57 protein-coding genes and 4 tRNA genes (1 of these 61 cut by a window edge) are annotated in these 55,033 nt (G+C 69.6%); 20 read left to right on the top strand and 41 right to left on the bottom strand.

From position 1 onward, the window contains the following. Positions 1-373: 373 nt before the first annotated feature. Positions 374-1,048 (top strand): bifunctional DNA primase/polymerase, encoded by a 675-nt coding sequence (locus ACZ59A_RS28085; RefSeq protein ID WP_468043246.1) that lies wholly within the window; start codon positions 374-376, stop codon positions 1,046-1,048. 495 nt (positions 1,049-1,543) lie between these two features. On the opposite strand, the gene ACZ59A_RS28080 is transcribed toward ACZ59A_RS28085, so the two are convergent. The 3 genes from ACZ59A_RS28080 to ACZ59A_RS28070 all read right to left on the bottom strand — a co-directional run bounded on the left by ACZ59A_RS28080 (position 1,544) and on the right by ACZ59A_RS28070 (position 4,277). Continuing rightward, positions 1,544-2,512 (bottom strand): DUF5926 family protein, encoded by a 969-nt coding sequence (locus tag ACZ59A_RS28080; protein ID WP_470963862.1) that lies wholly within the window; start codon positions 2,510-2,512, stop codon positions 1,544-1,546. Between the two features lie 179 nt (positions 2,513-2,691). Beyond that, positions 2,692-3,378, bottom strand: coding sequence for an ATP-binding protein (locus ACZ59A_RS28075; protein WP_470964440.1), 687 nt, complete (start codon positions 3,376-3,378; stop codon positions 2,692-2,694). Between the two features lie 65 nt (positions 3,379-3,443). Then, positions 3,444-4,277 (bottom strand): glycerophosphodiester phosphodiesterase, encoded by an 834-nt coding sequence (locus tag ACZ59A_RS28070; protein WP_470963859.1) that lies wholly within the window; start codon positions 4,275-4,277, stop codon positions 3,444-3,446. Positions 4,278-4,495: 218 nt separating this feature from the next. On the opposite strand from ACZ59A_RS28070, the gene ACZ59A_RS28065 reads away from it, so the two are divergent. Both ACZ59A_RS28065 and ACZ59A_RS28060 read left to right on the top strand, forming a co-directional pair. Next, positions 4,496-6,073, top strand: coding sequence for a S1C family serine protease (locus tag ACZ59A_RS28065; RefSeq protein ID WP_470963856.1), 1,578 nt, complete (start codon positions 4,496-4,498; stop codon positions 6,071-6,073). Between the two features lie 38 nt (positions 6,074-6,111). After that, positions 6,112-6,198, top strand: a tRNA-Ser gene (locus tag ACZ59A_RS28060). Positions 6,199-6,349: 151 nt separating this feature from the next. Here ACZ59A_RS28060 and ACZ59A_RS28055 read toward each other — a convergent pair. The 23 genes from ACZ59A_RS28055 to ACZ59A_RS27945 form a co-directional block, all read right to left on the bottom strand. Then, entirely contained in the window at positions 6,350-7,753 is a 1,404-nt protein-coding gene (locus ACZ59A_RS28055) for a tyrosine-type recombinase/integrase (RefSeq protein WP_470963853.1), read from the bottom strand. Between the two features lie 64 nt (positions 7,754-7,817). Then, a complete protein-coding gene (locus ACZ59A_RS28050) occupies positions 7,818-8,051 on the bottom strand; it encodes a helix-turn-helix transcriptional regulator (RefSeq protein ID WP_470963850.1) in 234 nt (77 codons plus the stop codon). 339 nt (positions 8,052-8,390) lie between these two features. Then, a complete protein-coding gene (locus ACZ59A_RS28045) occupies positions 8,391-9,929 on the bottom strand; it encodes a YfjI family protein (RefSeq protein ID WP_470963847.1) in 1,539 nt (512 codons plus the stop codon). Positions 9,930-10,263: 334 nt separating this feature from the next. Next, the gene (locus ACZ59A_RS28040) at positions 10,264-11,166 is read right to left on the bottom strand and encodes a bifunctional DNA primase/polymerase (protein ID WP_470963844.1); all 903 of its coding nucleotides are present in this window, start codon (positions 11,164-11,166) and stop codon (positions 10,264-10,266) included. Between the two features lie 86 nt (positions 11,167-11,252). Continuing rightward, a complete protein-coding gene (locus ACZ59A_RS28035) occupies positions 11,253-11,735 on the bottom strand; it encodes an AAA family ATPase (RefSeq protein ID WP_470963842.1) in 483 nt (160 codons plus the stop codon). Positions 11,736-11,749: 14 nt separating this feature from the next. Then, entirely contained in the window at positions 11,750-12,076 is a 327-nt protein-coding gene (locus ACZ59A_RS28030; RefSeq protein WP_470963839.1) for a hypothetical protein, read from the bottom strand. Between the two features lie 42 nt (positions 12,077-12,118). After that, a complete protein-coding gene (locus tag ACZ59A_RS28025) occupies positions 12,119-12,310 on the bottom strand; it encodes a hypothetical protein (RefSeq protein ID WP_470963836.1) in 192 nt (63 codons plus the stop codon). A 263-nt stretch (positions 12,311-12,573) separates the two neighbouring features. Continuing rightward, complete coding sequence (locus tag ACZ59A_RS28020) at positions 12,574-13,947, bottom strand: P-loop NTPase family protein (RefSeq protein WP_470963833.1); 1,374 nt, start codon at positions 13,945-13,947, stop codon at positions 12,574-12,576. Next, a complete protein-coding gene (locus ACZ59A_RS28015) occupies positions 13,947-14,747 on the bottom strand; it encodes a hypothetical protein (protein ID WP_470963830.1) in 801 nt (266 codons plus the stop codon). Before ACZ59A_RS28015 ends, ACZ59A_RS28020 begins: the two co-directional genes overlap by 1 nt. Positions 14,748-14,817: 70 nt before the next feature. Then, on the bottom strand, positions 14,818-15,240 hold the full coding sequence (locus tag ACZ59A_RS28010; protein ID WP_470963827.1) for a hypothetical protein: 423 nt from the start codon (positions 15,238-15,240) through the stop codon (positions 14,818-14,820). A 2-nt stretch (positions 15,241-15,242) separates the two neighbouring features. After that, entirely contained in the window at positions 15,243-17,150 is a 1,908-nt protein-coding gene (locus ACZ59A_RS28005) for a hypothetical protein (RefSeq protein WP_470963824.1), read from the bottom strand. 124 nt (positions 17,151-17,274) lie between these two features. Continuing rightward, a complete protein-coding gene (locus tag ACZ59A_RS28000; protein WP_470963821.1) occupies positions 17,275-17,469 on the bottom strand; it encodes a hypothetical protein in 195 nt (64 codons plus the stop codon). Then, on the bottom strand, positions 17,469-17,918 hold the full coding sequence (locus ACZ59A_RS27995) for a hypothetical protein (protein ID WP_470963818.1): 450 nt from the start codon (positions 17,916-17,918) through the stop codon (positions 17,469-17,471). Before ACZ59A_RS27995 ends, ACZ59A_RS28000 begins: the two co-directional genes overlap by 1 nt. 132 nt (positions 17,919-18,050) lie before the next feature. Beyond that, positions 18,051-18,344, bottom strand: a complete 294-nt coding sequence (locus tag ACZ59A_RS27990; RefSeq protein WP_470963815.1) for a hypothetical protein — start codon at positions 18,342-18,344, stop codon at positions 18,051-18,053. A 51-nt stretch (positions 18,345-18,395) separates the two neighbouring features. After that, on the bottom strand, positions 18,396-18,731 hold the full coding sequence (locus tag ACZ59A_RS27985; protein WP_470963812.1) for an RRQRL motif-containing zinc-binding protein: 336 nt from the start codon (positions 18,729-18,731) through the stop codon (positions 18,396-18,398). Next, positions 18,728-20,377 (bottom strand): DUF2637 domain-containing protein, encoded by a 1,650-nt coding sequence (locus ACZ59A_RS27980; RefSeq protein ID WP_470963809.1) that lies wholly within the window; start codon positions 20,375-20,377, stop codon positions 18,728-18,730. The genes ACZ59A_RS27985 and ACZ59A_RS27980 overlap by 4 nt, the downstream gene beginning before the upstream one ends. Then, positions 20,374-20,841 (bottom strand): Pycsar system effector family protein, encoded by a 468-nt coding sequence (locus tag ACZ59A_RS27975; RefSeq protein WP_470963806.1) that lies wholly within the window; start codon positions 20,839-20,841, stop codon positions 20,374-20,376. Before ACZ59A_RS27975 ends, ACZ59A_RS27980 begins: the two co-directional genes overlap by 4 nt. Positions 20,842-20,864: 23 nt before the next feature. Beyond that, positions 20,865-21,359: a hypothetical protein gene (locus ACZ59A_RS27970; RefSeq protein ID WP_470963803.1), complete on the bottom strand. Its 495-nt coding sequence runs from the start codon at positions 21,357-21,359 to the stop codon at positions 20,865-20,867. Further along, a complete protein-coding gene (locus tag ACZ59A_RS27965) occupies positions 21,356-22,015 on the bottom strand; it encodes a GGDEF domain-containing protein (protein ID WP_470963800.1) in 660 nt (219 codons plus the stop codon). The genes ACZ59A_RS27970 and ACZ59A_RS27965 overlap by 4 nt, the downstream gene beginning before the upstream one ends. Then, positions 22,012-22,386, bottom strand: coding sequence for a hypothetical protein (locus ACZ59A_RS27960; RefSeq protein WP_470963798.1), 375 nt, complete (start codon positions 22,384-22,386; stop codon positions 22,012-22,014). Before ACZ59A_RS27960 ends, ACZ59A_RS27965 begins: the two co-directional genes overlap by 4 nt. After that, on the bottom strand, positions 22,383-22,682 hold the full coding sequence (locus ACZ59A_RS27955) for a hypothetical protein (protein ID WP_470963795.1): 300 nt from the start codon (positions 22,680-22,682) through the stop codon (positions 22,383-22,385). Before ACZ59A_RS27955 ends, ACZ59A_RS27960 begins: the two co-directional genes overlap by 4 nt. Before the next feature lie 116 nt (positions 22,683-22,798). Next, entirely contained in the window at positions 22,799-22,969 is a 171-nt protein-coding gene (locus ACZ59A_RS27950) for a hypothetical protein (RefSeq protein WP_470963792.1), read from the bottom strand. Between the two features lie 12 nt (positions 22,970-22,981). Continuing rightward, positions 22,982-23,110, bottom strand: a complete 129-nt coding sequence (locus ACZ59A_RS27945; protein ID WP_470963789.1) for a hypothetical protein — start codon at positions 23,108-23,110, stop codon at positions 22,982-22,984. Positions 23,111-23,758: 648 nt separating this feature from the next. Here ACZ59A_RS27945 and ACZ59A_RS27940 point away from each other — a divergent pair. Beyond that, positions 23,759-24,529, top strand: a complete 771-nt coding sequence (locus ACZ59A_RS27940) for a helix-turn-helix domain-containing protein (RefSeq protein WP_470963786.1) — start codon at positions 23,759-23,761, stop codon at positions 24,527-24,529. Next, a complete protein-coding gene (locus ACZ59A_RS27935) occupies positions 24,526-24,999 on the top strand; it encodes an NUDIX domain-containing protein (RefSeq protein WP_470963783.1) in 474 nt (157 codons plus the stop codon). The genes ACZ59A_RS27940 and ACZ59A_RS27935 overlap by 4 nt, the downstream gene beginning before the upstream one ends. Here the strand turns inward: ACZ59A_RS27935 and ACZ59A_RS27930 are convergent. Together ACZ59A_RS27930 and ACZ59A_RS27925 are read right to left on the bottom strand one after the other, a co-directional pair. Continuing rightward, positions 24,987-25,553 (bottom strand): HD domain-containing protein, encoded by a 567-nt coding sequence (locus tag ACZ59A_RS27930; RefSeq protein WP_470963780.1) that lies wholly within the window; start codon positions 25,551-25,553, stop codon positions 24,987-24,989. The two genes, ACZ59A_RS27935 and ACZ59A_RS27930, sit on opposite strands and share 13 nt — an antisense overlap. Before the next feature lie 10 nt (positions 25,554-25,563). Beyond that, the gene (locus ACZ59A_RS27925) at positions 25,564-26,010 is read right to left on the bottom strand and encodes a GntR family transcriptional regulator (protein WP_470963777.1); all 447 of its coding nucleotides are present in this window, start codon (positions 26,008-26,010) and stop codon (positions 25,564-25,566) included. 350 nt (positions 26,011-26,360) lie between these two features. Between ACZ59A_RS27925 and ACZ59A_RS27920 the strand changes: the two genes are divergently transcribed. Together ACZ59A_RS27920 and ACZ59A_RS27915 are read left to right on the top strand one after the other, a co-directional pair. Continuing rightward, a complete protein-coding gene (locus ACZ59A_RS27920) occupies positions 26,361-30,149 on the top strand; it encodes an NACHT domain-containing protein (protein ID WP_470963774.1) in 3,789 nt (1,262 codons plus the stop codon). Between the two features lie 157 nt (positions 30,150-30,306). Next, a tRNA-Ser gene (locus ACZ59A_RS27915) sits at positions 30,307-30,412 on the top strand. Between the two features lie 72 nt (positions 30,413-30,484). Here ACZ59A_RS27915 and ACZ59A_RS27910 read toward each other — a convergent pair. Next, complete coding sequence (locus tag ACZ59A_RS27910; RefSeq protein ID WP_470963771.1) at positions 30,485-30,796, bottom strand: hypothetical protein; 312 nt, start codon at positions 30,794-30,796, stop codon at positions 30,485-30,487. A 62-nt stretch (positions 30,797-30,858) separates the two neighbouring features. After that, the gene (locus tag ACZ59A_RS27905; RefSeq protein WP_470963768.1) at positions 30,859-31,809 is read right to left on the bottom strand and encodes an SDR family oxidoreductase; all 951 of its coding nucleotides are present in this window, start codon (positions 31,807-31,809) and stop codon (positions 30,859-30,861) included. A gap of 127 nt (positions 31,810-31,936) precedes the next feature. On the opposite strand from ACZ59A_RS27905, the gene ACZ59A_RS27900 reads away from it, so the two are divergent. Next, complete coding sequence (locus ACZ59A_RS27900) at positions 31,937-32,500, top strand: TetR family transcriptional regulator (protein ID WP_470963765.1); 564 nt, start codon at positions 31,937-31,939, stop codon at positions 32,498-32,500. 30 nt (positions 32,501-32,530) lie between these two features. Here the strand turns inward: ACZ59A_RS27900 and ACZ59A_RS27895 are convergent, their stop codons facing one another. Continuing rightward, positions 32,531-33,403 (bottom strand): bifunctional DNA primase/polymerase, encoded by an 873-nt coding sequence (locus tag ACZ59A_RS27895; RefSeq protein WP_470963762.1) that lies wholly within the window; start codon positions 33,401-33,403, stop codon positions 32,531-32,533. 463 nt (positions 33,404-33,866) lie between these two features. On the opposite strand from ACZ59A_RS27895, the gene ACZ59A_RS27890 reads away from it, so the two are divergent. From ACZ59A_RS27890 to ACZ59A_RS27855, 8 genes are all read left to right on the top strand, one after another. Beyond that, positions 33,867-35,069 carry an acyl-CoA dehydrogenase family protein gene (locus tag ACZ59A_RS27890; RefSeq protein ID WP_470963759.1) on the top strand — a complete coding sequence of 401 codons (1,203 nt, stop codon included), beginning with the start codon at positions 33,867-33,869 and terminating at the stop codon, positions 35,067-35,069. Next, positions 35,066-36,061 (top strand): bifunctional MaoC family dehydratase N-terminal/OB-fold nucleic acid binding domain-containing protein, encoded by a 996-nt coding sequence (locus ACZ59A_RS27885; protein WP_470963756.1) that lies wholly within the window; start codon positions 35,066-35,068, stop codon positions 36,059-36,061. The genes ACZ59A_RS27890 and ACZ59A_RS27885 overlap by 4 nt, the downstream gene beginning before the upstream one ends. Beyond that, positions 36,061-37,236 (top strand): acyl-CoA dehydrogenase family protein, encoded by a 1,176-nt coding sequence (locus tag ACZ59A_RS27880; protein ID WP_470963753.1) that lies wholly within the window; start codon positions 36,061-36,063, stop codon positions 37,234-37,236. The genes ACZ59A_RS27885 and ACZ59A_RS27880 overlap by 1 nt, the downstream gene beginning before the upstream one ends. Continuing rightward, positions 37,233-37,676, top strand: a complete 444-nt coding sequence (locus tag ACZ59A_RS27875) for a MaoC family dehydratase (protein WP_470963750.1) — start codon at positions 37,233-37,235, stop codon at positions 37,674-37,676. Before ACZ59A_RS27880 ends, ACZ59A_RS27875 begins: the two co-directional genes overlap by 4 nt. Beyond that, a complete protein-coding gene (locus tag ACZ59A_RS27870; protein WP_470963747.1) occupies positions 37,673-38,839 on the top strand; it encodes a lipid-transfer protein in 1,167 nt (388 codons plus the stop codon). Before ACZ59A_RS27875 ends, ACZ59A_RS27870 begins: the two co-directional genes overlap by 4 nt. Before the next feature lie 53 nt (positions 38,840-38,892). Beyond that, a complete protein-coding gene (locus tag ACZ59A_RS27865) occupies positions 38,893-39,741 on the top strand; it encodes a DUF1906 domain-containing protein (protein WP_470963744.1) in 849 nt (282 codons plus the stop codon). Between the two features lie 176 nt (positions 39,742-39,917). Next, positions 39,918-40,448 carry a SigE family RNA polymerase sigma factor gene (locus ACZ59A_RS27860; RefSeq protein ID WP_468043322.1) on the top strand — a complete coding sequence of 177 codons (531 nt, stop codon included), beginning with the start codon at positions 39,918-39,920 and terminating at the stop codon, positions 40,446-40,448. Between the two features lie 113 nt (positions 40,449-40,561). Then, entirely contained in the window at positions 40,562-42,214 is a 1,653-nt protein-coding gene (locus ACZ59A_RS27855) for a long-chain fatty acid--CoA ligase (protein ID WP_470963740.1), read from the top strand. 77 nt (positions 42,215-42,291) lie between these two features. On the opposite strand, the gene ACZ59A_RS27850 is transcribed toward ACZ59A_RS27855, so the two are convergent. Continuing rightward, positions 42,292-46,671, bottom strand: a complete 4,380-nt coding sequence (locus ACZ59A_RS27850) for a response regulator (protein WP_470963737.1) — start codon at positions 46,669-46,671, stop codon at positions 42,292-42,294. Positions 46,672-46,883: 212 nt separating this feature from the next. Then, a complete protein-coding gene (locus tag ACZ59A_RS27845) occupies positions 46,884-47,333 on the bottom strand; it encodes an SSI family serine proteinase inhibitor (protein WP_470963734.1) in 450 nt (149 codons plus the stop codon). A gap of 218 nt (positions 47,334-47,551) precedes the next feature. Here ACZ59A_RS27845 and ACZ59A_RS27840 point away from each other — a divergent pair. Next, positions 47,552-47,642, top strand: a tRNA-Ser gene (locus ACZ59A_RS27840). Between the two features lie 270 nt (positions 47,643-47,912). Beyond that, positions 47,913-47,985 (top strand) — tRNA-Arg (locus ACZ59A_RS27835). Positions 47,986-48,076: 91 nt separating this feature from the next. Here the strand turns inward: ACZ59A_RS27835 and ACZ59A_RS27830 are convergent. From ACZ59A_RS27830 to ACZ59A_RS27800, 7 genes are all read right to left on the bottom strand, one after another. Continuing rightward, positions 48,077-49,357, bottom strand: a complete 1,281-nt coding sequence (locus tag ACZ59A_RS27830) for a site-specific integrase (RefSeq protein ID WP_470963731.1) — start codon at positions 49,355-49,357, stop codon at positions 48,077-48,079. Beyond that, the gene (locus ACZ59A_RS27825; RefSeq protein ID WP_470963728.1) at positions 49,357-49,545 is read right to left on the bottom strand and encodes a helix-turn-helix domain-containing protein; all 189 of its coding nucleotides are present in this window, start codon (positions 49,543-49,545) and stop codon (positions 49,357-49,359) included. Before ACZ59A_RS27825 ends, ACZ59A_RS27830 begins: the two co-directional genes overlap by 1 nt. After that, a complete protein-coding gene (locus ACZ59A_RS27820) occupies positions 49,536-51,002 on the bottom strand; it encodes a replication initiator (RefSeq protein WP_470963725.1) in 1,467 nt (488 codons plus the stop codon). Before ACZ59A_RS27820 ends, ACZ59A_RS27825 begins: the two co-directional genes overlap by 10 nt. Before the next feature lie 131 nt (positions 51,003-51,133). Next, positions 51,134-51,817, bottom strand: coding sequence for a DUF2637 domain-containing protein (locus ACZ59A_RS27815; protein ID WP_470963722.1), 684 nt, complete (start codon positions 51,815-51,817; stop codon positions 51,134-51,136). Between the two features lie 49 nt (positions 51,818-51,866). Continuing rightward, positions 51,867-53,243, bottom strand: coding sequence for an FtsK/SpoIIIE domain-containing protein (locus ACZ59A_RS27810; protein ID WP_470963719.1), 1,377 nt, complete (start codon positions 53,241-53,243; stop codon positions 51,867-51,869). An 11-nt stretch (positions 53,244-53,254) separates the two neighbouring features. Beyond that, a complete protein-coding gene (locus tag ACZ59A_RS27805; RefSeq protein WP_470963716.1) occupies positions 53,255-53,449 on the bottom strand; it encodes a hypothetical protein in 195 nt (64 codons plus the stop codon). Next, the gene (locus ACZ59A_RS27800; RefSeq protein WP_470963713.1) at positions 53,446-53,793 is read right to left on the bottom strand and encodes an SCO3933 family regulatory protein; all 348 of its coding nucleotides are present in this window, start codon (positions 53,791-53,793) and stop codon (positions 53,446-53,448) included. The genes ACZ59A_RS27805 and ACZ59A_RS27800 overlap by 4 nt, the downstream gene beginning before the upstream one ends. A 153-nt stretch (positions 53,794-53,946) precedes the next feature. Between ACZ59A_RS27800 and ACZ59A_RS27795 the strand changes: the two genes are divergently transcribed. Next, entirely contained in the window at positions 53,947-54,378 is a 432-nt protein-coding gene (locus tag ACZ59A_RS27795; protein ID WP_470963710.1) for a GntR family transcriptional regulator, read from the top strand. On the opposite strand, the gene ACZ59A_RS27790 is transcribed toward ACZ59A_RS27795, so the two are convergent. Further along, entirely contained in the window at positions 54,365-54,502 is a 138-nt protein-coding gene (locus ACZ59A_RS27790) for a hypothetical protein (RefSeq protein WP_470963707.1), read from the bottom strand. The two genes, ACZ59A_RS27795 and ACZ59A_RS27790, sit on opposite strands and share 14 nt — an antisense overlap. Positions 54,503-55,005: 503 nt before the next feature. Here ACZ59A_RS27790 and ACZ59A_RS27785 point away from each other — a divergent pair. Then, a protein-coding gene (locus ACZ59A_RS27785) for a hypothetical protein (RefSeq protein ID WP_470963704.1) crosses the window boundary here: on the top strand, positions 55,006-55,033 show its start. 95 nt of this gene lie beyond the right edge of the window; the window shows 28 of its 123 coding nt (coding positions 1-28); it begins with the start codon at positions 55,006-55,008; its stop codon lies beyond the right edge, outside the window.

The raw sequence follows: 55,033 nt of genomic DNA, 5'->3' as shown, positions 1-55,033 counted from the left end.
GGTCGACTGACGTCATTCGACAGCGCGTCGTCTCCATCGCGGCGGGTACACATTCGGAGAGGGCCTGGGGCAGTTCGGACCGCCCCGGAACCCCGCGGCCGGTCCAGGCGTCATAGACCACAACGGCCGCGCCCCTCCCCGAGTGGCGAGGAAACGCACCACCCAGGACGGCAAGCGCCATGCGCGCGCCACCCCTCGCCACGTTCCACGCTCGGCCCGCGGCGTGATGCGCTGCCTTGTACGCGCAGTGACTTGTGATCCACGTGCTGTGAGTGGCCGAACGACGCCCGGCAGCGCCACGAAGTGCCATGTGAAGTGCCATGTAGTGCGAACGGATACAGCCCTCGGCGTTAACGGAAAGGAACGAGCGCTCATGCGCGAGATCCTCGGAAGGCGACGCAAGTTCTCGCTGCGGCGCGGCGCACGCTCGCCGCTGCTCCGCGCGGCGCTCACCTGCGCCACCGAGTGGCAGTGGCCCGTCCTGCCAGGCATCGGCCTCCAGTCCGGCGGCGGACGCATGCGGGTGTGCGGCTGTCCGGACCCGGACTGCGCGGTGCCGGGCGGACACCCCTTCGACCCCGTTCTCCTCGCGGCCACCACCGATCCGCGCATGGTGCGCTGGTGGTGGACCAACCGCCCCAACGCACCGCTCCTCCTCGCCACCGGCGGCCCGGCCCCGTGCGCGCTCAGCCTGCCCGCGGTCGCCGGGGCCCAGGCGCTGGCCGCCTTCGACCGGGCGGGCGTCCGGCTCGGCCCGGTGGTCGCCACGCCCACCCGCTGGTCGCTGCTGGTCGCCCCGTACTCCCTCGAAGAGCTGGGCGACCTCCTCAACCGCCAGGACTGGGTGCCCAGCTCGCTGAGGTTCCACGGCGAGGGCGGCTATCTGGTGCTGCCGCCGTCGCAGACGGGGCTCGGCCGGGTGCGCTGGGAGCGGGCGCCGCAGCGCCGCCGCGGGCGGCCCTGGCTGCCGGAGGTGGCCACCGTGGTGGACGCGCTCGTCGAGGCGAGCAGCAGCGCGCCCGACGGAGGCAGTCGGCTCGCCTACTGACCCGGCCGACCCGGGCGGCTCGTCGTCGGCCCCTGCGCCGCCCCCGCGCCCTCGGCGCCCGCCACGCTCGGCAGCCTCGGGCGCCTTCGTCAACACCACGCACGTCAACGTCACACGCGGCGCGGCCCACGGCTTCGCCGCGTGTGGTGCTTTCGGGGGATCTTCAGTGGCCCGGTGCCGCGGCGGCGGGGCCTGCGGAGTCTGTGGGGGCCTGTGCTCAGGCTGCTCGGGCGGCAGGGCCTGCGGCGGGGGCAACTCCCGCGGCGCCGCGGCCGGTTGGTCCGTACCGGACCCGTGCGTTCCGGTACCGGACACGCAAGCGCCCGGTCGCTGGCGACGGGGGATGCACCAGCGACCGGGCTTTTAGAACCGTAACAAGAGATCGGCCCTAAGCAAATTCGATCGCGGATTTCCGGACGCGTACTTGCAGGCCGTAACGGTGAGTTGTGAGCAGCGTCACGCCGTCCGGGCCGCTCGGCCGAAGCGTCGCGAGGCTCAGCTGAGCGTCACCTGACGGTTGGTGAGACCGCCTCGGGCGCGCCGCTGTTCGGCGGTGAGCGGCTCGTCCGAGGCGAGTGCCTCGCCCAGCCGTTCCGCCAGCTCCGCGGCGGGCTTCTCGGTGTCCTCCGCGCCCATGCCGCGGGGCAGGTCCCACACCGGCACGGTGAGCCCGTGAGCCCGGAAAGAGCCCACCAGACGGGTGTCTTCGCCCAGTGAGGACGCCCCCGCCGCATGCAGCCGCGCGAGCGCGTCGAGCAGCTTCTCCTCCGGGGTGGACATCACCCAGCGCAGGTGGTTCTTCTCCGGCGTCTCGCACCAGTAGGCGGCCTCCACACCGGTGAGCCGGGCGGTCGGGATCGCGGCGGCGTTGGCCCGTTCCAGGGACGCGGCGACCTCCCCGGTCGCGTTCGCGGCGTCCTCCAGCCAGAACTCGAACCCCTCGTGCAGGGTCGGCGTGAAAGCGCCGTTCGGGTCGAGCAGATCCTGCAGGCGCGGACCGTCGCCGGGCGCCCGCTGGGCCGACACCGGCGTGCCGGGCTCGGCGGTCAGCGCGCGCCGGAGCGTGTCGGCCAGATCGCGGCTGAGGTCGCCGGAGGCCGTGTCGTTCTGCAGGCCGACCAGCACGGCGCCGCTGTCCCGGCGCAGCGCGGGCCAGGCCATCGGCAGCACGGTCGCCAGGGTGACCGACGGCACACCCTCGGGCAGCCCCTCGGCGAGGGACAGCCGGACGGTCGCGGCGGGCACCAGCTCGCGCAGCGCCACCCAGTCGCATTCGCTGGGCAGGCCCTCGAAGGGCCGCTGCACCAGCTCGGTGACGGAGTGGGCGGCCTCCCGGCCGTGGCAGGCCTTGTAGCGGCGGCCCGAACCGCACGGGCAGGGCTCCCGCGCACCCACCACGGGGATGTCGCCCGTGGTGCCCCGGGGTCCTGCGGCCTTCGTCTGGGGGCGGCGCTTCTTGGCCATGGTGTGGCTGTCTCCCGATCGTGGCGGCTCAGGGCTGGTCCGTACGGGCTCGTATGCGCTCGTAAATCGCGCGTATCGGCTACGGGCTCGTATCGGCGCGTACGCCGTCCTACGGCGATGCGTACGGGCGGGAGCCTAGCCCTTCGGCCGAACCTCGTCGGCCAGGTGCGCCGCGTCGGTCATGCCAGCTCGTCCAGATCGGCGAAGCCCAGCTCGCGGTCGAAATCGGGATCGATGTTCGCGTCGAGGTTCGTGTGGACGCTCGTGCCGCCGTTCGCGTTGGCGTTCGTACGAAGACCGGGCTCCGCGCGCAGATCCACGCCGAGGTCGGTCGGCAGCATGACCCGGCCGGAGAAGCCGGTGTCGGCCGGGAGGAGGGCCCATACGGTCACCTCGCCCGTGCCGTCGCGCACGCCCCAGTCGTCGGCCAGGGACCTGATGATGTTCAGCCCGCGGCCGCCGCGGGCCGTAACGGAAGGTTTGGCCGGAAGTGGCCTTGTGGGGCCACCGCCATCCGTGACTTCGACCGTCACCCGATCGTCTTCGTCGACGCTCCATGCCGCGCGAACCGTCCCGCCGCCAGGGGCGGAGCGCCATGGGCTGCCATGTCGCCATGCATTGCTGAGCAGTTCCGAAAGGATCAACACTGCGTCGTCTATGACCGAATCCGATACCCCAGTCCTGCCCAAATCGCCGCGCATCCACTGTCTTGCCACGCGGACGCCCGCAGGACCATGGGGTACGGCCATGGTCGACGACGTCGGCACCTGCTGTGCCACCACCAACGCCACCCCCGAGACCTCCTTAGCCCCACGCCAGGGGATGGATGCCCCGATGGGCTGGAGCGGAAACCGGCCAAGTGGCATCGTGTGACGCACTCGTCACGATCGAATACGTAACGAACGCGCCGGTGCACGCCTCGTAATGCCCACTATGAGCGCCCGAGTTGGGACAGTACCCGTTTAGGGCGATTCGTGATCAGCGCGTCGACCCCCAATCGAAGGCACAGCTCGACATCGGCCGGTTCGTCGACGGTCCACACGTGCACTCGGTGCCCCGCGCGCTGCAGCCGCGCCACATAGGCCGGGTGGTTGCGCACGATCCGGATGCTGGGCCCGGCGATCCGTACCCCCGGCGGGAGGTGCCCGTCCCGGTGGCGGGGCAGGACGAACTGCATCAGATAGACGGTGGGGATGGCGGGCGCCGCGGTCCGCACCCGGTGCAGCGAGCGCGCCGAGAAGCTCATGACGCGCACGGGCGGCGGCTCGCCGGGCGGCGGCGCGTCGAGCCCGTACCGGCGCAGAAGCTGGATCAGCCGGTCCTCGACCTGGCCCGCCCACCGGGTGGGGTGCTTGGTCTCGATAGCCAGCTCGACGTGGCGTCCGGCGTCGGCGATCAGCTCCAGCAGCCGTTCGAGGGTGAGGACGGACGTACTGTCCCGGCTCCTCCGGTCCGGCGCTTCCTTGTCGGTGGCCTGCCCCTTCCAGGACCCGAAGTCCAGGGCCGCGAGATCGGCCAGCTCCAGGCCGGAGACCGCGCCGCGGCCGTTGGACGTGCGGTCGATGCGCCGGTCGTGGACGCAGACGAGCTGGCCGTCGGCGGTCAGCCGGACATCGCATTCGAGGGCGTCGGCGCCGTCCTCGATCGCCCTGCGGTACGCGGCCAGGGTGTGCTCCGGCGCATCCTCGGAGGCCCCGCGGTGGGCCACGACGGACACGGTGTGCGGACCCGGGCGGATGTCCCGGTCAGAACGCGCATAGGTCACCGCGTTATGGTGCCACCGCCCGGTGTCTCTCGGTGGAAGGTTCCGCTTCCCGCCGTTGCCCGGAATGGCGGCAGGGCGAATTGTCCGGGATAAAGGGTGGTAGTCCACACGGCCGCCGCTCCTTACGGCGGTCTGACGCGCTGTGGGAAAAGCTGACAACGGTAATACGTACGCGTGGGCCGTCATGGAAAAACTGTCGTGCACCTGAGGAGACAGCTGTGAGCACCGAGAACGAGGGCGCTGCCGTACCGCCTGCGGCCGGGCCGCAACCGGCCCCTCCGGCGCCGCACCCGAACCCCGCGGTGCCGCCCGCGCCGGACTTCGAGCCCACCGCGGGCGCGAAGCCGGCCGCACCGGACGCGCCGATAGGCCCGGCTCCGGACCAGACCGCGGAAGCGAACGCCCCGGCGCCGTCCCCCACCCCTCCGGCCCAGCCCCCGGCCCCCACCCAGCCCCCGGCGGCGTTCGCGTCGACCGGTGCGGGCGACAACGGCGGTGCCCCGGGCTTCGGCGCTCCGGGCTCCGGCGCCGGACCGTGGCCTTCCGACGGCGGCCAGCCGGGCGGCCCGGGTTCCGTCCCTGGTTCCGTCCCCGGTTCCGGCGCCCAGGGCGGCGGCCCGGGCGACCCGTGGGGAACCGCCCCCGTACCGCCTCCTCCCGGGACGCCGGAGCGCAAGCCCCGCGGGCTCGTGGCCGCCGTCCTGGCCGCCGTGCTGGTCGCGGGCGGCATCGGCGGCGGCGTCGGCTTCTGGGCCGCTGACCGGGAGAACGACAGCGGTGACACCACCACCGTCTCGGCCGTCGGCAACCCGAAGGCGGAAAGCCGCGCACCCGGCTCCGTGTCCAACATCGCGGGCAAGACCCTGCCCAGCGTCGTCACCATCGAGGCGAAGGGCAACAACGGTGAGGGCGGCACCGGCACCGGCTTCGTCTACGACAAGCAGGGCCACATCCTCACCAACAACCACGTCGTGGCCTCCGCCGCCGACAACGGCAAGCTCACCGCCACCTTCTCCAACGGCAAGCGGTACACCGCCGAGGTCGTGGGCAAGGCCCGGGGCTACGACGTCGCCGTCATCAAGCTCAAGAACGCCTCCGGCGCCAAGCTCGACCCGCTGCCGCTGGGCAACTCCGACAAGGTCGTCGTCGGCGACGCCACGGTCGCCATCGGGGCCCCCTTCGGCCTCTCCGGCACCGTCACCACCGGCATCGTGAGCGCCAAGAACCGCCCGGTCGCCTCCAGCGACGGCGGCGGTGGCAACTCCTCCTACATGAGCGCCCTGCAGACCGACGCCTCCATCAACCCCGGCAACTCCGGCGGCCCGCTGCTCAACGCGGACGGCGGCGTCATCGGCATCAACTCGGCCATCCAGTCCGCGGGCAGCGGCAGCGGCCTCGGCGAGTCCCAGCAGTCCGGCAGCATCGGCCTCGGCTTCGCCATCCCGATCAACCAGGCGAAGAACGTCGCCCAGCAGCTGATCAAGACCGGCCAGCCGGTCTACCCGGTGATCGAGGCCACGGTCAGCATGAAGGACAGCGGCGCCGGTGCCACCATCGCCGCCAACGGCACCGGCGGCAGCCCCGCCGTCGTCCCCGGCGGCCCGGCCGCCAAGGCGGGCCTCAAGTCCGGCGACGTGATCACCAAGCTCGACGACACCGCCATCGACAGCGGCCCGACCCTGATCAGCGAGATCTGGACCCACAAGCCCGGCGACAAGGTCACCCTCACCTACAAGCGCGACGGCAAGACCTCAACGGTCGACGTCACCCTGGGGCAGCGCAAGGGAGACAGCTGACACGCTAGGCTGATCCCCGCGCCACCAAGGTGGCGCGGGGAGGCTTGCCCGAGCGGCCTAAGGGAACGGTCTTGAAAACCGTCGTGGCAGCGATGTCACCGTGGGTTCAAATCCCACAGCCTCCGCGCAGGTAGAAAAAGTGCAGGTGGGAGGGGGTTCCGGGAATTCCGGAGCCCCCTCCCACCTGCTTTCTGTCTCACCCTGTCCCACTTGAATCCCAGCGTTGACCAGCGTGTGTGGTCAACCTGTGGCCAAACTGACGGCCGCAGCCCTCCGTCACTGGGCCTCGTCAGACGTGCTGTTGAGCGCGTCATCGATCAGCTGGTTGGCCCGGTGCTGCTGCCCGCGCAGCAGCTTCGCGTAGAACTTCCAGAGCACGGCGATGCTGTGCCCGGCCCGCCGGGCGACATCGACCGGATCCACGCCCGCCTTGATCCATAGCGAGAGGCCCGCGTGCCGCGCTGCGTACGGCACCTCGGCGAGCGGCGTATGGACCTCGGCGGCGGGAAGAGCTTTCCGCCGGGCCTCCTGCCAGACCTCCGTGTACTCCGTCGAGCGCACCCGACCACTGCGCACGGCGCGGAAGAGCCGTCCGTCCGGGGCGGTCCCGTACGCGTCCAAGTGCTTGCGCAGCAGCTGCACGAGCACGGGCGGAATGGGTACCGGCCGGGTCGTGTTCCGGGCCCGTCGCTTCAGCCCGCGCACCTCGTACGACTTGCCGTCATCCGTCCACCCGGCCCCGACCTCTGGTCGGCTCCCCGCGAGGATCAGTTCGCCCCAACCGGACTCCGGCAGCTTGCAGTCCCGCTTGGTCAGCGCGGCTGCCTCGGAAGGGCGCATCCCCGCGTAGTACAGGCACCCGAAGAACGCGTGAAGGTGCTCCCCGCGCGGCCCTTGGGCCCTCACGGCCTCCAGCAGATCCCGCATCAACTCCGGGCCGGGAACGTAGCGGAAGTCCACCTCGTCGTCCGTCTCCGGCGGGTCCCAGTCGATCCGGCTCAGCGGGTTGACGGTGAGCAGGCCCCGTTCGATCGCGTAGCGCAGGGCGTTACTCAGGACGGTGCGCTTGCGCCGGAACGTGTTGTCCGCCGATGCCGTGCCGTCCAGCTTGGTGGAGAGGGCACGAAGAGCCCGGCGGATCCGATCCGAGTTGTCCATGTCCACGACCTTGACGGAGTGCTTCGCCACCCACGCCAGTGCGGCCGCGATCTCCTCCGGCGGGTCCTCCACGTCCTTCCGGGCCGCGAACTCGCCCTCGTCATCGCGGACGCACTGGAAGGCCCACACGCGCAGCGCCAGGCGCAGAACCTCAGGATCCGGCGTTCCCTTCTTCGGCCCGGAGATCAGTACGGGCATCATGTTGGTCAGCGCCTCGGCGATCCCGGCGCGGTGCTTCGCGGCGACGTTGGGCCACTTCATGAGGGCGTAGTCGCAGGCGTGTTCGTACCAGGTCGGGGAGTTGAGTTCGCGCAGCTCGGATGCGGGCAGGCCCGTCTCTGCATCGAACTGTTCGCCTGCGCGGACGGCCGACTTCAGTTCAGCCCGGCGCCCATCGGCGAGCGGCTCGCTCTGGAACGCCTGGTAGTGGGTCTTGCCGCCGACCGACCACCGGAGCTGGAAGGGGGCGCTCTTGCTGTTGCGCTTCCGGATGCCCCAGATCCGTACGTCGTAGGTCAACACGATGTGTCTCCTGAACAGGCAGAAGGGGCGCGCCGTGACGGCGCGCCCCTTCGAACGGATTGGGTCAGACGGACGCTTCCTCGTTCGCCTCCCACCAGGCGTCGAGGTCAGCGCGGCGGACCCTGAGCTGCCCGTTTGGGAGCTTGGTGCACTTGGGCGCCTTGCCCTTGGCCCTCATCCGGTAGAAGGCCGACCGGGACATGGCGATCTCCTTCAGTACCTCGGGGAGCTTGAGTCGCTGGTTGCCGTTCTTGGCGGCGGCCGACGTCGCGGTCGTGCTCCTAGTGCTCTTGCGCACAGGGGTCCTCCTGTTGGAGTGGTGTCGGGATGGGCGAACAGGGCGGCGGGCTGTCCTTGGTCGGGGGCCGCTGCCCTGAGATCGGTGACAGAACTGACAGAACCTGGGCACCAGCCCTTTGACCTGCCGCTTCGGGATGATGTGCCGTCGTGACAGAACTCGCGAAAACTCTGACAGAACCTCCTGGCAGGGGGTTCTGTCACGGAGGGGCCCGCCGAGCGGTTGGGGTTCTGTCAGAGTTTCCGGAGGTTTTGTCACAGCCACCGGTCCGACAGTTTTCACAGGTCAGAGGTTGCTGGGCGGGGTTCTGTCAGTTCTGTCGGTCCGGCGAGGGTTGTGTCAGGCGCCTCGGGTGAGGCGCGGGTGGGCGTCGTAGCGCGGGGAGGGTGGTCGGCCGCCCCGTCCGGAGCGCGGCGGTTGGGGCTGCTGCCGAACCCATCCGTGTTCCTCCAGCAGTGCCAGGGCAGGGTCGAGGTCGGCGATGGCGGGGAAGTCGCCTCGGGGCAGGCCGCGGAAGAGGTCGCGTTTGGTGAAGCCGGTGAGGCGGGCGTCGGTGATATGGGTGAGGACCTGGTGGCCTGCTTCCTGGGCAGGGTCGGCGCCCATGGAGTCGAAGACGTCCTGAGCGTGGACGGTGAAGTAGTCCCCGAGGCGCGTTGCGGCGGCCAGCGTCGCGGCCTCGATGGGCCGGGCCCATCCGTGATCGGGGTGGGAGGCCAGGTGGAGCAGTCCGGCGATGCGGGCTACGGCTCCGTCGCGCTTGCTGGCCCACTTCACGATGCCGGACAGGGAGCCGCCCTTGCCGATCCTGGACTCGGTGACCTTCTGGTAGGCGAGCATCACCTGGTCCGCCTCAGGCGTCAGCGTGAGAACGGCGGGGTCAATCCATCCGGCCATGGCCAGCGCCAGCCCACCGAGCCGCTGGGCGTACGCGTCGGCCACGTCGTCAGGGATGAGGTCGGGCGTGAGGTTGCGGCGGCCGACGAGGGATTCGGGCTGGGCGTACAGGAAGCGGGCGAGCAGCCCGCGGCCGTCCGCCCCCTTGATCTGGCCGATGGACTCCAGCACTTCGGGCTGAACGGCCAGCCCCATGGTGACGGCGGGATGCTCGATGTGCTGGGCATCGCGGCCCTGCCGGTTGACCCGCACCATGTCCCCGGCGTGGCCCTTGAGGAAGACCTCCATGTTCGGGGTGCCGCTGTAGCGTCCGGCGATGATGTCGAAGATCCCGCCCTCCGGCGAGAGGACCGAGATGCGGCCCTCCTGCTCGGCAAGGAGGGTGGCCAAGTTCTCCGGCGTCACGTCATCGGCTACCAGCTGCGGCTTGCAGGGGACCTTGATGTCCTCGGCGGCCTGCGCGAGTTCGACGGCCTCGGCGGTGAGCTGGTCACGCAGGCCCGGCTCGGCGTTCGCGGCTTTGGCAGCGGCCTTGTCGGCGGCGGCCTTGGCCAGGCGCGCGGTGGTCTCGGCCTCGGCGCGGGCTGGCCCGGAGAGTTCCACCAGGGTCTTCTCCACTGCCATCAGGGGCTCGGTCATCAGGGCGAAGACTGCGGACTTGCGGTTGCCGGGGTCCAGGGCGACGGCGGTGTAGAGGTTGACCGGCTCGCGCCAGCGTCCCCGCACACAGACCGTGGCCCGGCCGCCAGCCGCTGTGGCGATGACGGACAGGGCCAGGCATCCGGCCAGGTCGGCCGGGGTCTGGGTCTCCTCTGCGACGGCGGTCACCATGTCGGCCAGCCACACGGGCAGAGCGTCCACGGGGAACTCCGGGAGCGTCCGGTGCGGGGTCAGGGGTACGGGCTCGTCCCAGACGGGCCCGGTGACGGCCTCGGCCGCCAGCGGGTCGAAGCCCGCCCACAGGTCGGTGTCGGGTGTCATGCGGCGGTCGCCCCTTCCTGGGACATCCGGAGCGGGCAGGCATTCTTGTGGGCTTCGTGGTCGGCGATCAGGGCGAGCACTCGGCGCCTGCCGACCGCGCTGCGGTCCCGGCCGCAGGAGCATTTCGAGGTGGCGGTGGGCACGGCCTGCCAGTCCGGCGGTGCGGTGACGTGGAGCCACGCAACCGGGTGCCGACCATCTCCCTGCTGCCCGTCAGGGCAAGAGACAGAAAGGACGCCCTGACGGGCGGCGTCTTCAGGCGCGCCTACGGCCGTCTCGGCCGGGGCCTGTACGGCGCCCTGAGGCCGCCGTCCGTTGCTGTCGGGACGGGAGGTCACGTGGCCGCTCCTGCGCCGTTGAGTCCGTTGGCGACGGCTCGTTCCGCGTACGCCTCGGGGACGCCGACGGAGACAGCGGCGGCGATGATCTGGCCCCCGATGACGTCCAAGCCGCAGGGTCCGGGGCACTTCGCGTGTTGGGCTCCCAAGAACCGGGCCACCCCGAACGCCTGTGATCCGGCGCCCGATTCCTTGTGGCTGCGCACCATGGCCAAACCCCGTGCCAGACCGGTGCGCACGTACTGTTCGGTGTGCCTGCACCCGGTGGCCACGGTCCGGTCCCACTCGGCTCGGCTGAGGGACGAAGAGACCACGGCTCCGCGGGCGGGAGTGGTCTCTTCCCTCACCACTAGGGCGCGGACGGCGGAAGGCAGTTCGGACATCGTGCCGGTGCCGGGGCCGAGCCAGCGTGCGTACGCCATACGGGACTTGACGTCCACACCGGGCCGGACGTCGTTGGCCGAGGGCATCGTCCCCTGGTAGATCCAGTGCTCGCCGCGCGTCGTCGGCACGGTCCGAGTGGCCGGGAGGGTCAGGCGCGCCCACTCGACGGCACGGGGGTTGTCCAGGTCTACGACGGTCAGCTCGGCCCCGGCGGGGTGGTAGGCGACGGCCACGGCCTGGCGCCACTTCGGGTCCCATGCGTGGGAGGTCATCACGATGGGGTCGGTCGTGGCGGCGGCCCAGCCGTGGCAGACGGCGGGGCACTGGCACGGGCCTGCGGTCTTCATGTTGGGTCGGCCGCCGCAGGTCTGGTCCGCGCAGGCGCGGCAGTTCCCGAAAGGCACCTTGCCCTGGCGGAGCGGCAGCACCGGCACACCGGCCTTGGCCAGGTCGAGCGCGCTTCGCAGGAGGTCGGGGGCGGGGCGGTCTCGCCGGATCGGAGCGGGTTCGGGCATGCTGGTGGTTCTCCTGTTCCGTTGTGGATGGGCAGGGGAAGCCGGGGCGGCGGGCTGTCCTTGGTCGGAGGCCGCCGCCCCGGGCGTCAACGGCGGGCGGGTTCGCAGCGCCGGATGGTGCGGACGTTGGTGAATCCCTCGGCGGCCAGCTGCTCGGCCGTCGGGGTCATCTGGTGCAGCTCGCGCACCACGTGCTGCGGGACCTGGCGGGCGCGGGCGGTGTTGCGTGCCTGGCAGATGGCCAGCGGCAGTTCGAAGAGGACCGCCATGGCGGGGCGCTGGTAGTAGCGGGCGCGGGCCAGGAGTCCGGCGCGGACGTGGGGCAGCACGTTGGTGCTGTCCACGACGGTGGTCAGGCCGCGTGCGAGTCGGGCCTCCAGCAGGAGGTTCTGGATCTGGGCTGCGGTGGGTGTGGCCGACTGGTCGGCGGCATTGTCAGTCGCCATCTCCCTGAAGCCGTCCAGGCACAGACGGCCGGTCGGGAAGTGGCGCCGGGCATAGGTGGACTTGCCCGCGCCGGGCGGGCCGACCAGGACGATGAGGCTTCCAGGGAGGTACGGAGTTTCCATGGGATTGGGGCTCCTTACTTGTTCTTGGAGTGGAAGAGCTTGAGGGTGATGCCGCCGACCCCGATGGGTCCGGCGACGGCCCCGGCGATGGCTGTTGCGGTGTGGGCGGCGACGTCCATCAGCCAGCACAGGGCGGCGGCCAGTCCCCAGCCCCCGGCGACGACCGCCCCGGCGATCGCGAACGGGATCAAGACGCGCCGCCACGGGAAGCCGGTCTGGTCGGTGCCGTTGACGACGATGACGATGGGCTGTCCGGTGGCCTGCGCACGCTGGTAGACGTCGGTGGGTATGTGCGGGGCGAGGTCCCCGGGGATGTTGGTGCGCGGGTCGTGCTGATGCATTGCTGCCTCCGAGGCCGGTTGGTGCGGGAGGGCGAGGCGTGTTCAGCCGATGCGGCTCAGCGAGTCCGCGAGGGACTGCAGGGCGTCGTTGATCGTGGGAGCCGCGCCGGTGGAGGCGAGGCAGAAGCCGAACAGGGCAGCGACCGTGGCGCCGCCGGTGCCGAGGGCGCGGTTGCGGAGCATGAGGGCCAGGACGGCGCCGAGGACGAGCACGGTGGACAGGGAGACGATCACGGCAGCTCCTTTGAACGTGACAGAGCAGGCGAAGGCCCCGGAGGCTTTGCCTCCGGGGCCTTCGTGGCTGGGGTGGTATTGGGGTTAGTCAGGGGTGATGTTTGTGGCGCCGCAGTTCCAGCAGTCCCATTCGCTGGGTAGCCGGTACTGCTCTGTCCAAAAGCCTGCTGGCTTGCCGTAGACAACGCAGTCTGCGCCGCAGTCCCAGCATTCGAAGTCGAAGTCCATGCTGTCTCCTCCCTTGGAGAAAGCATGGCGGGCGACTACGACAGCGTCACCAGGCCGTCGTGCGGCGGCCCGATCACGCCGTCCCTGCGGAGGTCGGAGATGCGGGTGCGGAGCGATCCGCGTTTGATCTGCTTGTGGCCGTCGGCGTTGACGGCCGTGAGGAGGTCGGCCTCGGACAGCGGGCCGCCGGACAGGGCAGCGGTGATCCGGTCCGCCAGCGTCACCGGCCCTGGCGGCACGGCCTCCGCCGTGGCCGGTACGGACGCCGCGCCCGGTGGTGCTGGAGCGCCCCCAGGAGCGGCCCCTTCGGGATCTGGCCCGTCGTCCAGGTCGAGCGGCTTGCCCGGGGGCGGCCCGTCGCCGTACAGCGCGAGGATGACGGGGTCGTGGCCGCGGCACGGTGCGATGGAGCCGACGAGGAAGAAGCGCGCCATGCTCGTCGGCCGCGACGAGGTCAGGTGGTAGCACATGCCTTGCGAGTTGGGTTCGTCCTCGTCCTCGTCGGCGGCCTCGTTCCACCGGCGGATGCGGCGGACCTGGCCGACGATTTTGGGGATCGGCTGGAGCGATTCGCCCCGGGGGAGCAGGCCGTCGGAGACGAGCTGGGCCATCATCGCGGACGACCAGCGCAGCAGGATCACCTCTCCTTCCTTGAGCATGCCGCGCAGGGTGTCGCTTCCGCCCATCTCCTCAAGGTGACCGGCCTGCGCGGCCAGGATGATGCCGACGCCGACGCTGCGGCCGGTGCGGCCCAGCTCCTTGATGAGTCCGGCGGCCTCGTCGCGGTACGGCGCCCCTTTCTCCAGTAGGCGGTTGGCCTCGTCGATGACGCCGTACATCAGCGGGTCGGGATCGCCGAGGATGAAGCCGGAACGGCCCATCTCGCCGTACGCCTTCATGCGTCGCTCGGCCTCGCGGACCAGGCGGCGCAGAAGCCGGATGGCGCCCTTCTGCGTCGTGACCCTGGTGGCGACCTTCCCGGCCGCCTCGGGGACGCTCTGACCCTCCTTGAGGTCCGCCAGGTGCACGACGATGCCGGAGCGCTTGCAGGCCGCCAGGACCGATTGCAGCGCCCGCGACTTCCCGGCCCCGGTGGTGCCGAAGATCGCCATCCGCTGGGCGTTGCCGGTCTTCGGGTCGAACAGCCGGATTCGCAGGGGCGATCCGTCGTAGTACGCACCGACGGTGATCCGGCCGCGCGAGTCCATCGTCAGGTCAGCGACAGCCGCCGAGCGCATGTTCGTCAGGGGGTGGGTCGGAAAGACCCTGACGACCGCTTCCCCTCGGGCCTGCTCGAAGATGACCCGCGAGGGGTCATCGATCTTGAGCAGGTCGCACAGCGCGTCGTGGTCGATGTTCTTCACTCCCCCCGGGGGAGTCTTGAGCACATATTCCTTGACAGATGCCATCAGCGCAGTTCTTTGAGTTCGTACGTGTTCGCCTCTACCAGCTCCACGCCCGGCAGCGCGGAGCGAGCGATCTCGGTCCAGGTGTCGCCGGATGCCTCGCGCTTCTTGCCGACGGTCAGCATGCGCAGGCCCGCGCCCCGGCCGGGGATCGGGTCAATCGAGATCAGTTCCTCGGGGCGGTCCATCAGCGCGGACAGCCGCGTGATGCTGATCTCCGGTACGGGCTCGCCAGGTGTCGTCGCAGCGATAACGGCCGCCGCGCGGTCCGCATCGATCCGCTGGGTGGCGATCAGCCGTGTGCCAGGGGCGATGCCGCCTTCACGGGCCACGTTCTCCGCCCACCAGCGGGCCGCCGTCGTCGCCGACGCCTCGTCGGCGACGACGGCGGCGGGCACCGTCTCCTGCAGCTGCTCGGTGGCGGGCCAGGGCTTGGCGATGCGCTTGGCCAGAGCCGCGGGGCGGATCCACCAGACACCGGCCGACCAAGCGGCGACGGTGCCTGCCTCCACCAGGCGAGCCACACCACCGGTGGCGACCCGCTCAGCGACGAGGATCCCAGCCATGCCCGCGTGCGGCGAGGCGTAGACCATCATGGCGGCGAGCTTGACCTTCTCGTGCGCGGCCATGAGGCGGGGGGAGAAACCCACTCCGAGCAGCGCCGTGCCGACGGCGGCGGTCAAGCCCGGGTGCGTCACCGCGTCGGTGAAGAGTCCTGCGGTGAGGGTGGCGGCCCCGGCCGCGGTGGCCACGCGGCCGATGCGGTCCCGTGCGGTGTCGATGTAGGTGCGCGGCGGCATCATGACCTCCTGGCTGTAGAGGGCGCGCGAAGGGGCGGCCCGTTCGGCGGGCCGCCCCTCATCGCGCTGCGGTCTATCGGTTGCTGTAGTAGGTCCGGTCGGCGACGTCGGCGTCGCCGGTCTGCATGGCGGCAGCGACCGGACCGTAATCGGCCTCATGGCCGTCGGCGGCCTGGCGGAAGTCGCCGGACATCTCGGCCGCCTCGTTCGCCAGCTCCTCGGCCTCGGCCAGCACGGAGCGCATGACGGCCGCCGCGTCGCGGTGCGCGGCGATCACGTCGGCGTCCACGTGGAGCGAGGCGGCGGTGTCGGCCAGCCGGTCAACCGACTTGGCGCACCCTTCGACGTAGTTGTAGGCGCCCCTGACGGCCTGGGACAGGGACGCCATGGAGACGGACGCGGACGCGAGCCTCACGGTGACGATGGTGAAGGTCACCCCGTCGCCGATCACGTCCGCGATACGGCCGCCGACGCCTGCCGGTTCGATCTCGCTCATGGCTACTCCTGGTGGTATTCGCGCTCGGCCGGAGCGACGTGTCCGGCGTCCTTGACCGCGTCGGCGCGGTGCTTGTCGGCGGCAGCCGCATGCTGGCCCGCGGCCGCGATGGCCTCGGAGGCCCGGGGGAGCGCTGCGGCCAGGCCCTCCGCCTTGCCCTGGACGACCCCGGCCCGTTCGATCAGCCGCGCCGTCCAGCCGACCAGGACGCCGGGGACCTTCTTGCCGATCAGCTCAGCGCGCAGGGACTCCAGGGTGGAGGTCAGCTGCTCGCATCGGTCGGCGACCACCTTGGCGTGCTCGGCGCCCGCCAGGATCTCCTCGGCCATGTCCTCGTCCGAGTCGATGACGTCATAGACCGTCAGCTCGGCGTCCGTGAACTGCGTGGTCCGCACGGCTGGCGCTCCGCCCATGGGCCGCGCTCCCTTCTGTGGCGCTGACGCCGGACCGGTCGGCCCGGCAGTGGTACCGGCCCCTGTGGCGGCCGGGGATGTTCCGGCGGGCAGACCTGGGCGTCCCCGGCCGATGGCCGCGGGCTGCGGCTTGGGCCTCTCGCGGTCCGGCCGCGTGATGACGGTGGAGTAGCCGACCTTCCAGCCGGGCGGAGGACGCAACCACTCGCCGTCAGCTCGGGGCGCATCCTGCGGGCGCGGGCCGCCACGTGGGCCGCGCTTACGGCCGTGGCCACCCGAGGCGCCCGGCTTGCCAGTTGGCGGAGTCTGACGCCCCTTCCGGCGCTGCTTTGTGCCCTGCTTTGTGCCCTGCTTTGTGCTGTTCGTCTTGGTTCGGCCCCTCCACGGCCTGCTGCCCGGCTTACCGCCGGGCGTGTGCGACGAGGACGGTCCCGGCTTCCCGGGGCCCTTCGACAGGTTGACCTTCGGCGGATCGACCTTGCCCTCGCCGCCCTTGGGATTCTTGGTGAGATCGACCTTCGATGCGCTGTCGTCCTTCCCGGCCTTGCCGGGCGAGTGCGGCCCTCCCCTGCCGCGCTTCTTCGAGCCGTCCGGCGTGCCGTTCCGGTCCTTCCGGGCCTTGTCCTTGGCAGCCTTCCGGGCCCGCTTGGCGTCGGTGTCCTTCTCGGCTTGCTTCCGGGCGCTGGCCCGATCGGCCTTACGGCGGTCGGCATCAGCCTTCCGGGCCGCATTGGCGTCGTCGTTCTTCCGGCCCTGGCGCGCCAGGGCCATCTTCCCGAGCGTGCCCAGGTCCTTCCTGGCGCCCACCGAGGAGGACGGCCCGGGTGGTTTCTTGCCGCCCGTGCGAGCGGCGTCCTTCCGCGCTTCCCTGCGCGCGTCGGCGGCCCGCTTGACGTCGGGCGTCCTGCTCTTTGCCGCATCGGCCTTGGTGGCCGCATGGGGGTGCCCTGCCTTGGGGTGAGGCTTGGCCGGAACGGCCGACGCCGTACGGGACGACAAGGGCCCCGGTTTGGTGCCGCCCTTGGTGGCGTTGCGGCCGTACTCCGGGCCGCTTTGGATACGGGCCTTACGGCGGGCCGTGTCGGCTTCCGCCTTGGCCTTGTCCACGTCTGCCCGGCCCTTGTCGGCTTCCTGCCGCGCCTTCTCGGCCACGGCCTGTTGGTGCTCGCGCCGGGCCGTGAGGTACGCGGCCACGTTCCAGGCTCCGCGCAGGGCCGCCACGGCGATACCGGCCATGGCCACCATGGCCATGGAGGCGTTTCCCCGTGCGGGGGACCCGGCATCGGCGGCGTGCGCCACCATCCCCGGGGTGGGGTCGTCCTCGTCCTGGTCGCCGTCCAGGTCGGGCGATGGAAGGTTGATGCGCCCTGGTGGCACGGCGGGCGGGGTGTCCGGCAGGGTCGGCAGTCCGCTGTCCGGTGCCGGGGGGTCGTCCCCCGGCGGATTCAGGTTGATGACGGGGAGTGTGATCACATTCCCCGGGTCGTCGTCGGCCATCGGCCGCCCCTCTCGACTACTTGACGTAGCGGGCCGCCTCGCGTACGCGTGCGCGTGACGCGCACGCATTATGCGTGCGAGGCCGGATCGCCTCGTTGAACCCGTTGTTGTTGAACGCGGAGCGTCACTGCTTGCTGTCCAGGTAGCGCGACAGCTCCGACGCCAGCGACCGCCAGAGCGGGTCATCGTCGGCGAGCCTGGCGCGGGCCATGTCGAACAGGACGATGGCCCGCGCCCGGGCGTCGGCGGCCTCGTTGACCCGCGGCGCCCACAGCTCAGCGCGGAGCCGCTTCGCGCGTTCCGGGTCCTTGCCAGGCATCACGCGCCCTTCGTGAGGTGGTCGAAGAGACCACCCGCACCGGCCTGCTGGGCCTCGTCCTCCCGCTGCTGCTCAAGCTGCGGTGCGCCGCCGGACGCCTTCAACTCCTTGACCCGCTGCTTCTTCTCCGCCTTCCTGGCCCGCTTCTCCGGCAGCTCCTCATACGACCGCTCGTAGCGGGCGCCGAACGCCACCAGGTGCGTGATGGCCGCCTCCAGCTCGTCAACGGCCTGGAACATCGGACGTCCAGTCGTCCAGGCACGGGCCTTGGCCTGGAACGGCAGGTCACCCTCCAGCGCCCCGCGCTCCTTGAGATCGGCGGCCACCTCACGGGCCAGCCGCCGCAGGTCATCGATGATCGGTCCGAGCTGCGCCCGCCGCTGCGCGAGGTGGACTGCCCGGTCCTCCGGCGTCTTGAGCAGGTCAGGCGACCACTTCTCCTCTGCCATATGGCTCCTCCGTGGGATGGTGCGTGTGCCCCGGGGCGTCTTAGCCGCTCCGGGTTCGACTGCTTCCGGCAGTCGCAGCAAAGGCCAGCCAGACGCCTTGGGCTGGCCTTCACTGGTGGTGCCGGACGACTGTCAGGTGTGGCTGGGGTGGGCGGCAGCGACCTCCTGCCAACGGCGGTTCTCAGCCGCGTCGATGTCGGTCAGCTGGACGGTGAAGTCGCAGCCGGGGACCGTGCAGCGGTGCGTGATCGTCCTGCGTGCCCACGAGACCTGGTGCAGGCTCTCGCGGAAAGCGATGTACAACGCCAGAGCGCAGGCCACAACGAGGGCCAGCGGTACGTCGTACGTGGTGAGCTGGTACCCCAGGTAGCCAGCCATGGCCGCGGCGATGGCCTCGACGAGCAGGGGGAAGAGACGCTGCTTCACTTGTGCCTCCAAAGGCATGAACGAGCATCGTGTGAATCGGGTGATTGCAGGTCAGGCGGCGAGACCAAGCGGGTAGGCGCAGGTCACGCACATGCCGAGCGAGGGCGGGATGACGTATCCGGCGTCGCGTCGGCAGCCGGGGCAGGCGCGGCGGGCGGCGTTCGCCTTGGCCAGCGCCGCCCACCGAGCCGGGGTCATCGGCCGGACCGGCTTCGCGCGGTCGATGCGGTACAGGTACGCCACCAGCGGCCCGCGCTTGCGGCGGGGCCGCTGCAGCTCGGCGACGACGTCCTGTCCGCCGGGACGCAGGTCCATCGCGCGGAGCTGACGGCGGGTGGCCAACCCGTCCGGCGCCAGACGCCAGAGATAGACCGGCAGGGCGGTCATGAGCGGTTGGCGCCGTTGACGGCGGCCAGGGCGCGCGGCTGGTGCGCGGTGAGCTGCGCGGCGCGCGCGGCACGGAAGTCACGCAGCCAGTTCCGCGCGTTCCCCGGATCCACCGAGCACCGCTCGGCCAAGTCCGCCGCGCTCGGCTCGCCCCCGCCTCCGGCGGTGACCGAGTCGAGGTAGAGCTGCCATCCGGACTGCTTCGCCTCGGACTTGAACACCGGGTCGGGATCACTGCCCGCATGCTCGGCGATGTCCCTCAGCAGCCGGTCCCGCAGCGCGGAAGCTTCCTCGATCTGCTCCCTGACGAGCTGCAATGCGTTCTGCGCTTCGCTGTGTGCCCGCTGGAGCTTGTCGGTGCCGATGGTCAGCTTGTTCAGCTGCTGCTGCTCGGTGTCCACGGTGGTGCGGATGTGGTCGGCCTGCTGCTGTGCGGCAGTGATCAGGTCGTCCGCGCGCTTCCGCGCGGCCTGCTCTGCCTGCCGCGCGTCCTCCGCGCGCTGCCGCGCAGCCTCCACCGCACCGTCCACACCCTGCCGCTGCTCAAGCAGCTCGGCGTGCTCCTCACGGACCGCTTCGAGGTCACGCTGCGCGGCGCTGAGGGCATCTTCCGCGCGCTCCCGCGCGGCATCCGCGCGCCGCTGTGCGGCTTCGGCTTCCTCCCGCGCATTCTGCGCCTGCTCGGCGAGCGTCGAGGCTTCCAGACGCTCCACCCCCGGAGTCACTGCCAGGTCCTCCATGAACGCCACCACGGCGGGCGCGTCGGAGTAGTCGAGTCGGGCTACGTCCTCCACCCGGGTCAGTTCGGCCATCCGCCGCCCCAGGGCGAGCGACTGCCCGCTGTCGGTCGCCACGTCGGCCTTCGCCAACGCCTTCTGCGCTCGCCCGCGCAGCCGCTCGACTTGCCGACGCGACCGACGCATCGATCGCGGCTGGGCCACGGCCTCTGTGGCTTCCAGGGCCAGGCGCAGACGGTAGACCCGCAGAGCGGCCCGCTGAGCGAGAGCGGCCCGGGCGATCGCCGAGGAAGACGTACGCGCGTCCAGCCCCAGCAGAGCGAAGACCGTGGCCCATGCGTGCTGCCACAGCAGCACCACCAGCCGGACCGGGCCCGGTCGGCCGCCCGTCTCGTCCTCGTCGGGGCGCTCGTGGTGCAGCTTGCTTCGCAGTTGCAGTTCGATCAGCCAGGCGGCCAGGCCGGGGATGGCGGCCAGGACCGGGCGGGCCCACCAGTTCGGGGCGTGGACGGCGTTCATCGCGGCGGAGAAGCCCACCAGGAGCCAGGCGGTGCGGTGCATCAGCCGCAGCTCCGGCGTCCACCCCACATCCGGGTTGGCCGCCCGGTACATCATGACCAGCAGCGTCATCTCGGCCGCGTCGAACACGGCGATGAACGCCACCGCCAGCACTGCAGGCAGTCCTGCGGTGCCGGTGGCGAACCCCCACAGGCCATGGACGGAGACCGCAACGCCGCCGAGGGCGACGACGGCCTGGGGGCCGATGCCGGACAGCCACACCGACTTGCGCAGCCGCCCTACCGCCCACGCTGCCAGTGCGAGCACCAGCACGGTGCCAGTCAGGGGAGCGGCCCAGGACAGCCAGCCCTGCGCGGCCGGAAACAGGCCGGACAGCCAGGACGTCATCATCGGGCACCTCCCCCAATGGCCAGGACCGCCGCGAGCAGCGTGGCGGCGATGAACGCGGCTCCGGCGGCTCGGGTGTAGTCCACCGCGCGTTGTAGCCGGGCGAACTTGCCCACGGCCAGCTGGGATAGGCGGGTGACGTGCTCCGCCAGGTCATCTCCGGTCAGTACCGCGCGGAGTTGATCGGCAGGCAGCGTCGCCCACAGCGGGAAGCCCTTGGGATGGGCGCCGCCCAGGTTCGGGCGGGCTGCGGCCAGCAGAACGGCGACCGAGGCCACCAGCAGGCTCACGCCCACCGCACCCACGGCCAGCGCCGCCGAGGGAAGGCGGAGGCTGGTGGTGACGGTCCACACCCCCGCCATCAGCGCGCCGTTGAAGGCCAGCAGCACCGACGCCTTGCTGTCGGTGCGCGTGATCTCCGCCTTCACCTCCGCCAGCGCGGCAGCCATCGCGACGTCGTCAGCCACGGCGGGTGTCATCGTGTCTGGAGTCACCTCGCGCCTCCCTCGGGGGCGATGCCGGGGCGGCCCTCATCGTCGGGCGCGTCCCAGCGCTCAACGGCCGCGGTCAGTTCGGCGGCTCGGTCCCACTCGCCGAGCACGAGGGGCCCGGCCTTCCCCGACTCGGTCACCGCACGGACCGCCGTGACGATTGCCGAGGGCGCGGCGTACCCGTGCACCGGCAGGGGGTCGAGCTCTCCGTTCCGGCCGTGGTCGAGCAGCTCGGCCCACTGCCAGGACGGACCGCGCTCGTACTCCTCCTCGCGGCCGGTGTGCCACTCCCACAGGAGGATCAGCCCATGCGCCCACTCGTCCTCGTCGAGGCCCGTGATGTCCGGGGCGAGGGTGATCACGGCGTTGAGGTGGCAGTACACGCCGAAGGTCTCGGCCTCCGACGTCCAGGCGTCGGCGACCGGGAGCCCGGCCGAGGTGAGCGCGTCGCTCACCGCAGTGATGTACGGATTCTGGGGCAGCATGCCGGTCATGAGTCCTCTTGAAGAATGTCGTGGGCGGTGCCCCGGCGGCCGTCGCGGCGGCCGTTGACGGTCTGGCACGTGGGAGTGAGGCTGCGGGTGATGACCCAGCCGCCGCCGGTCTGCTTGACCCCGTACATGGCCTCATCCGCCACGCGCAGCGCCGCCGACAGGTCGACGGCCTGGCCGGTGCTGTGCTGGTAGGCGCCGATGGAGGCGCCCAGGGGCAGCGGCAGTCCGTCGTAGGTGACCGTGGAGCACAGCCACTGGTGCAGGTGCGTCAGCTCCCCGCGCAGGGTCTCGGCGTCCGGGCAGCGGATCGCGGCAGCGAACTCGTCCCCGCCGAGCCGTGCCACGGTGCCCAGCGGCTCGGCCCACTTCGCCAGCCGCTGGCCGGTCTCGCGGATCGCGGTGTCACCGGCCGTATGCCCATAGACGTCGTTGACCTGCTTGAAGCCGTCCAGGTCGATGACCAGCACCGCCACCACGTCCCGCTGCGGCTTTCGCAGCATCCGGACGGTGCTCTGCTCGAACGCGGCCCGGCGGGGCAAGCCGGTCAACGCGTCGCGTCCGGCGCGGTCGATCAGTCGGCGCTGCCAGAGGCTGTGAACGGTCCATCCGGCGGCCAGCGGGGCGGCGGCGGACAATGCGGTGAGGGTGTGGCTCATGACCGGCCCTCGCTCTCCCGCCAGGCGGCTACCTCGGCGTCATCGAGGATGTGGCAGTGCCACACCCGCACCTTGATCCCGGCGAGGGTGACTTCGGCGTTGGTGTGGCGGAACACGGGCCCGTAGCCGGGGTCGTCGGTGTTCGTGGTTGTCTCGGCGCCAAGCTGCCGTGCCCACGCGCGCACACCGTCAGCGGTGGGCGGGTTCAACCACAGCTCGTTGTCGAATCGCAGGCGCACCCCCTTCAGCGGAAGGTCGGCGTGGCGGGCCAGGAGTTCCCGGGCCACCTGGCCGGTGCGGAGCAGGGCTTGCTCGTCGGCGGCGATCATGTCCAGCAGCGACGGATCGTCGGAGTTGTTGATCGCGCTCATGCGGCCACCGCCTTCGTCGCGGCGCGGTCCTTGCTGCGGGCCGGGCGCGAGAGGATCCCGACGCTGGTGAGGAGCGACGGGGCGTGGGTCTCGATCGCCTCGGCGGCGATCCGGGTCACGCGATCGATCAGCTCGGGGTCGTCGGCCAGGATGTCGCGGGCCGCGTCCAGGCGGGCCGCGCGCTCCTCGGCGCTCTCGTCGGGCTCGCCGAGCCACAGTTCCAGCGGGGTGCCGAGGGCGAGTTCGAGGTAGTCGGTGTCCGTGGCCACCTGGTGGTGGCCGATGAAGCTCTTCACGTGAGGCTCCGAAGTCGTCGGATGGGCAGGGGAAGTCCGGGGCGGCGGGCTGTCGTTGGTCGGAGGCCAGCCGCCCCGGGTGGGTGTTGGTGCGGAACGAGGGACGCTGCGGCCGGTTAGTGGCGGCGTCCCCAGGAGCCGCCCGCGGCGTTGCCGTCGGTGCGGGCCTGCCCGGACTGTTCACGGGCCGCGGCCTGCGTCTCGGGGCTGTTGTGCTGCTGGTAGTCCCGGCGAGCGTCAGCCTGCAGCTGCTCGACCGTGGGGGACGGTGCGCTGTTGCGGTCCATTGCGCTTCCCCCTCAGCTGCGCTTGAGCTTGGCGCTGGACTTGCTGCGGTTGTTCTGCTCCTCGTTCTTGCGGCTCAGTTCCGCCCGCTCGGCCTCGGTGAGCTGGGTGACGGCGCCGCGCGGGGCGATACGCTTGTTCATCAGGACCGTTCTCCTGTCGACTCAGGTGATGTGGTCTCAGGCCCTGTCTCGGTGTTCCAGCACCGGGCAGGGCCGCTTTGCGCTCTCATCAAGCAGACAGGCAAGCCAGGGGGCTCGAAGCCCGTTCTGGCGTCCTGTCTGCATGACGAGCGGCAGTCGTGGTGGGGCCATCACCCCCGGACTGCCTCTCGCAGGTGCGGCATCCAGACAGGCCCTCTCCAGGTGCCCATGTGCCGCCCTTAAAGGCGTGCGTGCGGCTAGGTGCCTCGGTCGTCGCGCCCGTCTGCCCAGCACTCGGGTACGGGGATGATCCGCTCGCTCAGCGCGGCCGCCCCGGTGTCACCCAAGACGGCCACCAGCCGCACGTCCGGGGATGTTTCCGGCCTCCCCGGCCGCCGTTTCTTCGGTTTTCAACGCACAGCCGCTCCCTTCCGACCCGTTTCACGGGGCCGTCCGGCGCGATGCGATACATGTAATACCTGTATCGCTTCACCTGTCAAACGTTCCGCCAAGCTGGGTGCGCTCTCTTGGTGTGCCTCTAGGTTGCTGGCAGGGAGTCAGACGTACGACTGCGCTGATGGACGGCTCTGGGACGACTCGCTAGGGTCGAAGTCGTCCCAAGACGTCCCTGCCCCGTGGGAGGACGAAATGGCCAACGAGCGGCTCCGAGGTGCGATCTTGGAGCGCGGCTTCACCCTCGAACAGGTCGCGGAGCGCTTGGGGGTTGCGGCCAAGACGGTGGAGCGGTGGATCAGCGACCCGAACCGCAAGCCCTACCGCCGGTTCCAGTACGCCGTTGCCTCGCTGCTGCGGTACGAGGTCTCCTACCTCTGGCCCGATGAGCGCACCATGGCGGAAGTCGCACAGGCCGGTGGGGCCGAACTCGTGAAGCTCTACCCTCACCGTTCAGCTGTGCCACACAGTCTCTGGCCGACTCTCTTCGCCCAGGCCGTCCGCCACTTCGACGTGCTGGTGTACTCCGGCTTTTGGCTCACCGAGGACCCGGAATTCCTCCGGGTCGTGAAGGAGAAGGCGAGCGCCGGAGTGCCGGTCCGGTTCATGCTCGGCGACCCGGACAGCGCGGCCGTCGCGACCCGAGGTGATGACGAGGGAATCGGCCCGGCGATGGCCGGGAAAATTCGTAACGCCCTGCTGAACTACAGCTCCCTCTTCGGCCTCCCCGGCGTGGAGTTCCGGCTGCACAGCACCACGCTCTACAACTCGATCTACCGTGCCGATAACGAACTGCTGGCCAACGGCCACGTCTACGGCGTCGGTGCCTATCTGGCTCCTGTCCTCCACCTCCAGCGCGTGCCAGGTGGCGAGCTATTCGACACGTACGCCGAGAGCGTTGAGCGTGTCTGGGAGAGCGCGCGCCCGATTTCCTCACCCACCGATTGCGCAGGAATCCACGCATGAGCAGGACCGACTACTACCGCGAGCCGAATGCACCGAAAGCCAACTCCGTCGTCCCGTCCGTTACCGCTGTGGTCCAGGACGCGGACGGACGTCTACTGCTCATTCACAAGACCGACAACGATCGGTGGGCTCTCCCCGGAGGCGGCCACGACATCGGAGAAACTGTCTCCGAAACCGTGGTCCGAGAAGTGGTGGAGGAGACCGGCATCGCGGTCGAGGTGGACAACATCGTCGGCCTCTATACCGACCCCCAGCACGTAATGGCGTACGACGACGGAGAGGTCCGCCAGCAGTTCTCGATCTGCTTCCGAGCCCATCCCATCGGTGGCGAACTCCGAACGAGCGACGAATCGAAAGAGGTCCGCTGGGTCTCCCCAGCGGACCTCGATGACCTCGACATCCATCCGTCGATGCGGTTGCGCATCACACACGGCCTGGATGCCTCCCGGACCGATCCCTACCTCGGCTGACCTGCTTCCGCTACGGCCATGCGACTCTCGACCCGCTCAGCCGCGGCGTGGATCTCGGGGGCCGCGCGCTGGATGAAGCGGCCGACGATCGTGTCCGGCCCGTAGCGCTGCACGATCTCGTCCAGCCGCGCGGTCGGCGTCGTGTGCCCACCGTCCGGGGTCGTCGTCATGTCGCAGAAGATCAGGGCGTCCACCAGCTCGGGCCGCTCCATTGGGAAGTCGCCCTCAAGCTCTTCGCGCAGTCCCCGCTCCTCAGCCTCCAGGAGCGCGCAGGAGTGGTGGGCCACGAGCCGAACGATGCGCTCGTCCACGTTCTCCTGGTCCCGCAGGAACCGCGCGCCGTCGAGGGGGTGGAAGCCGGTGGTGGCGATCGACGGGGAGTACCCGACGTCGTGGAGAACCGCGGCTGCCTCCATGAGATCGGCATCGCGGCCGAGGATCGGACGCAGGGAAGCAGCGCGCTTCGCGACGCCCAGAGAGTGCGCCCACCGACGCGGCAGCGGTTCTGCCAGAAGCGATTCAGAGAGCGCGTACGCCCGCTCGATCAATGCCATGCCCGCAAGCCTACGAAGTCTGGGCGGAGGCCGGGAGAGCACGGACCATGCGTCCCTTGCCCTGAGCCGTGGCGAGCAGCCCTTGCCCCTCCATCTGAGCCAGTGCTCGACGCACCGCTGTCCGCGACGCCCCGAAGTCCTCGCAGAGCCGTGCCTCGGAGGGATACGTGTCCCCGACCGCCAGCGGAGTCGCCGTGATCAGCTCCGTCATGCGCTCGACCAACGGGCGCTGGTCGGATGTGCCAGTTACCGTACGCCCGGCCCCGGGCACCGAGTGGATCAGGCCCTCATCCTGCAGCAGCGCCAATGCCCGCCGGACCGTCGTCCGAGATACGTTGTGGTCTCTCATGAGTTGTGCTTCAGAGGGCAGCGTCGAAGTAATCTGCCCCTCGCTGATCTCTTTGCGCAGAGTATCCGCGATCACGAGATACGTACCTCGCGGGCTGGCCCCGGACATCTGACCTCCTCCACTCTTCACTGCTCATGAGTGCTCACGTCTTCGTGCTTCATGACCTAGCGTTCCATGACTGGGGCGAGGACGCTCCACCAAGACGACGGCGCCGCGCCCATCAACCCATGGGCGCCCCACGCTGTGTGGTCGATGGCGGAGACGCTGAGGCTGAGGGTGCCTAGAGGTGAGTCGTCGGCCCGCTCGCCATGGCAAAACACCCATCGCGCCTCGTGGTCAGGCTGCTTGACAGAGGCGCGGCCAGTGACTCCCCCCACACCGGAGGAGGGACTTTCACTGTGGGAGTGCACCCGGTCACTATATGATGAAGGATCAGTTTGGCACGAGCGGAGGCTGTCATGGACTACCACTACGAGTCACTACTCGACGAACGCTTCCAGATGCTCTGCCAGTCGCTACTGCTTTGCGAGTACCCCGGCGTCCAGTGCTACCCCGTTGGGATGCCGGATGGAGGGAGAGATGCCACAGCTCCGGAAGCTAACGGAAAAATCGTGTTTCAGGTCAAGTACGCGCGTAATCCGTCAGGTATCGCAGACCCTCTTAAATGGATTATTGATGCCATAAACGGAGAAGTCGAGAAAGTCAAGAGGCTTGCCGATCGGGGGGCCACATCATTCGTCTTGATGACTAACCTTTCAGGCACCTCGCACTTGGATTCTGGGCGCATGGACAAGGTTCAGGCCCATATGGATAAAGTGATGCCTGTCAGCGCATCGTGCTGGTGGAGGGATGATATTGATCGACGCCTAGACGTCAATTACAACCTCAAACTGAAATACCCCAGTCTGCTATCTGGCGCCGATATAATTAGAATTCTATGGGAGACGACCGGGAGCGGACAGGATAAGCGCCGTCGATCGAATGCCTTGGGTGCCTATTTCGCTGATCAAAGTGAGCGGGACTCAAAAGTCCGCTTTAAGCAGGCGGACCTTTCTCCCAGCCCTATCTTCGACCTATTCATTGACGTGCCAGCGATTCCCCGCAGGATCACTGAAAAAGTAGCTAGGCGAAATATTTCCAACTATCGCCACTCCGTCATGTCGATACTTAGAGACCGCGAGGAAGGAGAGGATGAGGGGTTCATTCTCGACGACATTAACCTCTTCGAAGAGCCTGGTTCTCACGTATTGACTTTTGATACAGGAAATGATCCAAGTGCCGAACATTCCGTCGGCGCCGCCAGTCTGCTACTAAGCCACGCCTTCGGCTCCTCAGTTTCAAGGATCGTACTTGAGGGAGCTCCCGGTCAGGGAAAGTCGACCTTCGCACAGTACATTGCCCAGGTTCACCGGGCTCGTATCCTGCATTCGGAAGCAGCTGCCAATCTTCCTCCGCAGGACGCCGTTAGCCCTTTGATGATGCCGTTCAAAATGGAACTTCGAGACCTAGCCACTTGGCTTAAGGGAATCGACCCCTGGGCGCCAGGAGAAAGCACCGAGCATGGGCGCCCACGTTCACTCGAAAGTGCTTTGGCTGCCCATGTTGAACGGTATTCTGGAGGAGTGCCGTTCGACGTATCGGACCTGCTTTTTGTACTGCAAGAAGCGGCTGTATTGGTCATTCTCGACGCACTGGATGAGGTGGCCGATTTGGATGATCGGCAGCGGGTGGTTGATGAAGTATCCGCAGCTGCCACCCGCCTGGAAAGCCGTAATCCAGATCTAAAGCTGGTGATCACTAGCCGACCAACAGCAGTGGCGGGGTCGCCGACATTCGACGGTTCTAAATTCTTCTATTTGGCACTCACGGCCATCCAGCCGCGCCTAGCCATGCAATACACAAGGAAATGGGCTAATGCTCGCAATTTGGATGAGACAGATCTGGCAATGCTGCTTGCCACCCTGGAACAGAAGCTTCGAGCCCCACACATGGCAGAGCTCGCTAAAAACACCATGCAGCTCTCAATTCTTCTCAGCCTAACCCATTTGAGGGGGTCAACGCTCCCAGATAAGCGGACCGAACTCTACGACGCCTACATCGATGTTTTCCTTAACCGGGAAGCCGAGAAGGACCGAACCGTTCGCGAAAACCGGGAACTGCTGATAAACATTCATCGCTACCTTGGCTACTATTTGCACGCCCGTGCTGAGGTTAACGGAGCGACGGGTCGTATCAGTACGGAAGAACTTCGTGATGTTCTCATTTCCTTCTTGGAACGAGAAACAGCCAGTAGCCCCTCTATGCAACGTAGGGTGGCCGAGCTCATCGACTCTCTCCTGACAGGAGTGGTGGAGAGGGTGGTTGCTCTTGTCTCTCGTGTGGAGGGAACGTACGAGTTTGAGGTGCAACCTCTACGGGAGTACTTTGCAGCCAAATACTTGTACGAGACTGCGCCCTATGCCCCAGCCACTAGGAATCAGACCGGCACGAAGCCAGACCGATTCGATGGAATCGCACCGAATCCCTACTGGATGAACGTGACAAGGTTCTTCGCTGGATGTTTTTCCAAAGGTGAGCTTCTTGACCTAGCAGATCGGACTGCGCGGCTCATTGAAGAGAACGATGTAGCCGATGCAGTGTATCCCAGGACGCTAGCCATCTGTTTGCTGCAAGACTGGGTATTCACGCAATCGACAGCCTCAATGAAAAGGATTTTGGAGGCCGTCTTCGATAAACCGGGAATCCGTTGGGCAGCCGCTAAAAGCATGAACTCGCCAGGTGGGGCTTACGGGGCTGGTGCTTCCCTTGAGCTGTCGCCATCTGCTGGCTATGAAAATCTCGTGGACCATATCTGGCCACTTGTGAAATCGGCAACTCCCGGAGAACCCCTTAAGGCCGTTTGTCAACTACTTCGGCAGCAGCCCGAGAACTCTTTGATTGCCGACCTTTGGTATAGGGAGGCCACTGAAAAGAAGCCCGAAGAATTGATTTCTTGGCTCACTGTCGGGAATTGGCTGACAGTATTCAAGTATCTGGATTTTGCTCGTTTTAAGAGCATCTTGCAGACAATGGATCCTGCTGGCATTAACTGGGGGCTTGTCGCATATCTGCAGGCGGGTGGTAAGCTAGAAAACTTGTCGTCCACTGAGCGACACCAAGCCATTACGGCGATTCTAGACGGCGTAGGGGATAGTGAATTCACGACGCTGAATGCGAAGTCTGATATTGCTGTTATCGGTGCGACTGAGCCAGCGATTCTTGCTAATGTACTTCGGAGTCCTGAGTACGCACGATTTGTGGTTTATAATCTGGGCCTCGAAATTTCGGAAGCCGCGAAGCGCGCTGATGAGTATTCCGCCTTGCTCCGGCATGCGGGAAAAATCAACGATCCCGAATTTGCGCTTTCGTTTACCTTCTGGCGAGAATTTCTCGACAGGATACACGCTACGTTTGGAAAGACCTGGCGTGAGCACGCACTGGCCAATGTTGCGGTAGCCACCAAAGACCCAGCCGAGAGGGGTGCAGGCGCCAATTCGCTATTCGATGAGAGTCGCTCGCTTCTGGATAGATTGCGGAATGCGCGGCGTCGACCGCGGCAAGTCGCTTGGTGGGAAGGCCAATACGAGCGTGCTGGTGACTCTATCGATCGCAGCCTATGGGTTGTCGCGGTATTCTCGTGGGTGCATCCCAATTCCCTAGCAGATCTCGTCAAAACCTTCAATCGTGCTATTCAGGAGTTGGACGATACCGCGTATGCGGCCGTCCTTGAAGCTTGTGAACTCGCCGAATTCTATGCGAAGTACTCTCGCAGTTCTCTGACACTTGAGGGAGTTGCTCTGTCAGACTTGAATTGGCGTACCGTCGCACTACTGCACGGTCGCCTCTCGGCGCCAGATCGCCAGAAGGTGACGGTTACATTTCTGCGATCCAGGTCTAAGGACAAGCTAGCAGGCTCGATCTTCATGGATCATCTCATCGTTGAGATGATCGCTGGTCGACTTAGCATTGACGATGGCCTTCGTCTCGTTTCTTCTGGTGTCCGACGGGGCATTAGTTCAAGGCGCAGGTATCCTCACCATGAGAGGATGGGACTCAAAGCTATTAGGGATATGCGGCCTCAGATTATGAAGCACTCGTGGGACATGCCAACACGACTGGTCGCTGCAGCTCACGCCGGTTCCGATACTCGCCGCCGCTTTCCGCCGGTTATGGAAATTGCCGATAAGCAAAAATGGTTTGACGAGTAGAAGCGCTTCACCATCCGGAAATGGAGCACGCACGGCACACCAGACAGTCGTTGGGCCTTCGTCGCCTGCTGGGGCAGACGAGTGCCACGCCGCACGGCGCAATTTCGGCGGCTCGCGGCCAACCTGTGGCCAGGGTTCGCTCCTATAGCGGTGGGGCGAAGGCTGAAGCGCAGGTCAAGGCAGGGGGCGGCCCGACGGAGCGAACGGTCTTGAAAACCGTCGTGGCAGCGATGTCACCGTGGGTTCAAATCCCACAGCCTCCGCCGAGGTCAGCGAAGTAGCTGGTCAGAAGGGGTGCCCCGAGCTGAGGGGCACCCCTTCTGTGTCCGCTGGCGTCAGGAGATGGAGACGCTGGTGCCGAACTCGAACACCCTGGATCCGTCCGGCCCGACCTGACCGATCTGATCCCCCTGACAGTTCGGAAGGTCGAAGACGGCGGCGGGCTGGTTGGTGTTGTTCACCACGAACATGGGCCAGACGTTCGTCGTGTAACAGCCGCTCGGATTGGTGTATTTGGTCAGACCGACGGTCAAGGTGCCCTCGGCGGCCACGGCCGATCCCGCTGACGACAGGGCGAGGGTCACCGCACTCGTCACCGCTGCCACAACAAGCCCAATGCGACGCATCGTTGCCTCCTGCTCAGACACGATCCGGAGGAGGCGCCGACCGCCTCCTGACCCATTGCTAGCGGCGGTCGCTCGACAGGCGCTCACGGCTCGCGTGAGTGCTGCCGGTGCTCCAGTGGGGCGGAGGCGCCGGGGTCAGGCGGTCCGGGGGTGAAGTAGTGGCGGGCGAGGTCGTCGGTGAGGCCCGGGCCGGTGGGGTGCCAGTCCAGGAGGTCGCGGGTCAGGGCGTTGGACGCCGGGGCGTCGGCGGCGAGGAAGCGGGCCAGCCAGCCGAAGTGCTCGGCGGCCTTCTCGGTGGGGAGGGAGGTCACCGGCAGGTTGAGGTGATGGCCGATCACCTCCGCGATGGTGCGGAGCTGTACGCCCTCCTCGCCGGTGCCGTGCAGTACCGATCCGGCCGGGGCCTTCTCCACGGCGAGCCGGAACAGCCGTGCGGCATCGAGGCGGTGGACGGCGGGCCAGCGGTTGGATCCGTCGCCTACGTAGCCGGAGACGCCCTTCTCGCGGGCGATGTCGATCAGCCGCGGGACGAAGCCGTGGTCGCCCTCGTCGTGGACCGACGCGGCGAGACGCACGATGGACGCACGGACGCCGCGTGCGGCGAAGCCCAGCGTCGCCTGTGCGCTGGCCTCCCGGGGGCCCGCGGTCGCGTCGCCGGGCTGGTCCCGCTCGGTCGCGACCCGTCCCGGGGCGACTCCGAGCAGGCCGGAGGCGACGACGAGCGGGCGATCGGTTCCCTCGAGCGCGGCGCCGAAGGTCTCGATGGCGCGTAGGTCGGTCTTGATGGCGCCCTCGTAGTCCGAGAAGTCGTGGATGAACGCGAGGTGCACGACCCCGTCGGCCGCGGTGGCGCCCGCGCGCAGGCTGTCGACGTCGTCGAGGCTGCCGCGGTGCACCTCGGCCCCGGTTGCGGCGATGGCCTCGGCCGAGGCGTCGGAGCGGGCGAGACCGAGGACCTGGTGGCCCGCGCGGATGAGCTCCGGAACGACGGCGGAGCCGATGAAGCCGGACGCGCCGGTGACGAATACACGCATCAGTGAGACCTCCAGGGTTGGCCTGTCCTCGGCGCAGGGCGCGTCTCCGGACGAGACGATGTCAGTCGCTGTCATCGGAATCGTACCACCGTGATGTCAGTCACTGTCATCGCGTAGGATCGGGGTCATGGGTCGATGGGAGCCGGGCGCGCGTGAGCGGCTGGAACGGGCGGCGTTGGAGCTCTACGTCGAGCGGGGATTCGAGCAGACGACGGTTGCGGAGATCACCAACCGGGCGGGCCTCACGGAGCGCACGTTCTTCCGCCACTTCGCCGACAAGCGCGAAGTGCTGTTCTCGGGTCAGACCGAGCTGCTCGAAGCCTGCGTGAACACCATCGTCGGCACGCCCGACGCCGTAGCTCCCCTCGACGCGGTGGTCGATGCTCTCCGGGTCGTCTTCGCCCGACTCGAAGAGCGTCGTGAGTTCTCCCTGAAGCGCCAGACCGTGATCGCCGCGAACCCCGGACTTCAGGAGCGTGAGCTGCTGAAGCTCGCCTCGCTCGCCTCCGCTGTGGCCGACGCGCTACGGCGACGTGGTGTCGCGGAGCCGACCGCGAGCCTGAGCGCCGAGGCCGGGGTCGCGGTCTTCAAGGTCGCGTACGAGCGCTGGATCGGCGAACCCGGCGGGCGGAAGCTGGCCGACGTCATGCGGGACTCCCTCGACCACCTCAAGGCCGCGGCCGCGGGCTAGCGGCGCGTTCACGCCGTCACGGGGCGGCGGTCATGCGACCGGCGGCAAGGGGTGGCCGGTGGTGCTGCGGGCCGCGGAGGCGACCGTGGCCTCCGCTTCGCGCCGGGTCAGGCCGGTGTGGAGCGCTGCTTCGACGAGGGCGGGGGCCAGTTCGTCCCCCGCGCCCGCCTCGTACGCCCGGCAGGCGGCCCAGAACAGCCGGTCGTTGCGCCGCCCCTCCTGGGATTCGCGGACGAACCGTACGAGGGCGGCGTCGCGCCCGGGCGTTCCGCCGCTGCTCGGTTGGGCCAGTGGCTTACGTACCGGGGGTCGCAGCAGGCTGAGGAGCGCGGGTGGTGCGGGGGCGGGCCGCCAGGCGGGGGAGCCGGGCGCCAGGCGGTAGCGGCCGCGTGAGGTGGCCGAGCCGGGGCCGACGAGGTAGCCGCCCGTCCCGCGGATGTCGATGCCGGGGGCGATCCGGCCGACGGAGTTGGGGACGGCGATCCCGGGCGGCCCGCACAGCCACAGGTGGCGCCCGCCGCCGGGGGTGAGCACGGTGACGGTGCGGGGGACGGCGAAGGCGTACCGGCGGGCCAGGCGCACGAGTGCGGCGGCGCCGTCGACGCGCGGTTCGTGCTTGAGGTCGAGGTCGACGCCGATGAGGTGGTGCGGGGCGCAGCCGCAGGCGATGCCGTAGCCGGTGGCCCAGGGGGCGGCGGCGAACAGCGCCCGGATCGCCGCCGGGTCGGCGGACGCGTCGTGGACGCCGTGGCCGAGCCGCCCGCAGGCGCCGCGGCAGGGAAGGGGGACGGGGTCGTGGTGGTGAGGGGAGCGCACGGCGGGCAGCTTCGCCCGGGTCAGCGGGATCACGCGGAAGCCATGGGCGGCGGCGGCAAGGGCATGGGCGAGTGGAGTGTTCGCCATGCCTTCCATTTTCGAACAAAGGTCCGATAAGGGGAAGGGGGTCGGCGCGTCGGGGCGGTCCGGGGCGCGGGGGTGCGTCGAAGGTTTGAACGGAGTTCATCATGCTTGCGTGGTAATACGTCGTTCGGTGCGCTTCGTCTGCCGCCTGGTGGGCAACTTTCCGTCATGGCAGGTGTTCCCGCATGACCGGCGCGAGTGAGTAGTGGTGATTCATTGAGTGAAACGGGACGGGTGAGGTCGTTTACGGTCACGCGGCGGCGCTTCGGTGTCGTCGCGTGGTCGTGCTCGGCGGTCCTTGGCGGTCCTTGGCGGTGCGTGGCGGCGCTCGTCGGGGCTTGGCGGTGCGTGGCAGTGCTTGTCGGCGCTCGGCAGTGCTTGACAGCGCCAATTTATCTGACGGATAGTCAGAAAGCTTTCCCGTGCGGTCGTACGACACCGTCGAGCCCAGGGGAGTCCGCTGCTCATGCACCTCGCCCCCACGCCCCGCCAGCGGCAGCTGCGCGAGGAACTCCGCGCTTACTTCCGTGAGTTGATCACTCCCGAGGCCCGTGCGGCCCTGTCGGGAGACCCGGCGGCCCAGCGGCGGCTGTTGCGGCGGATCGGCGACGACGGGCTGCTCGGACTCGGCTGGCCGGTCGAGTATGGCGGCCAAGGACGCGGCCCCGACGAGCAGTTCGTCTTCTTCGACGAGGCGTACCGGGCGGGCGCACCGGTCTCCATGGTCACGCTCAACACGGTCGGTCCGACCCTGATGCGGTACGGCACCGAGGAGCAGAAGCGGTTCTTCCTGCCGCGCATCCTCAGCGGTGAGATCGTCTTCGCGATCGGCTACTCGGAACCGGAGGCAGGCACCGACCTCGCCTCGCTGCGCACGAAGGCTGTGCGGGAGGGGGACGGGGAGAACGGGAGCGAGGGGCGGGGCGACGAGTCGTGGCGGATCGACGGCGCCAAGACCTTCACCAGCAACGCCCAGAACGCCGACTGGATCTGGCTCGCCTGCCGCACCGACCCGGAGGCGCCCAAGCACAAGGGCATCTCGATCATCCTGGTGCCCACCGACGCCCCCGGCTTCTCCTGGACACCGATCGAGACGGTCGCGGGCCTGACCACGACCGCGACCTACTACGACGCGGTGCGCGTCCCGGCCGGCCACCTCGTCGGCGAGGAGAACGGCGGCTGGGGACTGATCACCACTCAGCTCAACCATGAGCGGGTCGCGCTCGCCGCCATCGGCATGCAGGCCGAGGACTTCTACGAGGCCGTCCTCGCCCACGCCCGTACCCCCGATCCGGACACCGGAGCCCGGCCCGCCGACCAGGACTGGGTACGGGCCCGGCTGGCGGAGGCGTACGCCCGGCTGGCGGCGACCCGGCTGCTCAACTGGCGGCTGGTCGGGGACGTGGGGGCGGGGACGCTGAGCCCGGGCGACGCGAGCGGCGTCAAGTTCGCGGGAACCGAAAGCGCGGTGGCGGTGTACTCCCTATGTCAGGAAATCACGGGAGACGCGGGGCTGATCCGGTCGGGGTCGCCGGGGGCATTCGGGGACGGCGAGCTGGAGCGGATGAACAGGGCCGCGCAGATCAACACCTTTGGGGGCGGGGCGAGTGAGGTGCAGAGGGAGATCGTGGCGACGATGCGGCTCGGCATGCGGCGGGGGCGGCGATGACCACTGAGCTGAGCGAGTTGGCTGAGTCGGGCGAGTTGTACGGGAGGCTGCGGGCCTACGAGGGCCAGGTGGCGGCGAGCGGCGGTGAGGGCAGGGACCCGGTCAACGAGCCCATGATCAGGCATTGGTGCGAGGCGATGGGCGACACCAACCCCGCCTATCCGGGCATCGCACCGCCGACGATGCTCCAGGCGTGGACGATGGGCGGGCTCGGCGGGCATCCCGGCGGCTCGGCCCGGTCGGAGGCGTACGACGAGCTGCTGGCGCTGCTCGACGAGGCGGGCTGCACCTCGGTCGTCGCCACGGACTGCGAGCAGGAGTATCTGCGGCCGCTGCGCCCAGGAGACCGGATCACCTTCGACGCGGTGATCGAGTCGGTGTCGCCGAGCAAGACCACCAAGCTGGGCACGGGACACTTCGTCACCACGAGGATGGACATCTGGGCGGGCGGTGAGCCGGTCGGTACGCATCGCTTCCGCATCCTCAAGTACGCGCCGGTACGCCAGGGGCCGAGGCAGCAACCGGGGCCGAAGCTGACGCCGACGCCGGAGCAGAAACCGGAGCTGGAGCAGAAACCGGAGCTGGAGCCGAAGGCGAAGCGCCCGCGTCCCGTCATCAACCGGGACAACGCGGGGTTCTGGGAGGGAGTCGCCGCCCACCAGCTGCTCATCCAGCGCTGCACCGGGTGCGGCAGCCTCCGCTTCCCCTGGCTGCCGGGGTGCGGCGGCTGCGGTTCGCCGGAGTGGGACACGGTTGCGGCCTCCGGCGCGGGCAGGGTGTTCAGCTACGTGGTCATGCACCATCCGCCCTTCCCCGCCTTCGAACCGCCGTATGCCGTGGGCCTGATCGAGTTGGCCGAGGGGGTCCGCATCGTCAGCAACATCACGGGGGTGCCGTACGACAAGGTGCGCATCGGCATGCCCGTCGAGCTGGAGTTCCTGCGGGCCGACGACGAGCTGGAGCTGCCCGTCTTCCGAGGGGCGGTGGCCTGATGGACTTCACGCCCACCGCTGAGCAGCAGGCCGCCCGGGATCTGGCGGCGGAGATCTTCGGCGATCTGTCCACCCATGAGCGGCTGTCGGCTCTCGGCACCGGTGTCGACGGCGACCTGTGGAAGGCGCTCTGCGCGGCGGGGCTGCCCGCCGCCGTGGAGGAAATCGGTCTGGTCGGTCTGGTGCTGCTGCTGGAGGAGCAGGGCCGGGTGACCGCCCAGGTGCCGCTCGCGGCGAGCTGTGCGTACGGCCTGCTGCCGGTGGCCCTCCACGGCACGGAGGAGCAGCGCGCGCGGCTGCTGCCCGCCCTCCGGGACGGTACGGCGGTGGCGACGGCCGCATACCGGGCCGGTTCCCGTCCGCCGGTGGCCTCGGCCCGCCGCACCGCCGCGAGGTGGGCGCTGACTGGCACGTTTCCGATGGTCCCCTGGCTGCGGGTCGCGAAACATGTGCTGGTCCCGGCGCTCACGGAGGACGGGCGCACACGCTGCTTCCTGATCGAGGCCCCGGCTACCTCTGCCCCGACTGCCCCTGCCCCTACTTCCGCCCCGCCCACGTCTGCCCCGGCCACCTCTGTCGCATCCACGCTTGCCGCATCCACCCCTGCCGCGCATCCCTCCGACGCGCCCGTCCGGACCGCACCCATCGAGACCACCGCGCCCTGGGCGGCGGGGCGGCTGACGCTCCATGACGCACCAGCCGAGCCACTCGGCGACGCCGGCGCCTGGGCCGATGTGCTCGGCAGGGCTCGTACGGCCTTCGCCGGGCTGCAGGCGGGCGTCTGCCAGGGTTCGGTGGCGCGGGTGGTCCACCACACCTCCGTCCGTGAGCAGTTCGGGCGCCCGCTCTCCGCCCAGCAGGGCGTGCTGCTGCGCACCGCGGATGCCCATATGGACACCGAGGCGATCCGGGTGACCGCCTATGAGGCGGCCTGGCGCTACGACCAGCGGCTGTCCGCGGCCACCCACGCGCTCACCACCGCCTGGTGGGCCTGCGAGGCGGGCAGACGGGTCGTCCACGCGGGGCAGCATCTGCATGGGGGTATCGGCGCCGATGTGGAGCATCCGGTGCACCGGCACTTCCTGTGGGGGCGGCAGTTGGACGCGTATCTGGGCCCCGCCCCCGCCCTGCTGGCCGAGCTGGGCACCCTGCTCACGGAGGAGGCGGCCGTATGACGATCACGGCCTGCGCGGGCGAGGCGCTGCCCCCACTGCGCATCCCGATCACTCGGACGCTCATCGTCTCCGGCGCTCTCGCCTCGCGGGACTACCAGGATGTGCACCACGATGCCGAGGCGGCCAGGGAGAAGGGCTCTCCGGACATCTTCATGAACATTCTGACCACCAACGGCCTGGTCGGGCGGTATATCACCGACCACTTCGGGCCCCGGGCCCGTCTTCGGAGGGTCGCCATCCGGCTCGGTGCCCCCAACTACCCCGGGGACGAAATGGTGTTGACCGGAGAGATCAGCTCGATCGCCGACGGCATGGCGGAGGTCGCCGTGACCGGGACGAACGCCATAGGCCGCCATGTGACCGGCACGGTCACGGTGGAGCTGTTCGCGGAGCTGACCGCAGAGGCGCCCACCGGTTCCCCGGCGGGGGCGGTCCGATGAGCGCCCGTCGGCCGGACCGGCTCGGGGGGCGGGCCGCCGTCGTGGGCATCGGCGCCACCGAGTTCTCCAAAGACTCCGGTCGCAGCGAGCTGAAGCTCGCGGCCGAGGCCGTCCGGGCGGCGCTGGACGATGCGGGGATCGCCCCGGCCGAGGTCGACGGGCTGGTCACGTTCACCATGGACACCAGCCCGGAGATCACCGTGGCCCAGGCGTGCGGCATCGGCGAGCTGACGTTCTTCTCTCGGATCCACTACGGCGGGGGCGCCGCCTGCGCCACCGTGCAGCAGGCCGCGCTCGCCGTCGCCACCGGGGTCGCGGAGGTCGTCGTCTGCTACCGCGCGTTCAACGAGCGCTCCGGGCGTCGCTTCGGATCCGGGGTGCGGCACCGCGAGCCGTCGGCCGAGGGGGCGGCGCTCGGCTGGTCGCTGCCCTTCGGCCTGCTGACGCCCGCGTCCTGGGTCGCCATGGCCGCGCAGCGCTATCTGCACACCTACGGTCTGACGCCCGAGGTCTTCGGCCAGGTGGCCGTCGTCGACCGCCGTCATGCCGCCACCAACCCGGCCGCCTATTTCCATGGCAAGCCGATCACCCTGGCCGACCATGCGGCCTCCCGCTGGATCGTGGAGCCGCTGCGGCTGCTCGACTGCTGTCAGGAGACGGACGGCGGCCAGGCGATCGTGGTCACCAGCGTCGAGCGGGCCCGTGACCTCCCGCGTCCGCCCGTCATGATCACGGCGGCGGTGCAGGGCTCGGGCCGGGCGCAGGAGCAGATGACGAGCTTCTACCGGGACGATCTCTCCGGGCTGCCGGAGATGGGCGTGGTCGCGCGGCAGCTGTGGAGCGGCAGCGGGCTGACCCCCGCCGACATCGATGTGGCCATCCTCTACGACCACTTCACGCCCTTCGTGCTGATGCAACTGGAGGAGTTCGGCTTCTGCGAGCGGGGCCAGGCGGCCGGGTATGTCGCCGAGGGCGCGCTGCCGCTCAACACCCACGGCGGTCAGCTCGGCGAGGCATATCTGCACGGGATGAACGGGATAGCGGAGGCCGTCCGTCAGATACGCGGCACGTCCGTCAACCAGGTGCCGCACGCCGCCCGCGCCCTGGTCACCGCGGGCACCGGGGTACCGACATCCGGGCTCCTCCTCGGCGCAGACGGCTGAACCACGCGCGTGTCTGCGGCACCGGCCCTCCGGTGTCCACATTGACTCCTCATATGAACCGAGGAAAGAAGAGCAGATGGATGTTCATGGGCTGGGCTGCCAGTCTGATCGCGGTGCTGGTCACCTCGGTCACCGGCCCCGCCTCCGCCTCGGCGGAAGTCCTCCCCGACCCACGGCCCCTGGGCGCCAAGGTCTTCCAGGGCTGGGGCTTCGACACCTGCCACGCTCCCTCGCTCGCCGCACTGCGCGCGTGGAATGTCTCCCGGTACCGCGCCGTCGGCGTCTACTACGCGGGTCGCGGCCGGGCCTGCCCCAGCCAGCCCAACCTCAGCGTCTCCTGGATGCGCGGAGTGAAGAGCATGGGATGGCGTGTGCTGCCCATCTTCGTGGGGTCCCAGTCCCCCTGCGTCCGCAACAAGAACAAGAGGCATGTCGCCATCGGCGGCACGCCCTGGTCACAGGGGCGCAAGGAGGGGAAGGACGCGGTGGCCCGCGCGAAGGCGCTGGCGATGAAGAAGCGCAGCGCGCTCTACCTGGACATGGAGGCATACGACCAGGGGAAGGCGAGCTGCGCGGCCACCACGCTCTCCTTCATCCGCGGCTGGAACCGCGAGGTGCGGTCGCATGGCTTCTTCCCCGGTTTCTACAGCAGCGCCGAGTCCGGGGTGCGGCATGTGGAGAGGTCCCGGAAGGCGGGGATCCGTGATCTCCCCTCCGTGATGTGGTTCGCGCGCTGGAACGGGAAGGCGGCGCTGGCCGGTGAGCCGGTCCTGGCCCCGAAGGCATGGCATCCGCACCGTCGCATCCATCAGTACGTGGGCAATGTGAGCGAGAAGCACGGCGGCCGGACGATGCAGATCGACCGCAACAAGGTGGACGCGCCGGTCGCGATCATCAGCTGAGCCGTCGGCCGCCGGGGGTGAACGCCGGGTGCCCCCTCCGGCACAACCCTGACAGAAGTCGTACGCTCTCCATCCGCAGGAGGTGTCGGTACCCCTACCCCTACAACCTCAGGTTGATGCGGCTTCGGCACTTGGGACCGATCCGCAGTGAGCCGCTCACTCCCTAGCGTTGGGGCATGACCACGACCGTGTGCCCAGGGGCTTCCCCCGCCGCGTTCCCGTCGTTCTCCTCGTACGTACGGGCGCGGGGTCCGATGCTGCTGCGCACCGCCCGCTCGCTGACGCCCAACGTCTGCGACGCCGAGGACCTGCTGCAGACGGCGCTGGCCAAGACATTCCTCGCCTGGGAGCGGATCGAGGACCACAAGGCGCTGGACGGCTATGTGCGCCGCGCGCTGGTCAACACGCGGACCTCCCAGTGGCGCAAGCGCAAGGTCGACGAGTTCGTGTGCGAGGAGCTGCCCGAGCCGGACCCGGTCCCCGCGCCCGACCCCGCCGAGCAGCAGGTCCTGCGCGACATGATGTGGCGCGCGGTGCTGCGGCTGCCGGACCGCCAGCGGGCCATGGTCGTACTCAGGTATTACGAGGACCTGAGCGAGGCCCAGACGGCGGAGGTCCTCGGGGTGTCCATCGGCACGGTCAAGAGCGCCGTCTCACGCGCCCTCGCCAAGCTCCGCGAAGACCCGGAGCTGTGCCGCGCGGCCTAATGGCGAGTGGTCGAAGGGGAGTCCGAGGGCCAAGCGGGGTAGTGACATACCCGCCGGTCGCTTGCACAATCGGCGGACTACCCGCGCGTAACCGTAAGACCCTGGAGGCCACGGTGCTCAGCACGATGCAGGACGTACCGCTGACCGTGACCCGCATTCTCGAGCATGGAGCGCTCGCCCACGGCAAGGCCCAGGTGGTCACCTGGACCGGTGGCGGTGAGCCGCAGCGCCGTAGCTTCCACGATGTGGGCCTGCGCGCCACCCGGCTGGCGAACGCGCTGCGCGACGAGCTGGGCGTCGAACAGGGGCAGACGGTGGGCACGCTCCTGTGGAACAACTGCGAGCATCTGGAGGCGTATCTCGCGGTCCCCTCCATGGGCGCCGTGCTGCACACGCTCAATCTCCGGATGCCCACCGGCCAGCTGACCTGGATCGTCAACCACGCCGCCGACCGAGTGATCGTGGTGAACGGTTCGCTGCTGCCGCTCCTCGCCCCGCTGCTGCCCGAGCTGGGTTCCGTGGAGCACGTCGTCGTCACCGGGCCGGGCGACCGTTCCGTACTGGACGGGTGCCGGGCCAATGTCCACGACTACGAGGAACTCATCGAGGGCCGTCCCGAGCGTTTTCCCTGGCCGGTGACCGACGAGCGCCAGGCCGCGGCCCTGTGCTACACCTCCGGGACGACCGGCGACCCCAAGGGCGTGGCCTACAGCCACCGCTCCATCTTTCTGCACTCGATGCAGGTCAACAGCGCCGAGTCATTCGGCATGTCCGCGAGGGACACGCTGCTTCCCGTAGTGCCGATGTTTCACGCGAACGCGTGGGGCACCCCGCACGCCGCCTTCATGGCGGGCGCCTCGATGGTGATGCCCGACCGCTTCCTGCAGCCCGCCCCGCTCGCCGACATGATCGAGGCCGCCCGGCCCACCTTGGCCGCCGCCGTCCCCACCATCTGGCAGGGACTGCTCGCCGAGCTCGGCACCAGGCCACGGGACGTATCGAGCCTCGCCCATGTCTACATCGGCGGGTCGGCCTGCCCACCGTCCCTGATGAAGGCGTTCGAGGAGCGGCACGGCATCCGGGTGGTGCACGCGTGGGGCATGACGGAGCTGTCGCCGCTCGGGTCCATGGCCCATCCGCCCGCCGGTCTCACGGCGGAGGAGGAGTGGCCGTACCGGGTGACGCAGGGCCGGTTCCCGGCCTCCGTGGAGTACCGGCTGATCGCGCCCGACGGCGCGGTCGTGCCCACGGACGGGGTCGCGGTCGGCGAACTGGAGGTGCGCGGACCGTGGGTCGCGGACGCGTACTACGGAGGGGCGTCGGGCGAGCCCATGCGGCCGGAGGACAAGTTCACCGAGGACGGCTGGCTCAAGACCGGCGACGTCGGCACGGTCTCCCCGGACGGCTATCTGACCCTGACCGACCGGGCGAAGGACGTCATCAAGTCGGGCGGCGAATGGATCTCGTCGGTCGAGCTGGAGAACCATCTGATGGGCCATCCGGAGGTCGCCGAGGCGGCGGTGGTGGCGGTGCCCGACGACAAGTGGGACGAGCGCCCGCTCGCCACGGTGGTGCTGAAGGAGGGTGCCACCGTGGACTACGCGGGGCTGCGGGAGTTCCTCGCCGAGCGGGTCGCGCGCTGGCAGCTGCCGGAGCGCTGGGCCCTGATCCCGGAGGTGCCCAAGACGAGCGTGGGGAAGTTCGACAAGAAGGTCATCCGGAAGCGGTACGCGGACGGAGAGCTGGAGGTGACCACGCTCGACTGAGGCCGCCCCGGCTGAGGCTGTCCCGGCTGAGGCCGTTCCCCTCAGCCGGTGCCGAGCCTTCAGAGGGCGCCAAGTCTTCAGTTGGTGCCGATCTTCGCCAGCAGGTCGACGATCCGGGCCTGCACCTCGTTGCTCGTCGAGCGCTCCGCGAGGAACAGCACCGTCTCGCCCGAAGTGAGCCGCGACAGGTTCGCCGGGTCGATGTCCGCGGAGGTGTAGACGACCAGCGGGGTGCGGTTGAGCAGCCCGTTGCCGCGCAGCCAGTCGACGATCCCGGCCCGGCGGCGGCGTACCTGCATCAGGTCCATCACCACCAGATTCGGCCGCATACGCCCCGCGAGCGCCACCGCGTCCGCGTCCGTCGCGGCCCGGGCGACCTGCATGCCGCGCCGTTCCAGGGCCGCCGTCAGCGCCGCCGCGATCGGCTCGTGCTCCTCGATCAGCAGGACGCGCGGCGGATGCTGTTCGCTGTCGCGCGGGGCGAGCGCCTTGAACAGGACGGCCGGGTCGGCCCCGTACGCCGCCTCCCGCGTCGCCTGCCCGAGCCCCGCCGTCACCAGCACCGGCACCTCGGCGGCGACCGCTGCGGTACGCAGCGACTGCAGGGCCGTCCGGGTGATCGGCCCGGTCAGCGGGTCGACGAACAGCGCCGCCGGGTACGCGGCGATCTGCGCGTCCACCTCCTCGCGGGAGTTCACGATCACCGGGCGGTAGCCGCGGTCGCTCAGCGCCTGCTGCGTGGACATGTCCGGCGCGGGCCACACCAGGAGGCGGCGCGGGTTGTCCAGCGGCTCCGGGGGCAGTTCGTCGTCGGGCGGCGGGGTGCGGTCGTCGACGATCTCGATGGCGCCATTGGGCCCGTCCAGCGGCTCCGGCCCCTCGGCTCCCTCGTCCGGCGCGCCGATCGCGAAGGCGCGCCCCGAACTCTGCGGCGAGGCCGGGCGGGGCGGCTGCGGCCCCGGGCCGGGCTGGCTGCGCGGCTGTGCTCCGGGCGGGGGCCCGGCCTGGCCAGGGGCCTGCCCCGGGGCCTGGGGGTGGGCGCGGCTGGCCGCGGGTTCCAGTTCTGCCGAGGTGTTCTGCTCCGCCATGTCGGGCCGGGCGGCCAGCTTGCGCCGCCTGCCGGATCCCGCGGTGGCCGTACCACCGGAGGGCGTCTGGGGCTGCTGTGGCTGTGGAGTGCGCTGGTGTTCGCTGACCTGCTGCGCGAACGGCACCCCTTGGCCCAGCGTGCGCACGCTGAACGCGCGCCCCTGAGTGGTGTCCGCGCCCTGCGGAGCGCCCTGCGGGGGGCTTTGGGGCGCGCCCTGGGGAGCCGGGGGTGCCTGGGGGTCGCCCTGGGGCGGGTTCTGGCGTGCGTTCTGGGGCGGGCTCTGGGGCGGCGCGTTGCGCGGCACCTCGGGAGGCAGCTGCTGCGCAGGGGGCTGCGCCCCGGGCACGGACTCCGGCTGATCCTCGGAGAGAGGCCGCCGGGCGCGGCGCCGCCCGGTGGGCTGGTCCGCCTGCTGGTCGCCGAGGGAGTCCTGCGACGCCTCGCCCCAGGCGGGCTGCTGCTGTTCCGGGGTGCGGGCGGCGGGGAGCGCGGGCATGGCGGACTCGCCCGGACCGGCGCCCGGCCCACCCGGTCCAGCACCTCGTGCGGCGCCCGGTCCGGCGCCCGGCCCGGCCGTTCCGGGGCGCGGGGGCTGTGGCCCGCCCTGACCCTGCGGCAGCCGACCCTGCTGGGCCGGTGCCTGCGGGGCCTGGCCGGGACCGGACGGCCAGCCTCCGTTGCGCGCGGTGCCGCCCGGGGGCACGGGCTCGCCCCGTACGGCCAGGCCACCGCCCTGCGGCTGGGCCTGCGCCTGCGGAGCGGCGCCGATGCGCGGGTCCCGGCCACCGTGCTGCGCGGGGACCAGCCCGTTGGGCCCGGCGGGGCCCAGCTCGGGCGGCAGCGCGCCGGGCTGGGCCCGGTCGGCCGCCGCGGGCGGCAGCGCGAACGGAGACCGCGCCACTTCCCCCGCGGGCTGCGGCTGAGCCTGGGGCTGCTCGGGCGCCGACCGGTTCGGCGTCTCGGAAAGGGGCCGTCGGGCGCGGCGGCGTCCGGCGAGCTGGGCCGCCTGATCGCCCTCGGCGGAGTCCTGGGACGCGTCGCCCCAGGCGGGCTGCTGCTGTTCGGGGGTGCGGACGGCGGGGAGCGCGGGCACGGCGGACTCGCTCGTACCGGCTCCGCCCGGGCCATTCGCGCCGGGACGGTTCGCGTCGGCCGCCGCCGGAGGCAGCGCAAAGGGGGAGCGGCCGCCTCCGCCCTGGCCGCCCTGCTGCGCCGGGTACGGACCGTCGGCCTCCTGGGCCGGGGAGCCGCGCCGCCGACCGCCCGCGGCCGGGGGCTGAGCGGCCATGCCCTGCGGCGGTACGACGCCCATCGCGGCGGGGCCGACCGGCTGCGGACCGCCTCCGCCGCCCTGGCCGTCCGTACCGCCGTCCGCCGCCGTGGCCTCGTCGGGGCGCGGGCGCGCCCGGCGCCGCCCGGTCGGCCGCGGCTGGTCCTGCTCGCCCTGGTGGTGCTCGCCGGTCTGGTTCTGCTGCCGCGGATCGGAACCGGTGGAACCGGTCTCCGCGGGGAGTGCGGTGGATACGGAACCGTTCTGCGCGCTGCTCGTGTCCGTTCCCGCAGCGTCCCCCGGAGCGCCCTGCGGATCGCCGGAGCCGGGGGCGCCGTTCGGATCGCCGTCCGCGCCGCCGCCGGAGGTGTCCGCGGCCGCGCCGGTTCCGCCGCCGGAGGTGCCCTGCCCCTGCGTGCCGTGCGTACCGTCCGCGCCCCCGGACACCGCCTGGGCGTCGGCCTTCGCGCGCTCCTGGTCCGCGGCCGCCGCCGAGATCGGCACCTCCAGGACGTAGGCGTGCCCGCCCATGCCCGGCATCTCATGCGTCTGCAGCACGCCGCCGTGCCGGCGCACGATCCCGCGCACGATCGGCTCGTGCACCGGGTCGCCGCCCGCGTACGGCCCGCGGACCTCGATCCGTACGACGTTGCCGCGCTGCGCCGCCGCGACCACGATCGTCGAGTCCCCGGACGCGCCGCCCCCGCCGGAGGCCGCCTTGCCGGTCGAGTCGACCCCGGCGACGTCCGCGATCAGATGGGCGAGCGCCTGGGCCACCCGCTGCGGGTCCACTTCGGCCTCGATCGGCGGGGCGTGCACGGCGAACTGCGCGCGCCCCGGGCCGATCAGCTCGACCGCGCCCTCCACACCGGCGGCCACGACCTCGTCCATCGAGACCGCGCACCGGGTCAGTTCCTCGCCGTCCGCGTCGAGCCGCTGATAGCTCAGGACGTTGTCGACGAGCGTGGTCATCCGGGTGTACCCGGCGGCCAGGTGGTGCAGGATCTGGTTGGCCTCGGGCCACAGCTGCCCGGCCGGATCGTCGGCCAGGACGCCGAGTTCGCTGCGCAGCTCCTGGAGCGGACCGCGCAGCGACTGGTCGAGCACCGCGAGCAGCTGGCCGTTGCGGGCGGCGAGGGCGTCCAGCCGCTCCGCGGACGTCTGCCGCTCCCGGTCGAGCTGCCCCTGCAGCTCCTCCAACGCCTTCGCGTGCTCGTCGCGAAGCTCCTCCAGCTCCTTGGCGTGCTGCGCCGTGAGGCTTTCCACCTCCTCGGCGTGGGCCGTGGCGAGGGCATCCTCGGCGCGCCTGTCGGTGAAGGTCATGACGGCGCCGACGAGTTGCTCGCCGTCCCGTACGGGCGCGGTCGTCAGGTCGACCGGTACCGCGCTCCCGTCCTTGGCCCACAGCACCTGGCCGCGCACCCGGTGCTTGCGGCCGGAGCGCAGGGTGTCCGCGAGCGGGGACTCCTCGTACGGGAAGGGGGAACCATCCGGGCGCGAGTGGTGTACCAGAGAGTGAAGTTCCTGACCGCCCAGGTCACTGGCCCGGAAGCCGAGGATCTGCGCCGCGGACGGGTTGACGAGGACCACCTTGCCCTCGGTGTCCACGCCGACCACGCCCTCCGCCGCCGCGCGCAGAATCATCTCGGTCTGGCGCTGCTGGCGGGCGAGTTCGGCCTCGGTGTCGAGCGTCCCGGTCAGGTCCCGCACGATGAGCATCAGCAGCTCGTCGCCGGTATAGCTGTACTGGTCGGCGTACGGAGTCCGCCCGTCCTCCACGTTCGCGCTGGTCACCTCTACGGGGATCTGGGCCCCGTCGGTGCGCCGCGCGATCATCCGGGTCGGCTTGGTGCTGATCGTCTGTTCCACTTCCCCGGGCCTGCGCATCGACCCGGGGATCCGGTTGGGATCGAAGGAGGGAAGGAGATCGAGCAGACCACGGCCCACGAGGGCGGTGCCCGGAGCCTCGAACGACTCCAGCGCGATGTGGTTGGCGTTGACGATCGTGCCGTTGCAGTTGACCAGCACCAGCGCGTCGGGAAGAGCGTCGAGTATCGCTGCGAGGCGAGCAGCGCCTCGGGATGGCCTGCTGCTCACGACGACGCTTCCTCCCTGACTTACCGCACCTTGCTGACACCCGCGGTCATTGTGCCGCCTGTCCGTGGAGTGTCTCAGGGGAGTCTACGGGCACCAAGGGCGGGCGCGGCGGTAGATGAGAGGGAGGTCGCAGGACGACGTGCGCGTCTCGGCGCACGCCCGGACAAACCTCGCGGCCCCCTCCGCCGCACACTCCCGGCCCAATCCCCAGGTCAGCTCCCAGGCAGACGCAAAACGATCGAGAAACGGTTCCACCGGGCGATTTCACATCCGTTCGTTCGCGTGAAGCGAGCATGGACGGGATGGCCCGCCCAGCGCCCTCTCACCGTCGCTACGGCCTCCCCGCCGTACTGCCCCGTGCACATCGCCCCGGGCGGTACCGGCGCGAACGGATCCCGTCCCCACTCGGTCTGCTCGTCCAGCTGACGGCACGCTGCCCGGGCCCGGGGATGCGTACCGCCGGTGGGGTGGCACGCCAGTACGTACCGCACGGCGTCGAGGTGCCGACCCGTCTCGCTCATCCTGATGACGAGACGGTCGGAACTCTCCCCCTCGTACGACACCGGCAGCGGCAGCGGCGTGGCCCCCGCGGGGCTCAGCGCAGACACGGTGACGGCGAGGGCGGCGGCGGTGGTGACGGCGAGGCGATGCAGCAGGGGCATGTCAGTACTCCTGGTGTGATCGGACCGGGGCACGCTGCCCCTGCCCCTGCTAACGCGCCTCCTCCGCGCGCGTTGCGCCGCCATCCGGGCACTGCGCCCCCAAAGAGCTTTGCGGTCCTGCCCGCCTGCCGAGTACCGTAGGCGGCGATTGGTGACATCCCGCTGGGCTGTGACATCATCTGCACACACCACATCGCGCTCGCGCGACACGGTGTGCTGGAGGCTTCGCCTAGTCTGGTCTATGGCGCCGCACTGCTAATGCGGTTTGGGCCCTAAAGCCCATCGAGGGTTCAAATCCCTCAGCCTCCGCTTCTCGAGAGCCCCGGTCGTTCGCGACCGGGGCTCTCGTGCGTACGCCCTCCGAGTGATGGGCCCCCTCCGCAGCGTCACCCGACCGAGGCTCCCGTGGACCGTCCTGGCTGGGCCTTCCCCCTGCTGTCGTGGCGGGCCTCGCCGACCTCAAAACAGGTATTTGCCCAGCTCAGAGTGGGTGGGGGAAACGGATTTCGCGTGACGGCGCAGGTCATGTAGTGTTGTTCCCGCAACGCCGACCGGCAAGAAAAACCGCCGGGAAGCCAAGCGCTCGTAGCTTAACGGATAGAGCACTTGACTACGGATCAAGAGGTTGCAGGTTCGAATCCTGCCGAGCGCGCAGCAGCTCAGAGGCCCCTTCCGAACATCGGAAGGGGCCTCTGGCGTATGCGTTGACATCCAAACTGACATCAGCCGCCGGGCGGGCGGGATCAGGCGGGAGCGGGGACGCCGTTCGGGCCGTCACCGTCACCGTCATCGCTGCCGCTGATGTCACGCAGGGCATCGCCGACGCGGTCGAAGGCGGAACGCTGAGAGTCCAGCCGGACGAAGGTGTAGATGTCCATCGTCACGCGGATCGAACTGTGCCCGAGCACTTCCATGATCATTCGTGCGTCGGCCCCCTGCTCGTGGAGCAGGGACGCGCAGGTGTGCCGGAGGTCATGGAAGCGGACGCGCCGGACGCCCGCCTTGTCGCACAGGAGGGTGAAGGAACGATTGAGGTTGCGCGGCTCGATCGGTGTCCCGTTCTTCGTGGTGAAGACGAGATCGCTGCCGTTGTCCTTCCACTTGTCCCCGGCCGCAAGCCGGTCCCCATGCTGCTGGGCACGGCGAGCCCGGAGCGCCGTCACACACTCGGCGGGCAGTGCGACCCGGCGGGCCGACCGCTGGGTCTTCGGGGCGGCTATCAGCAGTTCCCCGCCAACACGCTGGAGCGTCTGCCGAATGGTGACCGTGCCGTCCGTCAGGTCCACGTCCTTCCACCGGAGGCCGAGGACTTCCCCACGCCGCAGGCCGATCCGTACGGCCAGCTCGTACGCCGCCCAGAGCCGGTTGCCACGGGCCGCTGCCAGGAACTGACGGCCTTCCTTCACGGTCAGCGGCTCTATCTCTCGCTTGGTGCCCATGCTCAGCTCCACGTTCTTGGCCACGTTGCGCGGTAGCTCGTCCTCGCGCACGGCGTGTTGCAGCGCGGCCCGCAGCAGCACCAAGAGGAACCGCACGGTCCGGTCGGACGGGTACGACTTGCAGCACTGGCCCAGCGCGCAGCAGCGCCGTTTCCGCTCAGGGCGCGCCTTGTCCTTCCCCTGAGCACAGCACTGGCAGGTACGGGCCGTCGTGGCGAGGAAGGTCCGGATGTCTCGCGCGGTGAGCCGCGCCAGCTTCTTCTTCCCCAGGCCCGGAACGAGGTAGTTCCGCACGAGGGAGTCATAGGCCGCGTACGTGGTCGGCCGCACCTTGATACGCGCGACGTTGGCCAGCCAGTACGTGAGGTACTCACCCAGGCTCAGCTTGCTCGTGACGATCGGAATCCCGCTCTGCGAATCCGCCTTGAGCCGGGTCAGCTTGTCGTGCACGTCGTCCCAGCTCTTGCCGTAGACGAAGCGCCGTTTGTACGTGCCGTCGGGCGTGAGGACGTACGCGGCTCCGTGCCAACGACCGTCCTTGCGCTGGACGATCGTGCCCTCTCCGTTGACGTTCCTCTTGCCCATCAGGCGGCCTCTCGTTCGGTCTGGCGGGTGATGTACTCGTGCAGGGCGGTTTCGGTGATGCGTCGGCAGCGGCCGATGGTCAGGGAGGCCAGTTCGCGTGAACGGATGAGGTTGTAGACCGTCCAGCGGCTCACCTGGAGCCGGGCGCCGACCTGGTCCACGTTGAGCAGGCCCGGAGTCACAGCCACGGGTCTCCTTCTGTCTTGCGGCGTTCGGCTTCAACGCGTGCTTGGGTGAGGTCGTGGCGTACCTGGGCGGCGAGGAGTTCTTCGCCGGGGCTGTAACCAGAGGCCAGGTATTGCCAGTGGGAGACCACGAGGGTGGTCTCGTCGTCCAGCTCGGGCCGGTCGTCGTCGGCGGCGCGGGCTTGCTCGGTACGCCAGGTACGGCGGACGTCTCGCAGCGCGCCGAGGGTGGTGGAGTAGCGCCGGGATTTGCTGGAGAAGTGGCCCCGGAAGCCGAGCATGTGGGCCCACTTCCAGAGCTTGAGGTCCGCGAATTCCGGCAGGTGGCCGAGGTCCCAGGCGGTGCGGATCATCTGGCGGACGTGGCTGTGCACGCGCAGGTCCGCGATGGGCTCGGACTGGCCGGTGCCGTCGCACTGGCCGCACAGATCCCGGAAGCCGTCCGGACCGCGCTGGTACCCGCGTCCGGCGCAGTGGGCACAGCGCAGGGAGCGATCCACCGTGCCGGAGTCCTCAGCGCTCTTGGTGGCGTACTTGGCGACGTAGGCCGCGACCTTCTGATCGGTCAGTTCGCCGTCCCCCAGGGCCGCGATTTCGCGGATGTCGATCTGATCGCCCCAGGTGAGTTCGCGTTCGCCGATGGCGTCGGAGTCCACGGTGAGCACGGCCCGTTCACGCGCTTCCTCGACCGCATGGGTGAGAGCGTCGGCGGTCGCCCAGGTGGGCGGAGGCTCGTTGCTGCCTTCGGGACCGTCGAGGCGAACTACGGCGTGGAAGTGGACCAGGCCGCGCCGCTGGTACTCGGCGACCTTGGCGAAGGAGACTCGCAGCGCGGCCTTGAGTGCCTTCTGCGTCATGCCGAGATGGGCGGCCAGCTCCCGGCGGAGGTAGGTGGTGAAACGGGCCCACAAGGCTCCGGCGTGGGCGTTCCACAGCACGGCTCCGGCGTAGTCGTAGGTGGCTGGGGACAGCGGCGTGCCCAATACCGGATCGTCGGCGGGGTGGCGTTGGCCGCAGCGGCAGGCGAGGGTTTCGCCCGCGTCGTTGGTGCGGTGGTTGTGGACCGGCCCGAAGGACGGCGCGGTGAGGGTGACGAACAGGCGCGGGTGCGTACGGACCGCCTCCGGCACGCTCTTGCCGCCGGAGAGCCCGGCCCGGATCAGGTGGTAGGTGTCGGCGGCGTAGAGGCGGGAGCAGGAGGGGCAGCGGGAGGAGCGGCGGTTGCCGCATGGGGTGAGCAGGCGCCCGGTGGGTTCGTCAGCGGTGCGGTACGCCCGGACAACGGCGTTCGTCGCCGTGTCCCGGGTCTCGGTGGAGCCGATGAGCTGGACGGGGCGGGTGCAGCCGCGGATTTGGTGGATCTGGTCGTGGACGCGGTCGAAGTTGGGGTGGTGGGCGAGGTGGATGAGGTCCCGCAGGGCCAGGCTCGCCACGTGGCGCAGGTCCAAGGGGGCTTTCACGGGTGACGCGTCCTTTCGGGGAAGAGGGGCCCCGAGCAGCACCCGGCCAGGGGAGGGGTGCTGCTCGGGGCATGACGGACCAAGCCCGGGAGGGCAGGGAAGGGGGATTGCCGGAACGACCGGCCCAGGGATCAGGCGGAGAGCTGGGCGTGTGCTGCGGTGGCCAGCGGCATCGCGACGCCGAGGCGGGCCCGGAGCTGAACCGGGGTGATGGGCTCGCCGTGTTCGGCCTGGTAGGTATCGGCGATGGTGCGGGCCGCGTTCAGCAGCGGCGCGGGCACGGTGACCGCCGGGGAGATCTCCGGCTTGGTCGTGACCGGCGGTGCCACCGGTTCGGGGGCCGGGACAGGCGCGCTCTCGACCGCCAGCGCTGGGTCTGCCTCTGGCTCTGGGGCCGTCTGAGTGGCGGTGTGAGCCACGGCGTGGAAGTGGCGCAGGAGTTGCGGGCCGACTGCTCCCCAGCCCAGCAGGAGGAGTGGCGCGACCGCGTCCACGGCGGCTCGGCCGTAGTGCCCGACGACGATGGGTTCGGCGATGTTGAGGGCCAGCGTCAGCAGCCCGGACAGGTGCATCAGCCGCGTCGCGGCCCTGATCTGCTCGGCAGCGACGCCGCGCAGGGACAGGTAGCGCAAGGCCACCAGGAGGCCGACCACGGACAGGTCCACCATCGGGGCGATCAGCGGCGCGATCGGGCCGGGGACGCCGAGACGTAGGGCCAGGGCCCAGACGTTGCCGAAGGAGAAGACGAACGCTAGGGCCGCGATGATGCCCATGACCACGGTCACGGTGCGCTGAGTGATCCGGTCCTCAGACAAAACCTTTCACCTCCTTCCGAGGGGTGCGAGGGTCAAGCCGGGGGAGGAGTCAGGCCGCTTCCCACTTGGGGATCGGGGTCTCGGTCCACAGGACGGAGGCGGACAGTTCTTCGAGGAGTTCGGCCGGGTCGCGGGTCAGGTGCACGGTGTCAGCCGCGATGCGGTCCGCGTCCGCGTCAGCCACGTACGGGGTGCGGATACGGGTGAAGCCGGGGCTGCCCTGACGGGCCATGGTCGCCACGCCGACGTAGGCCGGGTCCTGAAGGGCGGTCGGGTTGGCGTCCGGCCAGTTCCGGATGTCCTCCCCCAGGGCTGCCACCGCTGCCTCAGCGGTCTTCTGCGCGAAGGACAGACCCACCGGGCACACGTCCCGGATGAAGGTGGGGATAGCATCCCCGGTCGCCTTCTGCGTCGAGAGGAGTACCAGGAATCCAACGCTCCGGCCCATCTTGTCCAGGTCCTCGACAAGCCGGGCGTTCTCAGCGGCGAGCGCGGCGAGCTTCTTGCTCTGCGGGTCCGACCCCTTGTGGTCGCGGAAGTACGTGTGCGCCTCATCCACGATCAAGACCATCAGCGGCCAGGAGGCGGAAGGCCCGACGTGCCACATGTTCTTCACACCCAACAGGGCACGGATGGACGCCGATCGGCCCCGCCGCAGCTTCACCAGCCGCTTGAACAGCGCGTTCGCCTCGGCCAGGTCATCCCCGACGAACGCGAACGCCCGCTGCACCAGGTCGGCGTAGTCCCCCTCATGCGCGGAGGTCACCTTGCCGTCCGCGATGGCGTACTGAACCGCCGCCGATGGCGCGGTGTCGCAGATGAACTTGTTGATCAGCGACGTCTTGCCGTACCCCGGGAGACCCGCCACCGTCACGCCCGGCACATCCGACAGGCTCACGTTCACCGGCTGTGCGTACTCGTCCACGCCCAGGTTCCACACCGCCAGCTTCTCCGGGGCGGAGCCGGTGGGCGTGTGCTCGGTAGGCACCACCAGCGGGTCAACGCGCACCCCACGGATGATCAGTTCCCCCGGCTTGTCCGGCTGCACCGAGACCCGCGTACACCTCCAGGCGTCGGCCAGGTACGGGGCCGCCTTCTGGAACTCGGCCAGGCCCACCTTGGGCAGGCATCCCGCACGGACCAGCACGCCGTACCGGTCGGGCGTGACCTTGATCTTCGGGATGAGGACCTTGGGCTTGGGCACCTTCCCATCCGGCGCCACGATCACGGCCGGAGGGGCCTTGTCGGTCACCGACAGCCCGACCATCGGAGCCAGCCGACGCCAGCGATGACGCACCCGCGCCGCCTGCCAGATGCTGACCCGCGTCATCTTGTCGGCACGCACATAGCGCACCAGCCACCACACGGCCCATACGAGGGTCAGGGCCAGGGCCACCCCGGCCAGAGCCGGGGCGGACCCAATCATTTCTCCCACAGTCACAGCGCGTCCTTATAGAGGAATCGGTACAGGGAAATCCGGAGTTCCAGCAGGTCACGGCCGGAGGTGAACGTCGGGTAGCCATGCGCCTCGATCACCTCGGCCACGTCCAGCGCCAGGCCGTTGGTGAACCGCGAATCGGCATTCCCGCTCTCCGGCGCGACCGGGTAGGCCCGTTCGGGAGCGGGCTTCACTTGGCCACCGCCGCAAGCTCCACCTTCGCCGCCCGGTAGGCCACGCCATCGGAGAGCTGGCCGTTGAAGATGCGCGCCCACGGAGTGGCGAACAGCTCCGTCACCCGCACCGGGGTGCCCGGCTGGAGACCGTCCGGCAAACCGCTCTCCGGGACCGTGATCTTCATCTGCTCGGCACGGCCCTCTTCCATGAGGAAGACGGTCAGCGTGTGCAGGAACTCGCCGGTGTCGCGGTCGGTGGCGACAGCCCCCGACTCCGGGTCCTTGATCTTCGGCACCGGCGCTGTGCCAGCGATGAACATCGTCGAGGGCAGCAGCCCCACGCGGATACGGGTCATAGCCATGCCTTTGCTCCCTTGGTTGCCAGCCGCTTGTGCGGCCGGGTCACCAACTATGAGTTAGCCAGGCTAGCTAGGTCAAGTGGGCTAGCTATCTGGGTTCGAGGAGTCTGCGGGATAGGTGGGCTAACTAGGGCTAACTCGGGCTACCCTGGGCTCATGACGCCGCCGAGCCACGATCCGCGCCCGCCGTACCAGCAGGCAGCCGAGGCCATCCGGAGCGACATCAAAGCGGGCAAACTCAAGCCGGGGGAGCAGCTGCCCTCGCACCGCGAGCTGCAAGAGCGGTTCGGCATCGCCAACATGACCGCCCGCAGTGCGCTGCGCGTGCTCCGCGAAGAGGGCCTGATCTACACCGTGCAGGGCCGCGGCAGCTACGTCGCCGACGTCATCGGCCCCGAAGGCGAACTGATCGAGCCCAAGCGCATCGAGAGGCCCCGAGTGGTCTCCGAGGCGGAGGCGGGCCCGGCCAGCGCAGAGACCGCCGGGCCCCTCACCGAGGCACTTCTAGAGGTCCGGGAACAGCTCCGCACCTTGAACGCGGAGGTCCAGACCCTCAAGCGGGAAGTCGCCGAACTCAAGTCGCGGTAGGCCCAGTAGACGGCCCTTCCTTGATGTGAGCCACCTCGGCGCGTACGTCTTCCAGCTCTCCGCGCAGACGCTCAGTCATCGCCGCGATCTCCGCCAGCAGTGCCCGCTCCTGCTCGGTCAGCACCAGTTCCCCCTTGTTTGCTGCGCGTTGGCTGCGCGCACCCCGCATTACGATCCTTCCGGCGCCGAGCTGTTCAGAGTTTCCTTACTGGATCAAGGCGGCCCGCTTGCGCGGGCCGCGCGCGCTGGCGGCCCGTGGCCGCCGCCCGCTCCTGTCTGCCGCCCCGCTCAGCGGCGCCCCGGGCCACTCAGCGCGCCACCCCACATCAGCGACCCACCAGACACAGCCAGCACCGGGAACAGCCACCTCCATACGCCCCGCAGATCGCAACGGACGCGCAGAGACAGCGGCACGGCCAGGACCACGCGCCCAACCGGCCTGCCTCCGAAGGGCGGCTACGCAGAGCGGCTTACATGGCCAGCCGTCTGCCGGGTGCAGCCCTCGCTGTTGTGCGCGTAGGAACGGCCAGCAGCGAGGGAGGGGAGCCCGGGCATGAGGCAGGTCGGTCGTCGTCCCCGGCTCGATGTGGCCGGCCGCCGTACTGCCGCCGTCACGGATGCGGCCGCGTGAGCAGACGTGCCGCGCCGGACGTGG

This window comes from Streptomyces sp. NPDC040405 (assembly GCF_055595765.1).
The sequence above is the reverse complement of the archived record's forward strand: the minus strand, read 5'-3'. Positions and strand labels throughout refer to the sequence as shown.

Bases quoted from the DNA above. Each gene is read 5' to 3' on its own strand.
- ACZ59A_RS28085 (WP_468043246.1), top strand. From the start codon at position 374: ATGCGCGAGATCCTCGGAAGGCGACGCAAGTTCTCGCTGCGGCGCGGC.
- ACZ59A_RS28080 (WP_470963862.1), bottom strand. From the start codon at position 2,512: ATGGCCAAGAAGCGCCGCCCCCAGACGAAGGCCGCAGGACCCCGGGGC.
- ACZ59A_RS28075 (WP_470964440.1), bottom strand. From the start codon at position 3,378: ATGCCACTTGGCCGGTTTCCGCTCCAGCCCATCGGGGCATCCATCCCC.
- ACZ59A_RS28045 (WP_470963847.1), bottom strand. From the start codon at position 9,929: ATGACACCCGACACCGACCTGTGGGCGGGCTTCGACCCGCTGGCGGCC.
- ACZ59A_RS28040 (WP_470963844.1), bottom strand. From the start codon at position 11,166: ATGCCCGAACCCGCTCCGATCCGGCGAGACCGCCCCGCCCCCGACCTC.
- ACZ59A_RS28035 (WP_470963842.1), bottom strand. From the start codon at position 11,735: ATGGAAACTCCGTACCTCCCTGGAAGCCTCATCGTCCTGGTCGGCCCG.
- ACZ59A_RS28030 (WP_470963839.1), bottom strand. From the start codon at position 12,076: ATGCATCAGCACGACCCGCGCACCAACATCCCCGGGGACCTCGCCCCG.
- ACZ59A_RS28020 (WP_470963833.1), bottom strand. From the start codon at position 13,947: ATGGCATCTGTCAAGGAATATGTGCTCAAGACTCCCCCGGGGGGAGTG.
- ACZ59A_RS28015 (WP_470963830.1), bottom strand. From the start codon at position 14,747: ATGATGCCGCCGCGCACCTACATCGACACCGCACGGGACCGCATCGGC.
- ACZ59A_RS28010 (WP_470963827.1), bottom strand. From the start codon at position 15,240: ATGAGCGAGATCGAACCGGCAGGCGTCGGCGGCCGTATCGCGGACGTG.
- ACZ59A_RS28005 (WP_470963824.1), bottom strand. From the start codon at position 17,150: ATGGCCGACGACGACCCGGGGAATGTGATCACACTCCCCGTCATCAAC.
- ACZ59A_RS28000 (WP_470963821.1), bottom strand. From the start codon at position 17,469: ATGCCTGGCAAGGACCCGGAACGCGCGAAGCGGCTCCGCGCTGAGCTG.
- ACZ59A_RS27995 (WP_470963818.1), bottom strand. From the start codon at position 17,918: ATGGCAGAGGAGAAGTGGTCGCCTGACCTGCTCAAGACGCCGGAGGAC.
- ACZ59A_RS27985 (WP_470963812.1), bottom strand. From the start codon at position 18,731: ATGACCGCCCTGCCGGTCTATCTCTGGCGTCTGGCGCCGGACGGGTTG.
- ACZ59A_RS27980 (WP_470963809.1), bottom strand. From the start codon at position 20,377: ATGATGACGTCCTGGCTGTCCGGCCTGTTTCCGGCCGCGCAGGGCTGG.
- ACZ59A_RS27970 (WP_470963803.1), bottom strand. From the start codon at position 21,359: ATGACCGGCATGCTGCCCCAGAATCCGTACATCACTGCGGTGAGCGAC.
- ACZ59A_RS27965 (WP_470963800.1), bottom strand. From the start codon at position 22,015: ATGAGCCACACCCTCACCGCATTGTCCGCCGCCGCCCCGCTGGCCGCC.
- ACZ59A_RS27960 (WP_470963798.1), bottom strand. From the start codon at position 22,386: ATGAGCGCGATCAACAACTCCGACGATCCGTCGCTGCTGGACATGATC.
- ACZ59A_RS27950 (WP_470963792.1), bottom strand. From the start codon at position 22,969: ATGGACCGCAACAGCGCACCGTCCCCCACGGTCGAGCAGCTGCAGGCT.
- ACZ59A_RS27945 (WP_470963789.1), bottom strand. From the start codon at position 23,110: ATGAACAAGCGTATCGCCCCGCGCGGCGCCGTCACCCAGCTCACCGAG.
- ACZ59A_RS27940 (WP_470963786.1), top strand. From the start codon at position 23,759: ATGGCCAACGAGCGGCTCCGAGGTGCGATCTTGGAGCGCGGCTTCACC.
- ACZ59A_RS27935 (WP_470963783.1), top strand. From the start codon at position 24,526: ATGAGCAGGACCGACTACTACCGCGAGCCGAATGCACCGAAAGCCAAC.
- ACZ59A_RS27930 (WP_470963780.1), bottom strand. From the start codon at position 25,553: ATGGCATTGATCGAGCGGGCGTACGCGCTCTCTGAATCGCTTCTGGCA.
- ACZ59A_RS27925 (WP_470963777.1), bottom strand. From the start codon at position 26,010: ATGTCCGGGGCCAGCCCGCGAGGTACGTATCTCGTGATCGCGGATACT.
- ACZ59A_RS27920 (WP_470963774.1), top strand. From the start codon at position 26,361: ATGGACTACCACTACGAGTCACTACTCGACGAACGCTTCCAGATGCTC.
- ACZ59A_RS27905 (WP_470963768.1), bottom strand. From the start codon at position 31,809: ATGCGTGTATTCGTCACCGGCGCGTCCGGCTTCATCGGCTCCGCCGTC.
- ACZ59A_RS27900 (WP_470963765.1), top strand. From the start codon at position 31,937: ATGGGTCGATGGGAGCCGGGCGCGCGTGAGCGGCTGGAACGGGCGGCG.
- ACZ59A_RS27895 (WP_470963762.1), bottom strand. From the start codon at position 33,403: ATGGCGAACACTCCACTCGCCCATGCCCTTGCCGCCGCCGCCCATGGC.
- ACZ59A_RS27890 (WP_470963759.1), top strand. From the start codon at position 33,867: ATGCACCTCGCCCCCACGCCCCGCCAGCGGCAGCTGCGCGAGGAACTC.
- ACZ59A_RS27885 (WP_470963756.1), top strand. From the start codon at position 35,066: ATGACCACTGAGCTGAGCGAGTTGGCTGAGTCGGGCGAGTTGTACGGG.
- ACZ59A_RS27880 (WP_470963753.1), top strand. From the start codon at position 36,061: ATGGACTTCACGCCCACCGCTGAGCAGCAGGCCGCCCGGGATCTGGCG.
- ACZ59A_RS27875 (WP_470963750.1), top strand. From the start codon at position 37,233: ATGACGATCACGGCCTGCGCGGGCGAGGCGCTGCCCCCACTGCGCATC.
- ACZ59A_RS27870 (WP_470963747.1), top strand. From the start codon at position 37,673: ATGAGCGCCCGTCGGCCGGACCGGCTCGGGGGGCGGGCCGCCGTCGTG.
- ACZ59A_RS27865 (WP_470963744.1), top strand. From the start codon at position 38,893: ATGAACCGAGGAAAGAAGAGCAGATGGATGTTCATGGGCTGGGCTGCC.
- ACZ59A_RS27860 (WP_468043322.1), top strand. From the start codon at position 39,918: ATGACCACGACCGTGTGCCCAGGGGCTTCCCCCGCCGCGTTCCCGTCG.
- ACZ59A_RS27845 (WP_470963734.1), bottom strand. From the start codon at position 47,333: ATGCCCCTGCTGCATCGCCTCGCCGTCACCACCGCCGCCGCCCTCGCC.
- ACZ59A_RS27830 (WP_470963731.1), bottom strand. From the start codon at position 49,357: ATGGGCAAGAGGAACGTCAACGGAGAGGGCACGATCGTCCAGCGCAAG.
- ACZ59A_RS27810 (WP_470963719.1), bottom strand. From the start codon at position 53,243: ATGATTGGGTCCGCCCCGGCTCTGGCCGGGGTGGCCCTGGCCCTGACC.
- ACZ59A_RS27800 (WP_470963713.1), bottom strand. From the start codon at position 53,793: ATGGCTATGACCCGTATCCGCGTGGGGCTGCTGCCCTCGACGATGTTC.
- ACZ59A_RS27795 (WP_470963710.1), top strand. From the start codon at position 53,947: ATGACGCCGCCGAGCCACGATCCGCGCCCGCCGTACCAGCAGGCAGCC.